The following is a 56,234-nucleotide window of genomic DNA, read 5'->3' as shown; positions in this document are numbered from 1 at the left end:
AACGCGGGGCCCGTCGTGGCCTACACGCTCGCCGCGATCACCTTCGCGGCGAAGGGCGCGCTGCCGACCGCGGCGGGGTACGCCGCCGGGTGGCCGCCCTTCACCGAGCGCACCGGCGCCGACGCCCGCACGATCGGCATCATCGGCGCCTCCCGCATCGGCCGCGGGGTCATCGCGGCCCTGCGCGCGTCCGACGCGGGGTGGCGCGTGCTGCTCAGCGATCCGTACGTCACGCGGGAGGAGGCGGCCGGCCTCGGCGTGCAGCTGGTCGACCTCTCGGAACTGTGCCGGCGCAGCTCGATCGTCAGCGTCCACGCCCCCCAACTGCCCGAGACGCGGGGCATGGTGAGCGAGGAGATGCTGAAGCTGATCCCCGACGGGGGCACCCTCATCAACACGGCGCGCGGCGCACTGATCGACACGGAGGCGCTGGCCAGGGAGTGCGGCGCGGGGCGCCTTGACGCCTTCCTGGACGTGACGGACCCGGAGCCGCTGCCGGCGGGGCACCCTCTGCTGACGCTGCCGAACGTCCTGGTGACCCCGCATGTCGCCGGGGCGCAGGGCAGCGAGGTGCGCAGGCTGGGGGAGTTCGCGGTGGGGGAGGTGGAACGGTTCCTGGCGGGTGCGCCCCTGCGGGGGCGCCTGCGCAGGGAAGAGCTCGCGCGGCTGGCATAGGCGGGTGGGCCCCCGGCGGAGCTACGGCTTCGCGCCCCGCGCCCTCAGCAGGTCCGTCATCAGCTTGATCTCCGACTCCTGCGACGCCACCATTCCCCGCGCGAGCCGCACCTCCGCCCCCACCTCGCACCGGTCCACACACCCGTCGGCCATGTGGACCCCGCCCTTGTGGTGCTTGATCATCAGTTGCAGATAGCGCACCTCGGCGGCCCGCCCGTTCAGCTTGCCGAGCCTTTTCAGCTCCGTGTTCGTCGCCATCCCGGGCATCAGGGCGCCGTCCTCGCCCGGCGGCATGTCCCCCATCCCCATCCACTCCATCGGAGCCTTCTCGGGCACCTTCGGCAGCTCCCACAGGTCGAGCCAGCCGAGCAGCATGCCCCGCTGGTTCGCCTGGGTCTGGGCGATGTCGTACGCGAGGCGCCGGATCTCCTCGTCCTTCGTGCGGTCGCGCACGATGTACGACATCTCCACCGCCTGCTGGTGATGCGTGGCCATGTCCCGGGCGAAGCCCGCGTCGGCCGACTCCGTGGCGGGGGAGGACGCGGCGGACGAGCCGTCCGACGACGCGACGGCGACGGTGATCCCGCCGCCGGCCACGGCCACCGCGGCGACCGCCCCCACCACCCAGCAGGTGCGCCGCCTCACTGGCTCTTGCCACCCGTGCACGCGGCCCCCGGCTCGGGGGTCTGCTTGCCCTGCACGTACGTGGAGAAGAAGGAGCCCACCTTCGGGTCGGACGCGCCGGTCACCGTGCGCTGGTGGCCCCAGGCCGACAGCATGACCGGGTCCTTCTGGTCCTTGACCGGGCTCATCAGCGAGTACGGCGTCTGCTTGACCTTCTGCTCCAGCTTCTTCAGGTCGGCGGGCTTCGCCTTGTCGTTGTACGTCACCCACACCGCGCCGTGCTCCAGGGAGTGGACCGCGTGGCGCTCCGGGATCTCGTCCTTGTAGACATCGCCGTTGCAGTTCATCCACGCCTGGTCGTGATCGCCGCCCACCGGCGGGGTCATCGCGTAACTGACGTCCTCGGTGACATGCGTGCGGCCCAGCTTCTTCGCGTCCCAGACCTTCTCGCCGTCCGCGGTCGTCTTGAAGGTCGGCGCGGACTTCGCGTCGGCGGCCGAGTCGGAGTCATCGGCCTTCTGGAAGAGGATGACACCGCCGACGGCGAGCGCGGCGACCACCACCGCGCTCAGGGTGATCGTGATGACGCGGCCACGGCGGTCGCGTGCGCGCTCTGCCCGGCGCATCTCCTCTATCCGGGTCTTGCGGGACGAGCTGCTCGTGTTCTTGGCGGAACCCATGATGTGTCCTTCGGCGATACGGCGGTACGACGGAAAGGGCGGGACGCGCGTTGCGGAACATGGTGGAGCGGTTCGCTGATCGTAATGGGCGAGCCCGGCGCGCTGTAGGGGCAGTCTGAGCCGCCCGCTGTTACGGGCGCGCCGATCAGCAGGCACTATGGGCACAGGGCGGCACATGGCCCGCAACGCGCGCGAAACGGTGTGGTGGGATGCTCATGTGCCCCGATGTGTCCCCGGACCAGAGCACAGCGCGGAAACAGCGTGGACGCAGGTGGCCTGACCAGCAAGGATGGGTGGAAGCGGAAGATGGACAAGCAGCAGGAATTCGTGCTCCGGACACTGGAGGAGCGCGACATCCGGTTCGTACGCCTGTGGTTCACGGATGTCCTCGGCTTCCTGAAATCGGTCGCGGTGGCTCCCGCCGAGCTGGAGCAGGCCTTCGACGAGGGCATCGGCTTCGACGGCTCGGCGATCGAAGGATTCGCCCGGGTGTACGAGTCGGACATGATCGCCAAGCCGGACCCGTCGACGTTCCAGGTCCTGCCCTGGCGCGCGGAGGCCCCCGGCACCGCCCGCATGTTCTGCGACATCCTCATGCCGGACGGCTCCCCGTCCTTCGCGGACCCGCGTTACGTCCTCAAGCGCGCCCTGGCGAAGACCTCCGACCTCGGGTTCACCTTCTACACCCACCCCGAGATCGAGTTCTTCCTCCTGAAGGACAAGCCGCTGGACGGCTCGCGGCCCACGCCCGCCGACAACTCCGGCTACTTCGACCACACCCCGCAGAACGTCGGGATGGACTTCCGCCGCCAGGCGATCACGATGCTCGAATCGATGGGCATCTCGGTCGAGTTCAGCCACCACGAGGGCGCCCCCGGCCAGCAGGAGATCGACCTGCGGTACGCGGACGCGCTCTCCACGGCCGACAACATCATGACGTTCCGCCTGGTCATGAAGCAGGTGGCGCTGGAGCAGGGGGTCAACGCGACCTTCATGCCCAAGCCGTTCTCCGAGCACCCGGGCTCGGGCATGCACACGCACCTCTCCCTCTTCGAGGGCGATCGCAACGCCTTCTACGAGTCCGGCTCCGAGTACCAGCTCTCCAAGGTCGGCCGCTCCTTCATCGCGGGCCTCCTGAAGCACGCCGCGGAGATCTCCGCGGTCACCAACCAGTGGGTGAACTCCTACAAGCGCATCTGGGGCGGCTCGGAGCGCACGGCGGGCGCGGGCGGCGAGGCCCCCTCGTACATCTGCTGGGGCCACAACAACCGCAGCGCCCTCATCCGCGTCCCGATGTACAAGCCCGGCAAGACCGGCTCGGCCCGGGTGGAGGTCCGCTCGATCGACTCGGGCGCGAACCCGTACCTGACGTACGCGGTGCTGCTCGCCGCGGGCCTCAAGGGCATCGAGGAGGGCTACGAACTTCCGCCGGGCGCCGACGACGACGTCTGGGCCCTGAGCGACGCGGAACGCCGCGCGATGGGCATCGAGCCGCTCCCGCAGAACCTGGGCGAGGCGATCGCCCTGATGGAACGCTCGGAACTGGTCGCGGAGACGCTGGGCGAGCACGTGTACGACTTCTTCTTGCGCAACAAGAAGCAGGAGTGGGAGGAGTACCGCAGCGAGGTCACCGCCTTCGAGCTGCGGAAGAACCTGCCGGTGCTGTAGGCACAGGTCGGAGCGCTTTCCGTTCACTCCCTGAGGGGGCCCGCAGCCGACGGCTGCGGGCCCCCTCGGCTGTCGGCCTACGGCTGGGCCGTCTGTGGGCCGTCTGACGCTGGACCGGGCCACCAGATGAGACCTCACCGTCACAGGGCCTGGACAGGTGCACGCCTTCCAACTGTGGTGGTGGGGTCGTGGGCGTCGTTCGGGCCGTTCAATTGCGTTCATGACGGGTACGCGGGGCTGCCGAAGAGGGCCGTGGCCTGACCTGAACGGCGGCGAACGAAGGCGAATGAGACGGAAACTGAGACGGCGCTGTGTGGCAGGGTGCGTCACCCTGCCACAGGTGAGAGAGGTCGGAGCAGGCCCTCACATCCTCTGCCTAGCGCCGGTTGAGGGAACGTGTGACGCCGATAACTATCGTCGTCGCAAGGATCCATCCGCAGCCGGTAAGAAAGTAGCTGATCCACTGAGTGCCGGGCGTGGGAGTGAATGCTGTCGCCTGACCGAGGCCAATAACAGGAAGCAAATGGTCAAGGGTGAAGATCACGGGGGTGAAGACCTCTGTGCTATCGGGGGCCGTGCGGATAGGTCGCTGGACCGTGAAGACAACCGAGCCGAGTGCCAGCAGGCCTATCAGCCAAAGGCCGGCGCGCATCGGCCGGTAGCCGTAGCCGACAGTGATGTCCTGGATCGTTCCCCAGATGCGGGCATGCCGTGGCAGGGTTCTGCGACGGAGGCGCTCCTTAAGCAGCGAGACGGTACGTGCCTCGTCATCGTGGCCTAACGAGCGGTATGCAAGGGCCAGTTGCTCGAACGGTTGCGGGGTATAACCGGACCTGTCGCGAAGCAGCCACTGTATACGCTGTCTCGGCGGCAGCGGGTCCTCGAACTGGTCGTAGCGCAGACCGTCGACCTTCAGCTCGTCGGGCCAGCTCTCCGATGCATCTCGGATGATCCCCACCATCGCGTGACGGAGATCCAGCAGGCCCTGCGGCCGCTCCCCCATCCGCAGATCCACCTCCTCCGCCTGGGCGTGCGGCATGGCAAGCGCGACGCGACCCGGTGCCATGATCCGCGCACCCCGCAGGGTGATACGGCCGTTGATCCTGGCTCCAGCCAGATCGATGCTGCCTTCCGCGGTGAAGCCGCTGTTGAGATGCAGGCTTGTGCCAACCTGAAGGTGGTATCCGTGCAGCGCCCTGCGATCCGGGTTGCGCAACTGCGCGTTCCAAAAGCGAACGACCCCGTCGACTCTGACGCCTGGAATGTCGACTTCGCCCACCGTCTTGATCCGGTCGCACACCATGTCGCCCTCGACATGCATCCGTGAGGCCCTCAGCGCTACGCCTTCAGGCTTCAAGAGCTGGGCGCCACTCATGTCGAGGTCACCGCCGACGTGAGCGCTACGCAGGATCACTTCGCCTCCTGCAGTGAAGCCACGCATCCATATGTGATCTTCTACCTGAAGGCGGTTTGCGGTCAGGGCGGGACCCTCGGAGTTGCTCAGTTGGCTCCTGTCGAGGTTGAGGATGCCGGTGATGTGAGTACCGTTCAGGTTTAGCAAGCCGTCCAGCTGGGAGTGACGAACCTTTAGGTCGCCGTCGACTGTCGCGTTGGCTGCATAGAACCGGACAAGGCGGCAGCGTTTCAGGCTGAACTGTCGGGTGCGCGCACTGTAAAGGGTGACTCTGCCTCGGAAGTCACAACCGTCCATGGTGACGCGGTACGGGATCTCGGCATAGTCGAGTTCCAACGATCCGTCCACGCGCGCGCCGTCCAGCCGCAGTGCGGGGACGTGACCCGGCTCTGCGATAGCGCCGTCAAGTAGCAACCACGTAAGCGCAGCGCCCCTGACCGTGCGCTCGGCCCCCCAGTGACCACTGTTAGCCAGTCTGTCCTCATCTGGATCGCCGACCCGCAGATCCAGCCTCTCGCCGCGGGAGAACGCGTCTCGAACACGTAGTTCCACTTGAGTCAAATCCTCGGTGCGCACGCTCGCTACCCCCCACCCCCGGACGCATCGCCCGTGAGGCTACCCATGAGATGCCTGACCTACTGCGCGCTTACCCGGCAGTGGGCTATGGACCGAAATTCGCGCTCTCAGCTTGGGAAGCTCGTTTTGTCTAGGGGGAGTTGGGGCCTGAACTGCGGCTGAGTAGCCGCACAGCGCGCAACGCTGATGGCCCGTTGTCCCGCTGTTCCCCGTGGTTCCCCGCTCAACCTGGCACGGTTTTGGCATGGACGGACATCAGGGCTTATGAGATCACCAGCGTGGCGTGAGTCGGTCGAACTACGATCCCCCCATGACTGAGGAGACCATCATCGCCCTGCGAAACTACGACTACATGGTACGAACGTACGGCCTGGACGACGTTGAGCTTGCTTGGGACTCAGACACCATCGTTCGCGGTGATGGGGGCTACGAAATCAATCTTTTGACTGAGCGCGGATTCACCCCTGCTACGAGCTAACTGCCGCCTACCTCATCCCACCTCAGCTCCCATCCCGTCCGCCGTCGACCCACACACCGTGGAGCGGGCGTGGCCCATGGCGTTCAGGTGGACGCGCCACTGTACGAACGACCTGGACGCCATGGGCCACGTCTGCTCGGCTCTGCCTGGGTCGACGGTGGACGGGATGGGAGCCCCCGCACACGCAACAACGGACCCGCGGGCGGAAACGGTGCCCCCTCCATCCCGGTGCCGGCTGATCCCCCGCCGGAGGCATCGTCTTGACCGTGGGCCGCGCGATGCGGTGATCGACTGATGGCTTCCGGCCCTACCCACATGTGGGCGCGCGTCGGCGGCGGCAGCGCCGAGCGGGCCGAAGGCAGGAGCGCGGGCGCAGCCAGAGCCGGGAAGCGCGCCCGGCGGGGCGGGCGCCTTGATGACGTAGGGAGGGTTCTAACGGGACGGGTGCTGACCTGAATGCGTGTCCGTCATCTCGTACATGTTGTCCACGGCGGTGCGGGTGCGGCTCTCGCTACTCGGCATCAGGTGCGTGTACACCCGGAGCGTGAAGCCGGGGTCCGTGTGCCCGAGGTAGGTGCTCAGGGCCTTGACGTTCTCGCCCGCGTCGAGCAATACCGAGGCGTAGAAGTGCCGCAAGGCGTGCATGCCGTGTTCGCGGGCGGCCAGGAAGTCCTCGCCGGGCTTGGGCTTCGGGATGACCCCGGCGTCCGTGAGGGCGGGTTTCCAGAACCGCTGATTGAAGCTCGTGCGCCACATGGCGCCGTCTCCGGCGGGACCCGTGAACAGCAGTGGCTTTGTGACGCGTGGGCCGTCCGGTCGCAGCCACGGGAGAGTGACCAGCGCGGGCGGGTACTCCTCGATGTGGACCTTCAGTGAAGCCGCGATCTGGTCCGGCAACGGCACGTCCCGCTCCTTTTCCCGCTTCGGGGGCGCGAATACCTGCTTGCCGCTGGCCATTTTGACTTGGTAGCCGACGTGGAGCCAGCCCGTGTCGAAACCCCACCTCGTCCAGGGGAAGCCCGAAGATTTCCCCCCGGCCGGAGCCCGCAGCCGGCGCCCAGATCGACCATTGCCCGGTAAGGCTCAGGGAGCGCCGACCGCACGGCGAACGTGCGCTCACGCGTCCACGGATTGATGCGGCCTGGGTTCGGGGCGGGGATACGCACGCTCTGCGCCTTGCAGGGGTTCTGCCTGAGGTACCCGTCCTCGACGGCAGCGGAGAGCACGGTGGAGACGGTGCCGAAGATGACGCGGCGGTAAGACGACGCTGGGATGGCACGCTCCAGTTCAGCCAGCCACTCGCGGATGTGCTCGGGCTGGAACGAGCCGAGGGGACACGGGCCCAGGTAGGGGATCGCGTGGCGGTGTGGATGCACGCCGACGGGGCTACGCGTTGCCGCTTCGGCAATGTGGGAGTTGAGCCACTTCTCGGCGTGCTGCCGCAGCTTCGTACCGGCCGTTTGCGAGCAGCGCGTGCGTGCCGGAACGCGCGGCCGAGGCGAGCACCAGCGGAGCGTCGGACTCGTCCGCCGCCCGCATCGCTCGCTCTGCGGCCAACCACGAGACGTCAGACTCCCCGACCTTCGCCAGCGTCGTGGCCGCCAGGTGATGCGTACGGGCAGAGACCGCCCAGCAATCGCGACGGTCCTCCCCCCGACGTCCCGCACGGTCCTCCAGCTCCTGCGCCGTCTGGAGAAGCGCCGGCAAGGCCGCGATCACGCTGCCGAGCCGCCCGCCCTGGTAGTCGTTCCAAGCCTGCTCGACGCGCACCGCCACGGGTGCAGGGGTAGGGAGCTGAACGTCCGCCTCGGGCCCGAAGAGCAGGCGCGAGAGCCGCCGGGGGCTCATGAGCGCGTCTCGTACGGCCGGTACGTCGTCCTGGTGCTTCTCGTCCTCCACCAGGAGGGTCTGTCCGAGCAAGTCGCCAAGCGGCACGCGCAGGATGCGCGCCAGCTCGGCGAGCATGTCGCTCCTCGGCGGCTTCCTGCGGCCGGTCTCTGCCTTCGCGAGCCAGTCGGTGCTACGGCCGACCAGTCCGGCCAGCACCTCTTGCGTGTAGCCGCGACGCTTCTGGTAGAACGCAATGCGCTCACCGATATTGAGGTGATCTCCAAGACCACGCATGGGGTGCTGCCTCCGCTGGTGGTAGGGGCGGTTTCAGCAGCTTGAAGGACTGGACAGCAAAGAACCCGGACAGAGTGTCCGGGTTCTCACAGCGTTACAGAGATCGAAGAGTGCCGGCACACGATCGACGCTACTCACTACACCTAACGCCCGCCCGCGCGTTAAGAACGCCGCTATCCGAACTGTTGAAAGAAGAGGTCAAATGGGTCGTCCCTGTTCCGCCTGTGTACTACGCAGTGGTCGACCTCCAGGGGACGCCCACTCAGCTCTGCGACGAAATCGCGAGAATTGCTCCAATCTGCTCGCAACTGGCGGCCAAGCGTCAACCCTATGACGGAAATGGCTCCTTGCTGCTTCAGAGCATGTGCTGCGCTACCCATGGTTCCGCCAGTTGTGAAGGTGTCATCAAAGAGCAGTATGCGTTTCCCTCTCACTGCGGGGCTGGCGACAAAAAGGTCTGTAACTATCTGACCTCGCCTGTCACCCGCTTGAGATGCGCGCGTTTTTGTAAGGACACCACGAGCCCACTGGTCAGAGAAATCACGCACGCGGCTTATGACTTCATCAAGGTGACTAATGCCACCCCTCGTGGAAACGTGCGATGGCATTGCTATCTTGAGGTCGAACTTCCCCCCGTAGCGACTCTCGATACACGCTAAGTGCGCATGGAGGAAGTGCCATAATAAGGAACCTAAAGGAATGCGTAACCACGAGTCGGCGGGCTCGTTCTTCGCTCGCCACAAGGCGCCCTCAAATTCATCATGCAGCGAATAGCATATAGGTACGACCCCGTCGATTACATGCGAGAGCTTGAAACGACAATTGTGGCAGTAATCGTAAGGTGTTCCTAAAGGTCCTACCGGGGTGGGTGTTCTGCATAAGCCGCACGTGCCGCTGTCGCTGTGCAGCACAGACGGCGCCACCTGCTGCTCCGTCAACCACCGCACCCAGCCTGCGGTGCCCCAACCTTCGCCGTATGGACGCGTGAAACGACGGTATGACAACCCTCGACCCCCCACCTAGAACCGACCCCACCGAAAGGCTAAGGGCACAGATAGGCAGTGGGCAATCACTTGGCGTCAAGCAGGAGTTGAGTCGGCGTCGCAGAGGTCAACGTGCCGCGCGTAGGTCCATCCAAAATATCGATCATCTGTTCGGGTTCGCTCACGGCGGTTGCCCGCTGAGCGTCGACCATCTTGCGGGCCCAAGGCTGCGTGTCGACGAGGGACTGGAGCAGTAGAACGTGTCGCCCCTGCTCGCTCGCGATGCGAGCCTGCATCTTGGCTCCGGACGTGCTTGATGCCTCGATGACTACACTGCCCAGACTGATTCCGGATGTCACGTGATTCCGGCGCGGGAAAGTATCCCGACCTGGCGGACGGGACGGCCAGAACTGAGATACTAGAAGTCCTCGGTTCGCGACTTCCTCGGCGAGGCCCTGATTCTCCTTCGGGTAGCACCTCGTGATCCCAGTACCGATAACCGCGACGGTTCGTCGATCGAAGTGGAGAGCCGTGCGGTGGGCCTCCGTGTCTACCCCACGAGCCAAGCCAGAGGAAATCACGAAACCTGCTTCACTCAGTTCCCGTGCAACTCTCCGTGCACGCGATAGCCCCATGTCCGAGGCGTCACGTGTACCGACGACTGCTACTGAGCGAGAGTCCGCCTCGTGATCGAGCTTGCCTCGATAAAACAGGAACGGCGGGAGGTCCGGAACGGTTCGCAGATTCGCGGGATAATCGTCATCCAGGACGGTCACCAGTTGGGCCCCGACCTTTGCGGCCTGCCCTAACTCATCTTCGATGCGGTTCAGGTGAGTGCTGAGCGGCTGTTCTAGCAGCGCCTGGCGGAGGACGGTCACGGCCTTGCGCGCTGAGGGTGACTCTTCAGGGATGAATCCGTCACACATGCTGTCAACATGGCCGGCCAAAGCGTTCCTGGCCAGCACCGACCAGTCGACGCTCTTGCCCTCGGTACGGAGGGAGCAAAGCGCTAAGAGGCGAAAACGCGTTTCATCGATCATCGTCTACTCCTTCTACTCAAAGATCACTGTTCGAAGGATCGATGGACCAAAGTTTAGGGGGAGAACAGGGTGCGGAGCCATAGATTCGCGCGAGTTGCCTACTCACGTGAGTAGGCATGTTCGAGGCGGAGACAACTCACTCCCGCATGCCGAGCCGGGTATCACGTCGCCAGTGCGGGCACACTTCCACCCGCTCGTACCGAGCCCGGCGCGCCTGGCCCTAAGTGACGCGACGTGACCGCTTGTCCCGCCATGTGGCGTCCCCAATCATGGACGTACCCCCAGGATGGCTCGTCATGGGCTCGTCGGCCGCTGACGCTCTGGCGGAAGTACGGTCCTCTCGTCGATCTGCCCATGTGCAAGCGTTTGGGTAAAGCCTCGAACATGCGACAGATCTGCTCCGCGCAGGTTGGCCCCAGTGAAAGTCGTCCCGAACAGGTTGGCCCCGGTGAGCGTCGCCCCGCTCAGGTCGGCCGGGACGACGTAGGGCCGCAGTGGGGCCAGCGTGGGGCAACGTGTCTGCCTCCCAGGGAGAGGCCAGATCAGACCAACTGCCCTGTGGGGACTGTAAATCTGCTGGCCAGGCAGCGGGGGAGCCAGGTGCTGGGCCGTGGCTGGGCCGTCAGAGAGCGACCCGCAGTGGCCACCGACGACCATCAACGACCTTAACACTGCAGGTCAGAAGGGGGGTGGGTCGGATCTAGGCAGGCTGCCGCAGAGGCTCATCAATTCCTGCGCAACAAGAAGCAGGAGTGGGAGGAGTACCGCAGCGAGGTCACCGCCTTCGAGCTGCGGAAGAACCTGCCGGTGCTGTAAAGCCCCGGCAGGGGTGCGGGGGAACTGCGCGCCGAGCGCGCAGTTCCCCGTCGTGCCCTAAAGGGCGCTCACGATCGCCGCCTGCAAAGGCGTCTCCGCCCGCACCCTGTACTCCTGGATCGCCCAGCCGTTGCCGTCCGGGTCCTTGAAGTACATGAACGTGCCGCCGTCCTGCGGCGCGTGCGCCACCGGCTCCGAGATCTCCAGGCCGCGCGCGGTCAGCTCGGCGTGCGCCGCCTTCGCGTCGGCTACGCACAGCTGGAGGCCCTGGTAGGAACCGGGGGCCGGGGTCGGTCCGTCCATCGTGTCCCAGAGGGCGTCCGCCAGGGCGATGGAACAGCCGGACCCCGGCGGGGTCAGCTGGACGATGCGCATGCCCGGCATGACCTCCTGGTCGATGTCCACGTGGAAGCCGACCTTGTCGCGGTAGAACTCCATGGCCCGGTCGATGTCACTGACGGGGAGCGGGATCACCTCGAGTGTGTATTCCATGGGCCGAGTACATCAAGGCTCGGGAGCTCTGTCAGCGTGAACGGCCGCGTCCGCTCCGGAACCCTCACCCGAAACTCCAGCGCGTCTGGCTGAACGGTTCGCCCTTGCCGAAGCCGAAAGCCGTACGGGGAGCCACCTCGAAGACGTACGCGTGGCCCGGGCCGTGGTGGAAGCAGCCGTCCCGTACCTCGTAGTGCCAGAAGCTGCCGTACTTGTCCTCCCAGGCCGTCGCGAGGCGCCGCAGTCTCTCCTCGTCGGTGATCCGGACGGCGGGCCCCTCGACGACCAGGTCATAACCCTTGTCCCAGAGGTTGACGCCCGTGGTCAGGACGGTCTCGGGGTTGGCCGCCAGGTTTCGTGCCTTGCGCTCCTCGGGGCCCGTGCAGAAGTGCAGCGCGCCGTCCAGCCAGACGGCGGGCAGTGGAGTGACGTGCGGGCGCCCGTCCGGGCGTACGGTCGAGATCCAGAAGAGCTCGGCCGCCCTGAGCTGCCGCACCGCGTCGGACCACGGGGTCGCGCCGGCCCCCGCGCTGCTGTACCGGGAATCCAGCTCCGTACGGGGTTCCTTGCTCGGCATGATCCGCCTCCCTGACACTGCCCTCGATACTCCCGACCAAGTACGGACTCCGCACGCGGGCAGAACTCATCGGTCAGGCCGTAGGCTCGGGCCAGGATGATCGAACGGAGGCGCGGGGATGACGGTGCCGCAAGGGCGCAGAAGCAGTACGTTCACGCGGCTGCTGCGGCATGGCTTCACCGATCCGTCCGCGGCCGAGCGGCTGCTCGGCGCCCCCGAGCTGTCGGCGGTGCGGACCGACCCGGTTCTCCTCGACGCGCTCGGCGCCGCCGCGGACCCCGACCTGGCGCTCCTGGGCCTCGTACGCCTGGTCGAGGGCCAGCCCGACGACACCAGCCGCCAGGAGCTGCTCGACACCCTGGTCAGCGCCAAGCCGCTGCGTGACCGGCTGCTCGGCGTGCTCGGCGCGTCGGAGGCCCTCGCCGACCACCTGGCCCGCCACCCCAGCGACTGGCAGGCCCTGGTCACGTACGAACTGGCCGACCTGCACCCCGGCGTCGAGGAGTTCGAGCGCGGCCTCGCCGACGCCACCGACCCGGTGTCGCTGCGCGTCTCCTACCGCCGCTGCCTGCTCGCCATAGCGGCCCGTGACGTCTGCGGCACGACGGACCTGCCCGAGGCGGCCGCCGAGCTCGCGGACCTGGCGACGGCGACCCTGCGCGCCGCGCTCACCATGGCGGAGCAGGCGGCACCCGCGGACGCCGCGCTGTGCAGGCTCGCGGTCATCGCGATGGGCAAGTGCGGGGGCCACGAGCTGAATTACGTGTCGGACGTCGACGTCATCTTCGTCGGCGAGCCCGCGGAGGGCCCAGGGGGCGTGGACGCCGCCGACGAGGCCAAGGCGCTGCAGGCCGCCACCCGGCTCGCCTCGCACATGATGCGGATCTGCTCGGAGACCACGGTCGAGGGCACCATCTGGCCGGTCGACGCCAACCTCCGCCCGGAGGGCCGCAACGGCCCCTTGGTGCGCACCCTCAGCAGCCACCTCGCCTACTACCAGCGCTGGGCCAAGACCTGGGAGTTCCAGGCGCTGCTCAAGGCCCGTCCGGTGGCCGGTGACCTGGCCCTCGGTGCGGAGTACGTCGAGACCCTCGCGCCCCTGGTCTGGCACGCGGCCGAGCGCGACAACTTCGTGCCCGACGTGCAGAAGATGCGCCGCCGGGTCGTGGAGAACATCCCGGCCGGTGAGGTCGACCGTGAGCTGAAGCTCGGCCCCGGCGGGCTGCGGGACGTCGAATTCGCCGTACAGCTCCTGCAGTTGGTGCACGGCCGGGGTGACACCTCGATCCGCAGCGGCTCGACCCTGGCGGCCCTGGAGGCACTCGCGGCCGGCGGCTACGTGGGGCGGGTGGACGCGGTCCAGCTCGACGACGCCTACCGCTTCCTGCGGTCCCTGGAGCACCGCATCCAGCTCTTCAAGCTGCGGCGCACCCATCTGATCCCGGAGGACGACGCGGACCTGCGGCGCATCGGCCGCTCCCTGGGCATGCGCACGGAGCCGATCACCGAGCTGAACCGCGCCTGGAAACGGCACACTTCCGTCGTGCGCCGCCTGCACGAGAAGCTCTTCTACCGCCCGCTCCTGGACGCCGTGGCGCAACTCGCCCCCGTAGAGACCAGGTTGAGCACGGAGGCCGCACGCGAACGCCTGGTCGCCCTCGGCTACCACGACCCCGCCGCGGCCCTGCGCCACCTGGAGGCCCTGGCATCGGGCGTCACCCGCAAGGCGGCCATCCAGCGCACGCTGCTCCCCGTGCTCCTCGGCTGGTTCGCGGACTCGGCGGACCCGGACGCGGGCCTCCTGAACTTCCGCAAGGTGTCGGACGCGCTCGGCAAGACCCCCTGGTATCTGCGGCTCCTGCGCGACGAGGGAGCGGCGGCCGAGAACCTGGCCCGCGTCCTGTCCGCGGGCCGCCTCGCCCCCGACCTGCTGATGCGCGCCCCCGAAGCGGTGGCCCTGCTCGGCGACCAGCGCGGCCTCGAACCACGCGATCACGCCCACCTGGAGCAGGAGGTCCTGGCCGCGGTGGGCCGCGCGGACGGCGCCGAACAGGCCGTGACGGCGGCGCGCGGCGTCCGGCGCCGCGAACTGTTCCGCACGACGGCGGCGGACATCATCGGCTCGTACGGCACGGAGGAGAGCCCCGTGGCGGCGGATCCCGGCGCCCTCCTCGACCGGGTGGGCGACGGCGTCTCCGACCTCACGGCGGCCACGATCGCGGGGACCTTGCGCGCGGTGGTCCGCGAGGGCTGGGGCGACACGCTGCCGGTGCGGTTCGCCGTGATCGGCATGGGCCGCTTCGGCGGCCACGAACTGGGCTACGGCTCGGACGCGGACGTCCTGTTCGTCCACGAGCCGCGCGAGGGCGTCGGCGACCACGAGGCGGCGAAGGCGGCTTCGCAGGTGGTCTCCGAGATGCGCAGGCTGCTCCAACTCCCCAGCTCGGACCCGCCGTTGCTGATCGACGCGGATCTGCGCCCGGAGGGCAAGAGCGGCCCTCTGGTGCGGACCCTCGCCTCGTACGAGGCCTACTACCGCCGCTGGTCACTGGTCTGGGAGTCACAGGCGCTGCTGCGGGCGGAGCCGGTCGCGGGCGACGTCGATCTTGGCCGGGCCTTCATCGAGCTCGTGGACCCGCTGCGCTATCCCGCCGAGGGCCTCGGTGACGACGCCGTACGCGAGATCCGCCGTCTGAAGGCCCGCATGGAGGCGGAACGCATGCCGCGCGGCGCCGACCCCACCCTGCACACGAAGCTGGGCCGCGGCGGGCTCTCGGACGTCGAGTGGACCGTCCAGCTCATGCAGCTGACCCACGGCTGGGTCGAACCGGGCCTGCGCACGACCCGCACCCGCCAGGCCCTCGCCGCGGCCTGCGCGGCCGAGCTGATCCCGACCGAGGAGGCGGCGATCCTCGATGAGGCGTGGGTCCTGGCCGCCCGGGTGCGCAACGCGGTGATGCTGGTGCGCGGCCGGGCAGGGGACACGTTCCCCTCCGACGGGCGGGAACTGGCGGCGGTCGGCCGGTACCTGGGATACGACCCCGGCCATGTGGGAGACATGCTCGACGACTACCGGAGGACCACCCGCAGGGCACGGGCCGTGATGGAGGAGAGGTTCTACGGGGCGTAGGCGCCTCAGGACTTGAAACGGGCCCTGACCTTGGCCGGCAGGAGCGGCGCCCGGTTCTCCGGCGCGTCCACCTCACGCGGCAGCCTGTGCGGCATCGCCCCGTACCACGCCCGGGCCACCGCGATGCCGAACGCCAGGCAGATCATGCCGCCCACCGCGTCGAGCCAGAAGTGGTTGGCGGTGGCCACGATCACGATCAGGGTCGCCGTGGGGTAGAGCAGGCCGAGGATCTTCGCCCACGGCGCCGAGGCCAGGGCGAAGATGGTCAGGCCGCACCACAGGGACCAGCCGATGTGCATCGACGGCATCGCCGCGTACTGGTTCGACATGTGCTTGAGGTCGCCGGAGGCCATGGAGCCCCACGTCTGGTGGACCAGGACCGTGTCGATGAAATCCTGGCCGTTCATCAGGCGCGGGGGAGCGAGGGGATACAGGTAGTAGCCGAGCAGGGCCACCGCCGTGGTCGCGAAGAGCACCGTGCGCGTGGCCGCGTAGCGTCCCGGGTGGCTGCGGAACAGCCAGACCAGGACACCGAGAGTCACCACGAAGTGCAGCGTCGCGTAGTAGTAGTTCATGCCGACGATGAGCCATGTCGCGGAGTTCACCGCGTGGTTGACGCTCTGCTCCACGGCGATCCCGAGGTGCTGCTCCGCCTGCCAGATCCAGTCGGCGTTGCGCAGGGCCTGTGACTTCTGTTCCGGCACCGCGTTGCGGATCAGGGAGTACGTCCAGTAACTCACCGCGATCAGCAGGATCTCGAACCAGAGCCGAGGGCGCCGGGGGGTGCGAAGACGGCGCAGGAAAGTCCGCCCATTGCGGTCATCCTGCTCGCCCGCGACGGGTGATGTGCTGGGCCGCTGCTGGCCTTCCAGTGTCGTCACAGTCATCTCACCCATAGGCACAGAGTCTGCCAGATACCGACCCTCCGACCGATCATCCCAAGGTCTGGTTCGGGCCGCATTCTCTACGCCCTACGGACGAGTCCGTCCCCGAGGGGCCGAGGCGGTTGAACCTCGAACGACCAGCTCCGGCATGAAGACGAATTCGCTGTGCGGGGCGGGAGTGCCGCCGATCTCCTCCAGGAGTGTACGGACCGCCGCCTGCCCCATCGCGGGGACGGGCTTGCGCACCGTGGTCAGGGGCGGATCGGTGAACGCGATCAGCGGGGAATCGTCGAATCCCACCACCGATATGTCGTCCGGGACCTCGAATCCGCGCTGCCGCGCCGTCCGTATCGCGCCCAGGGCCATCATGTCGCTCGCGCACACCACGGCCGTACAGCCGCGGTCGAGGAGTGCGGACGTCGCGGCCTGGCCGCCCTCCAGCGTGTACAGCGAGTGCTGGACCAGCTCCGTCTCGATCTCCTCGGGGGTCAGTGCCAGCTGGTCCTGCACCGTGCGTACGAAGCCCTCGATCTTCCGCTGTACGGGCACGAACCGTCTGGGGCCGAGGGCGAGTCCGATGCGTGTATGACCCAGGGAGACGAGGTGGGTGACCGCGAGGCGCATCGCCGCCCGGTCGTCCGGAGAGATGAAGGGGGCCTGCACCTTGGGAGAGAAGCCGTCCACGAGCACGAACGGCACGCCCTGCGCGCGCAGCTGCTCGTAGCGCTGCATGTCGGCGGAGGTGTCCGCGTGCAGGCCCGAGACGAAGATGATGCCGGAGACGCCGCGGTCCACGAGCATCTCCGTCAGCTCGTCCTCCGTGGAACCGCCGGGTGTCTGGGTGGCGAGGACCGGCGTGAAGCCCTGCCGGGTCAGGGCCTGCCCGATGACCTGGGCGAGCGCGGGGAATATCGGGTTCTCCAGCTCCGGCGTGATCAGCCCGATGAGGCCCGCGCTGCGCCGGCGCAGCCGCACCGGGCGTTCGTAGCCGAGGACGTCGAGTGCGGCAAGCACTGACTGACGGGTGGCCCCGGCGACGCCCGGCTTGCCGTTGAGCACCCGGCTGACCGTCGCCTCGCTGACCCCCGCCTGCGCTGCGATGTCGGCCAGTCGCGCGGTCACAGGATTGGACTGTACCGGTCACATCTCAGGCTGCCCACCAGACCGTTGAATCCGCGGGCAGGATCGTCGCGTCGCCGCCGGGGGGCGCGTCGGCGCTCGACAGGAGCAGGGTGCCGGGGGTGGGGACGGTGACGGGGCCGTCCGTGAGGTTCACCGTGCAGACCACCGAACCGCGCGGAGACGTACGGCGGAAGGACAGGACGCCCTCGGGTGCTTCGAGCCACTCCACGTCGCGGCCCCCGCCGAGCGCCGGGTGCTCGCGGCGCGCGGCGAGCGCACGGCGGTAGAACTCCAGGGTCGACGCGGGGTCGCCCTCCTGCGCCTCGACCGTGAGGTCCTTCCAGTCCGCGGGCTGCGGCAGCCAGCTCGGTCCGCCCTCGACCGGCCCGAACCCGAATGGCGGCCGCTCCCCGGACCAGGGGAGCGGCACCCGGCAGCCGTCCCGCGTCCCGTCCTGTCCCGTGCTGCGGAAGAACGCCGGGTCCTGGCGCACCTCGTCCGGCAGTTCGGTCACCTCGGGCAGGCCGAGCTCCTCGCCCTGGTAGATGTACGCCGAGCCGGGCAGGGCCAGCATCAGGAGCGTGGCGGCCCTCGCCCGGCGCAGGCCCCGTGCCGTGTCGCCGTCCGCGAAGCGGGTGGAGTGGCGTACGACGTCGTGGTTGGACAGCACCCAGGTGGCGGGCGCCCCCACGGCGTTCATCGCGACGAGGGAGCGGTCGATGACGGAGCGCAGCGCCGTCGCGTCCCAACCGGTCGTCAGATACTCGAAGTTGAACGCCTGGTGCAGCTCACCCGGGCGCAGATACCGCGCGCTGCGCTCCACCGTCGGCGTCCACGCCTCGGCGACGGCGATCCGCCCGCCCGTCACCCGCCCCCGCCCTTCCAAGGAATGCCCTTCGGGCCCAGACCCGATCTCCGCGTACTCGTCGAGGATCCGCCGCCAGTCGCGGTAGATCTCGTGCACGCCGTCCTGGTCGAAGTAGGGGACGGCCTGCTTGCCGAGGAGCCGAACCTGCTGCTCGCGGCCGATGTCGGGCAGGCCCGCGGCCTTGACCAGGCCGTGCGCCACGTCGATGCGGAAACCGTCGATGCCGAGGTCGAGCCAGTAGCGCAGGATGGAGCGGAACTCCTCGCGCACCGCCGGGTGGTCCCAGTTGAAGTCGGGCTGCTCGGGCGCGAAGAGGTGGAGGTACCACTCGCCGTCCGCGACCCGCGTCCAGGCGGGCCCGCCGAACACGGACTCCCAGTCGTTGGGCGGCAGTTGCCCCTCATCGCCCTTCCCGGGCCTGAAGTGGAAACGTTCGCGCAGCGGCGACCCCGCGCCCTCGCGCAGCGCCTGCCTGAACCACTCGTGCTGGTCCGAGCAGTGGTTGGGCACCAGGTCGACGATCACCCGCAGCCCGAGCGCGTGCGCTTCCCGTACGAGGTCGTCGGCGTCCGGCAGAGCCCCGAACATGGGGTCCACCGCGCGGTAGTCGGCCACGTCGTACCCCGCGTCGGCCTGCGGTGACGCGTAGAAGGGGGAGAGCCAGACGGCGTCCACGCCCAGCCGGTGCAGGTGGGGGAGGCGGGCCGTGACGCCCGGCAGGTCGCCCATGCCGTCGCCGTTCCCGTCGGCGAAGCTGCGTGGATACACCTGGTAGATGACGGCTTCGCGCCACCACTCGTGGCGCGCGGAGCCGTCGGCCGGTGAGTCTGCGGGAAGGGCGGTGGTGACGTGCTGGGTCATGAAGTCCTCGGGAGTACGGGGGCGGGCGGCACTTTGTTGAACGCCGCGCGGAAGGCGAAGGTCACGAGGATGTCCTCCTCACCAAGGGTGCACTGTCCGGGCGGCATGCGGATCGCCCCGTCGAAGAGGCGCGGGGCCGCTACCGCGAACTGCTGAGGACACGTGCGACCGGCCCCGCCACCGGCCTCCGTACGACGCCGGAAGCGCCGTGGACGCCGCCCCGCCCGCCGCCGGGCGTCGCGAAGGGCGGCAGGGGGCGCCGTCACGCTTTTCCCGCAGGCCGAAGCCAGGAATTCTACTGTCGGGCACGCCGCGCGCGTGGCCGGTTCGCCCACCTCCACCGGACCGGGTCGTACTGCCGCCGTCTTCCCCCGGTGCGCGCGGCAGCGCGCTAACTTGAGGGGGCAGGTACGAGTCGGCCTGCGCCGTTTTGCGCCGAGGGGCTGTCCCGCGTGAGCGTCAAGGGCAAGGCAGTGAACACAGCCAGCACGGTCCTGGTGGTCGACGACGCACCCGCCAGCAGGTACGCGCTGAGCGCCGTCCTGCGCAGGGACGGCCACCGTGTCCTGCTCGCGGCGAGCGCGAGCGAGGCGCTGATCGAACTCGACGTGCGGATGCGGGCCGGGGACCTGCCGGACGTCGCGCTCGTCGACGTGGGCCTGCCCGACATGAGCGGCTATGAACTGTGCCGCCGCATCAAGCAGCTGCCGCCCATCGCGAGCCTGCCCGTCGTCCACTTCTCGGCGGCGTCCCGCCCGCCGGCCGACCGGTGCCGGGGTCTGGACGCGGGCGGCGAGTCCTATCTGACGGTGCCCGCCGAACCCGAGGAGATCCAGGCGGTCGTACGGGCCGCCGCGCGCGGGGCCCGCTCCCGCAGTGACGCCCAACTCCGGGCCGGGCGCCTGGCGTTGCTCGCCGGGGCGATCCTGGCCGTGCAGTCGGCCCGCTGCCTGGGCGAGCTGGCGGACGCGGCGGCCACCGGCACGGAGCGGCTGACCGAGAGTCCCGCGACGGTGTTCGTGCTCGGCGGGGACGGGGAGATCCACCGGGGGCTCTCCCGGCGCAGGGCCGCCGCCCTGTTGCCGGACCCCGGGGCGCACGAGGCGGTGGCCCGGCTGATGCGGCGCGTCATGTCGGGGCGTACGGGCGTGCGGCACACGGTCGTACCGGCTCCGCTGTGGCCGGCGGGCTTCTTCCGCTCGGTGAGGGGCGCCGGGCAGTGGGGCGACCAGGCGTCCGAGGAGGCCGCCCTCGTCGTGGCCCGGCTGAGCGAGGGGCGCGCGCTGGTGTGCCTCGCGACGCCCGCGTACCGGGAAGGACTGTCCGACGAGACCGAGCACCTCGTCGAGCGGCTCGCCCACGCCACCGCGCTGGCCGCGGAACCCCTGGTGATGTACGAGGAGGAGCGCCACGTGGCGCTGACCCTCCAGCGCAGCTTTCTGCCGTCGAAGCTGCCGGAACTGCCCGGCACGGATGTCGTCGTCCGCTATGAACCCGCCTCGCGCCAGGCGGAGATCGGCGGTGACTTCTACGCGGCGCTTCCGACGCCCGGCGGCGTCCTGACCGGCATCGGTGACGTCGTCGGGCACTCGCTCGAAGCCGCCACCGTGATGGTCGAGATCCGGCACGCGCTGCGCGCCTACTGCGTCGAGGACCCCGACCCCGGCGCGCTCGCCGGACGCCTCGACCAGATGCTGCAGCACTACCACCCGGGCGTGACGGCCACCATGTGCCTGAGCCTGATCGAACCGGCCACCGGACGCGTCCGGATCGCCAACGCGGGGCACATCCCGCCGCTCGTGGTGCGGGACGAGGGCACGGCCTCGTACGTCGACGTGCAAGGGCCGCTGCTCGGCCTCGGCCTCGACCGGCCGGAGCCGAGCGAGTTGGTCCTGCGGCGGACCGAGCGCCTGCTGATGGTCACGGACGGGCTCATCGAGACGCGGGGCATGGACCTCGCGGTGTCGATGGAGCAGTTGCGGATCGCCGCGGCGGGCGCGCCGAGGGGCGTCGCCGACCTGTGCGACACGCTCCTCGCGTGCTTCGGCCGCGAACGCGAGGACGACATCGCGCTCCTCGCGCTGCGCAGGACGAACTGACCCGGCACCGCGCGGCCGTCCCGAGGAGAACCGTCGAATTGACCCCCGCAAGGATCTGTACCCGCACGCCTACCCGTCAGTACATTGACGCCATGTCTAATACGCAGAGCCGGGAGCCGAAGCCCCTTGCGTCCGAGCACATACCGCTCAAGGCGCGCAAGGTCTCCTTCTCCTGGGAGGACACCCCGCTGCACTGGGTGCCGGGCGACCCCTTCGCCACGCACACGATCAACGTGCTGCATCTGCTTCTCCCGGCGGGTGAACGCTGGTTCGTCCACGTGTACAAGCAGGTCCTGCCGTACATCCGGGACGACCGGCTCCGTGAGGACGTGATCGGCTTCATCGGCCAGGAAGCCATGCACGCACAGGCCCACGACGAGGTCCTGCCGCACCTCAAGGAGCAGGGCCTGGACCCCACGCCCTACACCGCCCAGGTCGACTGGCTCTTCGAGAAGATGCTCGGCGACCGGACGCTGCCGCCCGGCAAGGCCCGCAAGTGGTGGCTGATGGAACGCGTCGCGATGATCGCCGCCATCGAGCACTACACCGCCTTCCTCGGCAACTGGGTCCTGAACGCGGACGAGCTGGACCGCAGGGGCGCCGACCCGACCATGCTCGACCTGCTGCGCTGGCACGGCGCCGAAGAGGTCGAGCACCGCTCCGTCGCCTTCGAGCTCTTCATGCACGTCGACGGCAGCTACCGCCGCCGCGCCCGCACCTGGGCCACGGCCTTCACCGCCCTGGTCTTCCTCTGGCAGCGCGGCGCGCGCTTCTTCATGGAGAACGACCCGACCCTCATCGGCGGCAAGGCCTCGTTCAAGGACTTCTACCGGGGCGGCAAGCAGGGCACGCTGCCCACGACCCCGGACATGATCCGCTCCATCCCCCGCTATCTGAGCCGCGCCTACCACCCCTCCCACGAGGGCAGCACCGCCCAGGCCGTCGCCTACCTCGCCTCGTCCCCGGCGGCCACCGCGGCCGAGGCCGCGACGGAATCCCTGCCGAAGGGAGCGCGCTGACATGCCCCGCATCCGCACCGTCCTGCTCGTCACGGGCGCCGCCCTGCTCGCCAAGCGCGCCATGCGGCGCCGCATCGACGCCTCCCCGCTGTGGCCGCTGCCCGCCCTGGAGGAGCCGGTCTCGGGCCGCCCGCGCTCCCGCGCCCTTCGCCTGGTCGTCACCCGGCACGAGAAGGTCGCCGACGGGGTCGTACAACTGCGTCTGGAAGGCGACCACTTGCCCGCCTGGCAGCCGGGCGCCCACCTGGACCTGGTCCTCCCTTCCGGTCTCGTCCGCCAGTACTCGCTGTGCGGGGACCCGGAGGACACCTCCTCGTACACCGTGGCGACCCGCCTCATCGACGAGGAACAGGGCGGCCGCGGCGGTTCGCGCGAGGTGCACGAGCAGCTCCAGGAGGGCGCGGAGGTCGAGGTGCGCGGCCCGCGCAACCGCTTCCCCCTTGCCGACGCCGAGGCGTACGTCTTCGTGGCGGGCGGCATCGGCATCACCCCGATCCTCCCCATGCTGCGGGAGGTCGAGGCGGTGGGCCGCGCGTGGCGGCTGCTTTACGGGGGCCGCTCCCGGGCCTCGATGCCGTTCCTGGAGGACGTGGAGAAACTGGCCGGCGCCACGCCGGGCCGGGTCACGGTCGTCGCGGAGGACGAGGGCGGCCGCCCGGATCTCGCCGCCTTCCTCGCGGACCTGGCGCCCGCCACCGCGGTGCACGTGTGCGGCCCCGAGGGCCTGATGGAAGCGGTGGCCGCGACGCTGCCGGACGACGCCGAACTGCACCTGGAGCGCTTCACGCCGCACACCTCCGCGGAGGGCAACGGCGCCTTCGAGGTGGAGCTGCGCCGCAGCGGGCGGACCCTCACCGTGGCCCCGGACGCCACGGTCCTGACCGCCGTGCGCGCGGCGCTGCCCGACACCGCGTACTCCTGCGAGCAGGGCTTCTGCGGAACCTGCCAACAGCGGGTCCTGGAAGGAGAGATCGATCACCGGGACGAACTGCTCACGGACGCCGAGCGTGCCGACTCGATGCTGATCTGTGTGTCGAGGGCGGGTGGTGACCGCATCGTCCTGGACATGTGAGGCAGGTGACGCCAGATGTGAACGGTGGGGACGGACCAGCCCCTTGGACGGCTTGATCTGCTCGGTAAGGTGTTCGCATGACTACCGGGGTGCGCCGCAGGATGGGTGTCGAGGAGCGGCGGCAGCAGTTGATCGGGGTCGCGCTCGACCTGTTCAGCCACCGCTCGCCCGACGACGTGTCCATCGACGAGATAGCGGCGGCCGCGGGCATCTCGCGCCCGCTGGTCTACCACTACTTCCCGGGCAAACTCAGCCTGTACGAGGCGGCGTTGCAGCGGGCGGCCGACGACCTCGCCGACCGCTTCGTGGAGCCGATGGAAGGCCCCCTCGGTGCGCGCCTGCTGCGGGTGATGGGCCGCTTCCTGGACTTCGTGGACGGCCACGGCCCCGGCTTCTCCGCACTGATGCGCGGCGGTCCCGCCGTCGGCTCGTCCACCACCAACGCGCTCATCGACTCGGTGCGGCAGGCGGCGTACGTCCAGATCCTCGCGCACCTGGGCGTCACGGACCCGCCCGCCAGGCTCGAACTCGTGATCCGCTCCTGGATCTCGCTCGCCGAGTCCACGGCGCTCATCTGGCTCGACGGCCGCCGCATCCCGCGCGCCGAGCTCGAGCTGCAACTGGTGCACGACTTCGCCGCGCTCGCCGCCGTGAGCGCCGCGTACGACGAGGAGATGGCCGCGATCCTGCGCCGCATCCTCGCCGAGGAGCCGCCGGACGGACCGTTCGCCGCGTTGATCACCAGGCTGATCGGCCTTGTCCCTCAGGAGCAGAGCAGTTGACCCACCGCCTGGCCGACGAGAACGACATCCCCACCCTCGTCGCCCTCTACGACGGCGCCGCGCACTGGATGCGGGCCCGGGGGATCGACCAGTGGAAGCCGGGCGAGAAGGGCGCGGAGCACTTTCGCGGGCGCATCGCGTCGGACGAGGTCTGGCTCGCGTACGACGGCGCGATGGTCACCGGTGCGTACGAGGTGTGGTGGGCGGACGAGCCCGCCTGGGGGGAACAGCCGCCCGTCGCGGGCTACGTGCACCGCCTGATGACACGGCGCGGCGCCCCGGCGGGCACGGGCCGCGCAATGCTGTCACGCGCGGTACGGCGGATAGCCGAGGCCGGCCGGGACCGCTGCCGCCTGGACTGCGTGTCGTCCAACCCGCGGCTGCGGGAGTACTACGAGGCGGCGGGCTACGCGGTCGTGGGGGAGCTGCCGGGGAAGGTGGCGGCGGACGGGAGCACGTACGGCGTGCTGCTCCTGGAGAAGGATCTGCGAGACCTGCTCCCGTCCGACGCCTGAGACGTCAACGCAGCGTCGACACCTTCGAGCCGTCCGCGAGCCGCCCGGTGAGTCCGGCGCGTACGCCCCGCTTCACGGGCGCGGCCACGGTGTTTCCGGGGGTCCGGGACCCGCCGGACGCCTGGACCGAGACGACGTCCCTGCTGCCGGCCCCCAGCAGATACCAGTTCCCGCCCTGGGACTTCCACCGCACTCCCGCGAGCACCGAAGGCTGTCGGGCCCCGCACGCCGCGGAGTCCTCCGCCTTCGCGGCGACCGCGGCCGCGCCCGCCGCCTGGAACTGCGCGAGGGCCCGGCCCCCGTCGCCCCGCCAGGTGTCCGCGCGGGTGCAGAGCCAGGCCGCGGCGCCGTTCGCCTCGGGCAGCGCCTGGCGTGCGTACTGCCAGGAGTTGACCGAGCGCACGCCGTTCGAGCGGGCATCGGCGAGGGAGCAGGCGGCCGACGACCAGTTCGCGGCCGTTGCCTCGCGCGGGGCCTGCGGGCGGCCCGCGGTGAGATGGGCGGGGACGAGCTCGCCGAGGTCGGAGGAGAGTCGATTCACCCCGGCGTCGTCCCGCAACTGCAGGGCGTTCCAGGAGGTGCACGCGCGGGCCTGCGCCGGACTGGCGAACGGCTCCGTGACACCCTCGCCGTCCCGCTTCAGGGCGTCGGCGTTCGCCTGCGGCTTCAGCAGGTCGCGTACGGCGACACCGCCCACCCACGGCGCGGTCAGATAGCGGACGTTGCCGTCGACGCGGCTCACCACCAGGGCGCCGGCCTCGGCGCTCGTCGCGCCGTCCACGCGTGCGAAGTCGAGCGCGGCTCCGGCGGTGCCGTCCTTGGGCTCGGCGTACCGCACGATGCGCAGTCCGTCGTAGAGGAGCACGACCCGGGCCGCGTCGACCTCGCCGGCGAAGAGCAGCTGGGCGGGGCCGGGAGGGGCGCCGGCGGCGGTGCCGGGCGTGGCCGAGACCTGCACCGATTCTCCGGGGCGTGCCCAGACGGCCAGGGCCCGCCGCAGCAGGGCGTGGTCGTCGACGAGCGCGCCCCTGGCGGGCCACACGGAGAAGTCGGCGCGCGCGGACTTCTTCCACGTACTGGCCGCGACCTTCGTCAACTGCCCGGGGTCCAGGGCGGCCTGGCCCGCCGGGTTCTGCGCGTACGCGGGCGCGGCGGCCCCGTCGGGACCCCAGCCGTCGCCCGGAAGGCCGAGCAGCGCGCCGCAGACCAGGGCGGCGGCCAGCGCGACACCCGCGGCCTTCATGTGCTGCCTGCGGCGCATCAGGTCCGTCGGTCGCGCCTGCAGTGAGCAGGGGTCGAACTCGGGTGACCTGAGCAGTTCGTACGCCGCGTCCACGCCGTCGGCCTCGGCGAGCGCCGCGGCCGGCTCGTCGACTCCGGCGGCGGCGAGCACCTTGCGTACGTCGGCGTCGGGGAGGCGCTCGAGGCCACGCAGCACGTACGCGGCCCGAGCGGGGCCGGAGAGCGCCGAGAGGCGCTGGTCCAGGGCGAGTTCGTCGGCGCCGCCCGACCGCGGGAAGAGCCGCAGGCCCCAGACCTGCGGCAGCAGCGGCGGCAACTGCGAGCGCTTGGGCCAGGCCTTGCGCCGCAGCGGGAGCCCCGCGTCGAGCGCGGTGCCGACGATCCGCAGCCGCATGTACGCGTACCCGGGGTCGCCGTTGCGTCCGTCCCCCGAGCGCTGTTCCGGGATGACCTCGGCGTCGGCCGGCCTGCGGCTGCGGGGCAGCGCGCGCTGGGTCAGGGCGTGGGCGGTCAGGACCCGGCGGTTGCGCCCGAGGCTGGGCGGCAGGACCAGATAGGCGAGCCGCACCAGGCGCGGGTAGTGCTCGACGAGGGCGGCCTCGGCCTGCTCGACATCGACGACGGCGGAGAGATCCTGGGGCGGGGAGGGGGACTTCACATTCGACGACACGTTCAGCAAAACGAGCGAATCGTCGGATGGTCACCTCTCCGTGAGCATTCGAGCATAGTTGCCCATTGACCGCTGGTAGCGCGGCAGGTGGGGCGCGAGGGCGCCGAGCACCAGCGCCAGGCCTTCCCGTTCGCGCCCCAGACTGGCGAGGCAGAGGGCGAGGGTGGCGCGCACGGCGTCATCCAACTCGTCGCTCGGCGCGTCGAGTTCGGCTTCGAGGAGCGCGACGCCCTCCTCGGGTCGGCCGATGTTCCGCAGAGAGCTGCTGAGTTGGATGACGGTACGGCGTCGCCGGTAACCGTCGAGCCCCTTCTCCAGGGCCTCCCGGTACAAGGGAACGGCGCGGTCCGAGTGGCCGGTGGAGTCGAAGGCGCAGGCTCTTTCGAAGGGGGCGACGGGGCTGTTCTCCGGCAGCTCCTCGACCAAGGCGTCGATGATCTTCCGGAACTCCTCGCCCCGGTCGTCGTACTCCTCGACCGAGGCCCACGCCTCGGCCACCCGCTGCTCCCACGCAATATCCATGGCCACACCCTTGCACGGGGTGCCGGGCCGCCGGGAGGGATTTGTTCCGCACCCCCTCGGCGACCCGGGCCACCTGCCTCAGTCGGCTTTCAGTCGCCCCTTAGTCGACCCGCCACCCGCTGAACTCCACCGTCCCCCGCGCCCCGTCGCCGCCGTTGGTCGCGCTCATGAACAGCCCCACGTCCTGCGCCGCCGCGGCTCCCGGCACCGGCACACTCGCCACCGTCCGCCACGTGGTCCCGCCGTCCGTCGAGCACGAGCCCGTCACCACGTCGCCCGCCCGCGCCAGGCGCAACAGCACCGGCGCCTTGATGCCCGTGATGCGCTTGTACGTGTCCAGGGTTCCGTCGCCGTTCGTGTCGTACGACAGGACCACCCCGTTCGACGGCGTGACCGCGAGGTCGACGAAGCCCCGGGACCCCGCCACCCCCATCTCGTTGCGTGCGATCAGGCCCGCCCTGGCCCACGGCCCCGTCACCGCCTGGGCGTCGACCCGGACCGTCACCGAGACGCCGTCGCGCAGCGCCCCCTCGCGGTACAGCGTGCCGAACTCCGTCGTGCCCTTCCACAGGTCCGCGCCCCCGCCGTTGATCGCGTACCGGCCGTCAAGCTCACCGAAGACCGCGGCGTTGTTGGTGTACTTCTTCCAGCCCGCCCCCACCGGGCCCGCCTCGAACAGCACACCTTCGTGGACCGCCCGCACCCTCCGCTCGCCCGCGGGGCCGTACCGCACGGCGATCTCGTACGGAAGCGGACGCAGCGGGCGGTCGAGCGGCGTTCCCGGCGCGCTCACCCGCCACGCCACCTTGCCCGTGCCGGCGGGAGCGACCCGGGGCAGTGAAACCGGGCCGGAGGGCTCCGCGTCGATCCCCGTCAGCCGGAAGTCGACACGGCCGGTGGCCCGCAATCCGTTGACGTTGCGGAAGACCGCCTCGACCCGCGCGCGGCCGCCGGGCGGCAGCGACGGCGGATCGGCGACGACCTCCAGGGACCCCTGGTAGGGCGCCCGCGCCAGCACGTCCCGCACCCGTGAAGCGGTCCGGTACGGGTCGCCGGTCGCCCGCAGGGGGTAGTCCTTGCGCTCCCGGGTCCACGGCTCCTCCACCGCGAACCAGTCCACCGCCCGCGGTTCACGCCCGGCGGCCAACGCGTCGGCCAGCTCATCGAGCCACTTCTGCCAGCGGGGCACGTAGAAGTCGGCCATGAGCCCGGACCATTCACGGTTCCCGTACTCGTGCAGCTTCCCGCCGTCGGACGTCGCCCGGTCGCCCCACACCGTGATCAGCACCTTGGCGGTCCGTTCGAACTCCGCCCGCTCCGCCCCGGTCGTGCCCATCCTGCGCGCCGACTCGACCCAAGGCCCAAGCAGGAAAGCCGAGTTGGTGGCCGTCAGCTCGTCCGAGAGCCGCATCAGCCGTAACCACAGCGTCGACAGCCCGCGGAAGGTGTCCGCGTCCTCGCGCCCGTACGCGGACCGCAGCTGCGGCAGCAACTGCCGGCTCCGGTGCGCGAGCGCCTGGCGGGCCACGTCCACCAGGTCGTACCGGTAGGCGGCACTGCCCCGCAGCCCGCCGCGGACCCCGAGGAGCCCGGCGAACGCCGCGTCGAAGCGGCCCGGGTCGTAGGTCAGCGCGCGTGGCGCGTACTCGGCGGCGCGGTTCGCCGCCAGGTCGGGGCGGGCCGCGAACAGCGAGTCGTGCGGGTCGCTGCGCTCGACGGCGGTGTGCCGGTAGGCGGTGTCGTGCAGGGCCCGCCACGCGCGCCGGGCGTCGGAGTCGTGGCCGCCGTAGCGGAAGCCCGCGTAACCGTCGAACCAGGCTTTCAGGTCGAGCTTCTCCTCGGACCAGGCAAGTTCGGAGAAGAGCTCGAAGGCGGCCGGGTCCCGGTCCGTGGCCTCCGGCATGAACGCCGTGCCCACGAGCGCGCTGCCGCCCTTGTCGCGCCAGGCGAAGAACTTCTCGTTCCAGATGTGGGCGCGGGCCCCGATCGTCGTGCGGCCCCCGAAGTTCGGGATGGTCCCGAACGCGTACGGCGTGCCGCCCCAGTCCTTCTCGCGGTCGGTGACGCTCGTGAACCGGTCGGAGACCCCGTCCACGATCAGCATCCGGCGCCGGTCGATCGCGTCGAGCAGCTCGGGCAGCGGATTGGCCTCCCAGCCGAGGATCACCCAGGTCGCGCCCGGGCGGGCCTTGCGCAGGGCCGCCTCCACACCGCGTGCCGCGTCCGGCACGGGGACGTCCCCCGGGGTGCCGCCCTCGTGCAGGAGGTCCATCTTGAAGTTCTCGGCGGCCCCGAAGAGCTGCACCTGGTGCCGGTAGAAGGAAGCGGCGACCTTCGCGAAGGACGAGGTCCTCGGGTCGAGCCAGTCCGGTCGCCGGAACCCGTGCCAGATGCCCTGGGGTATGACCCGTGCGTCCCCGCCGTTGCGCGCCACGAACCCGTCAGGGACGTGCCCGTAGTAGCCGGGGAGCACCGGCGCCATGCCCAGGGAGCGCAGCCGGTCCACGATTCTGCGGCCCAGCTCGGCCCGGTCCGCGATGACGGCGGGGGACAGCGGCCCCCCGTACCCGGACAGGTTCTGCAGCAGCCACCACGCCTGGTGCGAAGGCGCCGGCAGCCAGGCGCGCGCCTCCGCGTCGCTGTAGCCGAAGTCCTGGAGAACCCGGTGGTAGACGGCCTCCGCCCCCGCGATCACCAGGACCTCGTTGCAGCCGTGCAGGGCGAGGATGTCGATCATCCGCTCCCAGTACGCCCAGTCGGCGTGGGGCGCGGTGTACCCGTCGTTCGTGTCGTTCAGGGCGAACCGATGCGCGAGCCCGGTGGACCGCTCCAGGGGGCGGGCCGGCGCGGGCAGCGTGCGCGGCAGGTCCAACTGGCTGCCGTTCCAGCTGACATGGGCCCCGCAGACGTACTTCAGATACCAGTGGACCCCGGTGAGCAGCACGGCCGGCGTCGTACCGGACACATCGATGCGCCCCGTGGCGCCCGAAACCCGGAAACGGTCCGTGCCGCCCTTCGCGGGGACGAGTCTGAGACGGAACTGTTCCGCGTGATGCGGCAGGAGTCTGTTGAGTGCTGAGCGCGCGGAATCCGTATCGAGGGCGACAGCGGGGTCCCGGACGGGCCCCTCGGCGGCGTGGGACGGAACCGCCACCCCGCCGACGGCGGCACCGAGGCCGATGGCCCCGGCGGTGCCGAGCACGGAACGTCGGGACGGATCGGTCATGTGTACCCCCTGGGTCGAATGGTGCGGCGCACGGTATCCGTGCGGCGCCCTGCGCTCAACGGTGCATACGGACATGGCGAGTTCACCTCGCCTGAAGGGACTGGTGGGGCGATGAAGGCAGCGCGGAAGGCGCTTGCGGGCGCGAGTGGGGGCATGCGTCGGCGCATGCGGTCGGGCATGGCTGCGGGGATGGGTGCGGGACTGCTGATGGTGCTCGTGGCGTGCGGCTCTGACGGCGACGACGCGCCACCGGACACGGCGAGCGGCAGCCTGGAGCAGCTGGCGGCCAAGGCGCGCTGCAAGCCCGACATCCAGACGGACGCGGCCGAACTGCGGCAGGCCACCTGTGACAAAGGTGCCCGCCGCTACGTCCTAGTAACCTTTACAAATGCCCGTGGCCAGGCCGAATGGTTCGACGAGGCGACCGATTACGGCGGTACGTACCTCGTCGGCAAGAAGTGGATCGCGGTCGGCGACGAGAAAGTGGTCATGCGGCTGCGCGGCCGGCTCGGCGGGACCGTGGAGAAGTCCTCGCACCACTCGGGGAGTAGCGGTGGTGGGGATCACGAGGACGGAGGCCCGGGGCACTCGGGCCACTCCGGTCACGACACGAACTGACCGCGCAGCGGTATGGGGGAGTGGGGGCGTGGGGGGGCGTGGGGGGCGTGGAGGTACGGGGGTCAGCTTGCGGTACTGAGCCGAGCCGCTCGGCTCAGTACCGCCCGCGGCGGGTCACTTGCAGCGCTGACCGCTGTTGATGCACTTGGCCATGCGGTTCATCAGCCTCTCGTCGAAGACGTTGATGAAGTCACCGTGATCGGTGATCGGCTTGTGCAACTGCTCGGGGAACGAGTCGACGGCGAATCCCGGCCCCGGCGGCACGTCGTACACGATGCGCTGCACCAGCTGCGGGATGGCCTTGAAGCCCTGCGGGCACGCGCCGGTCTCCGCGTCGGCGAAGGCCACGTGCGTGCGGTGGTTGGCGCTGTCGGTGTTCTGGCCGTCCCAGCAGCTCTGGAAGTTGAACGTCCGGACGACCTGGCTGCCCTCGGGGCAGATCGGGTACTTGTCCTTCAGCTGCCGGTCCTCGAACCCGGTGCAGCTCCACGACGCGTTGGCGTTCGCGTCTCCATTGGTCAGCGATTTGGCGTCACCGGTGATGATGCGCAGGAAGCGCGGCATCGCGACGACCTTGCCCGTCGGATTCCCGGCGAATTTCAGCGTGACCGAGGTCGGGGTCTGGATCTGGCCGACGTTCTGGTCCTTTCCGCCGCCGTCCGCGTCGGCGTCGTTCTCGTCCTGCCCGTTCTGCAGCCTCAGGACCGGCCAGTAATAGGTGGACTTGTCCCCTTGGTTGCGGCAGGTGGTGTCGCCGTTCGCGAGATCGTCGTCACCGGAGAAAGCATCCGTGGCCTGATTGCCGACGTAATCGTGCATGTGGTGGGCGCCATTGCTCACGCCGGGCGCAGCGATGACATTGTCCGGATTGAACTTGCCGTTCTCGTTCGTCCCGCATTTCGTGGTGAAGGTGCCGCGCGAGGCGCCGCGTCGTTTGTCGGGGCGGTTGACGTTGGGCTGTACGGAGTTGATGTCGACGAAGTCGGCGGCCTCGGGGCCGTTGCCGTTCTGCTGACCGGGCGGCTGCTCCTGGTCGCCGCCGTCACCGGGGGGCTGCTCCTGACCGTCGCCGCCGTCCTGCGGTGGCTGTTCCTGCCCGTCGCCCCCGTCCTGCGGCGGCTGTTGCCCCGCCGAGTCGTCCGCCCGCATGGTGCACGGCGCCATCCCGTCGATCCCCTGCGGCGGCTGCCCGCCCGCCTGGTCGATCGAGGACCCGATGCCTTCGATGGTCGGCCGCCGCTGCTCCTCGAGGGGCTCGAGCACGGCCTCGGCCTGCTCGGTGTTCGCGGCGTCGGCGAACTTCTCGTACGCGGCGGTGATCTGGGTGTCCAGCTCCGCGAGCCGCCGGTCCACGTCCTCGCGAGCCCCGTCCGGTACGTCCGAGAGCTGGGTGCCCACGTCCGGGCAGCTGATGGTCGCCATCCCCACCCCCGGACCGCCGCCCTGCTCGCCGGACCGGGTGGAGGCGGACGGCGAGCCATTGCTCTCGCCGGCGTTCGCGTAGACATTCACCGCGACCATTCCGCCGCCGCCCAGGATGAGCGCAGCCGAGGCGGCGATCGCGCGCCCGGCGAGTTTTGATCGTTTTCGTGATGTGCGTCGTGGTGTGCGTCCCATGGGACTACGTACGCAACAGGAGTCGGCCCCGTTCAATCATGCGCGGAATTCCCCCCGCAATCTCGCGGGCGATCTTCGGTGTTCCGCTCAGCGCCCTTGATCCAGATAGGCGAGTACGGCGAGAACCCGCCGGTTGTCGTCGTCCGACACCGAAAGGTCCAGCTTTCCGAAGATGTTGGACGTGTGTTTGGCGATCGCCCGTTCCGTCACGACGAGCTCCGCGGCGATCGCCGCGTTCGACCGTCCCTGCGCCATGAGTTCGAGCACCTCACGCTCGCGCGGCGTCAGCTTGCCGAGCGGCTGGTCCGCCGACCGTCGCGACAGGAGCTGCTGGATCACCTGCGGGTCCATCGCGGTGCCGCCCGACGCGACCCGGCGTACGGCGTCGATGAACTGGTCGGCGTCGAAGACCCGGTCCTTGAGGAGATAGCCGACCCCGCCGTTCCCGTCGGCGAGCAACTCGCGCGCGTACAGCTGCTCCACGTGCTGGGAGAGCACGAGCACCGGCAGCCCCGGCCGTGCCTTCCGCGCGGCGAGCGCGCACTGCAGTCCCTCGTCCGTGTGGGACGGCGGAAGCCGGACGTCCACGACTGCGACGTCCGGCTCCAACTCGGCCAGGGCCTTGGTGAGTTCGGGCCCGGTCTCGACCGCGGCGGCGATCTCGAAGTCGAATGCCTCCAGCATCCGCACCAGGCCGTCACGCAGCAGGAACAGATCTTCGGCTAGGACAACTCGCAAGGGATCTCCATGGTCACCATGGTCGGGCCGCCCGCGGGACTGCTGACGGCCAGTACGCCGTCGAATGTACCGAGTCGGCGTTCGATCCCGCTCAGTCCCGACCCCGTGCCGATGGACGCCCCGCCCTTGCCGTTGTCGGTGACCGCCACCCGCAGCATGCCCTGCGCGTGGTGGACGTCCACCCAGATGCGGTCCGCCCCCGAGTGCTTGATGGCGTTGGTCAGCGCCTCGCTCACCGCGAAGTACGCCGCCGACTCCACCGGCTCCTCGGCGCGGCCGAACAGCTCCACGTCCACCTCCGTCCGCACCGGCAGCCGCAGCGCGAGGGCCTTCACCGCGTCACTGAGGCCACGCTCGGCGAGCACCGGCGGGTGGATGCCGCGGACCAGGTCACGCAGCTCGGTCAGGGCCTCGCCGGAGTTCTGCCGGGCCTTGGCGATCATTTCCTTGGCCTTCGCCGGGTCCTTCTCGATCATCGCCTCGATGGTGCCGAGGTCCATGCCCATCGCGACCAGGCGGGCCTGCGCCCCGTCGTGCAGGTCCCGCTCGATGCGGCGCAGTTCGGCGGCGGAGGTGTCCACGGCGTCGTGCCGGGTCTCGGTCAACCGGTCGACGCGCTGGGCCAGTTCACGCTCCCGCATGGAGGTGGTGGGCGCCAGCAGCGCCCGGGTCAGGAGGAAGTGGCCGCGCACGATGGCGGGGTTGGCGAAGACGCCGGTGATGCCGAGCGCGGTGCCGAGCAGGGCCGCCATGTTGGCGTCACCCTGCGAGGTGACGTGGATGAAGCCGTACCACTCGCCGCCGCCCGCCTCGTAGATCGGCTCCCAGACGCCGAGAGCGAGGACGTAGCCGTACAGCATGTAGAGCAGCAGCGCGGGCGCGAAGATCGCCGTGACGCAGCCCGCGGTCATGTCGACGAGGAGCCACTGCAGGTCACGCCAGGTCGCCGGGTCCTTGAGGAGCAGCGAGGTGCGCTCCACCTGCCCGGTGATGCCCCCGCGCAGGTCCGCGGGGAAGGGGCGGTAGGGCGACGGGATGCGCACGTTCGACCAGGCGCCGGCCTGGGCGCGGCGCAGGTCGGCCCACTTGCGTACGCCGGTCAGGATCACCGGCGTCGTGAAGACGCCGACGCCGAGCAGGATGAAGGCGATCGAGAGGACCGACAGCACGAAGAGAGTGATCGAACCGGCGAGCGTGACGACCGCCAGGTAGAGCCCACGGGCTCCCGCGATCACGGATTCACGGACCCTCGTCATTTTTTGATCCCCATCTCTTCCAGTGGCATGAACACATTCTCGCCGCCGGGCAGGGCGCCGGTCATTGGGTCCGGCACCCGGCCATGGGGTGTACCTGACGACACCCTCGGACCTCGCCCTGTGCTTCGGGCAGTGGGGGCTTCGGCGGCTGGGTGGGAGGGTCCCGGATTTCTAGCGTTGTCCTCGTCAGCAACGGCTTATCCACTGCTTACTTATGGGGGCGAAACGCCATGAGGCCAAACCTCGCGGCACGACTCGGGGTGTGGAGCGCGCACCACCGCAAGACGGCCATTCTCGGCTGGCTGCTCTTCGTCGTGCTCGCCACGACCATCGGCGGGGCCTCGGGCATGGTCACCGCGTCCGACGACGAGATGGGGGTCGGCGACTCGGGCCGGGCCGCGGCGATCCTCGATGACGCGGGTGTCGAGGAACCCGCGGGCGAGCTGGTCATGGTCAGTTCGAAGACCGCGGACGGCTGGCGGGGCGCGGCGAGTGACCTCTCCGAGGCGCTGACCGCGACCGGCGAGATCCGCGGGATGCAGGAGCCGCTGCCCTCCGAGGACGGCAAGGACGCGCTGCTCCGCTTCGAGATGAAGGGCGCGTCCGATGAAGCCGCCGACCGCGTGCAGCCCGTGCTCGACGCGGTGCAGCAGGCCAAGGACGACGGCGAGCAAAAGGGCGTCTCCGTCTACCAGTTCGGCGACGCCAGCTCCGAGAAGCACCTCGGTGACCTGCTCGCGGACGACCTCACCAGGGCCGAGTTCACCGCGGTGCCGCTGGCGCTCGGCATTCTCCTGGTCGCCTTCGGCGCGGTGGTCGCCGCGCTGCTTCCGGTCGGGCTCGCGCTGACCGCGTGCGTGGCGGCCTTCGGCCTGCTCTCGCTCGCCAGCCACCAGTTGCACCTGTTCGAGACGACGTACTCGGTGATGTTCCTGATGGGGCTCGCCGTCGGCGTCGACTACTGCCTGTTCTACCTGCGGCGCGAGCGGGACGAGCGCGCGGCGGGACGTGACGCCGAGACCGCGCTGCGGATCGCCGCGGCCACCAGCGGGCGGGCCGTGCTTGTCTCGGGCCTGACGGTGATGGTCGCGATGGCCGGCATGTTCCTCTCCGGACTTCTGCTCTTCAAGGGCTTCGCGGTCGCCACGATCCTGGTCGTGTGCGTGGCGATGCTGGGCTCGGTGACGGTGCTTCCCGCGCTGCTCTCCGCGCTCGGGGACCGGATCAACGCGGGGCGCATCCCGTTCCTGAACCGCGGGAGCAAGAAGGGCGCGCACGGCAGCGGAGGCATCGCGGGCAAGCTGCTGCGGCCGGTCCTGGCCAAGCCGAAGTTCTTCGCCATCGGCTCGGCGGTCCTGCTCCTCGCCCTCGCGGCTCCCGCGCTCGGCATGAAGACCGAACAGCTGGGCCTGGAGAAGCAGTTCGGTTCGGACGCACCGCTCTCGGTCTCCTTCCGGGAGATCACCCAGGAGTTCCCGGGTGGCCCCGCGCCGGCCCGGATCGTCGTCAAGGCCGACCAGGCGGGTGACATCGGGTCGAAGGAGGTGCGGGACGCGCTGGCAGCGGTGGTGCGGGACGCGGGCAAGGGCGCCGAACTCACCGTCCACAAGAGCGCGGGCGTGGCCGAGATCGACGTACCGCTGCCCGGTGACGGCAGCGACGCGAAGTCCAAGGAGGCGCTGGGCGAGCTGCGGGACGACGTGGTCCCCGCCGCCTTCGACGGCCTGGACGCGGACGCGTACGTCGGCGGCGACCTCGCCGAGTCCGAGGACTTCGGCGACCAGCTCAGCAAGGGCATCGTGCCGGTGTTCGCCTTCATCGCGGCGGTGACGTTCCTGCTGATGCTCTTCAGCTTCCGTTCGGTGGTCATCGCGGTGACGTCCATCGGCCTCAACCTGCTGTCGGTGGGCGCCGCCTACGGCGTGATGACCGCGGTGTTCCAGCACGGCTGGGGCGCGGAGGTGATCGGCTCCGAGCAGGTGGGCGCGATCGAGAACTGGATGCCGCTGTTCGTCCTCGTGGTCCTCTTCGGCCTCTCGATGGACTACCACGTGTTCGTGGTCTCGCGGATCAGTGAGGCGCGGGAACGGGGTCTGGACAACCGCGCGGCGATCCGCGAGGGCATCACGCGGACCGCGGGCGCGGTGACGGGCGCGGCCGTGATCATGGTGGCGGTCTTCGCGGTCTTCGGCACCCTGTCCATGCAGGACATGCAGCAGATGGGTGTCGGCCTCGGGGTGGCGGTCCTGCTGGACGCGACGGTCGTGCGGATGGTGCTCCTGCCGTCCCTGATGACGCTCCTCGGCGAGCGCAACTGGCGCACGCCGCGCCACCTCTCGTGGCTGCCGAGGATCTCGCACGGGGGGCCGGTGGCACCTGAGCAGCCTGCCGACCGGCCGGTTCCTTCGGCCACGGTGTAGGGGCTCCGCTGGGAAGTGCCGTGATGCAGCTGCGGGCCGGTGGGGGCTCGTCGCGCAGTTCCCCGCGCCCCTGAAGGGGCGGTGGCCCGGCCGGATCTACCGGTCAGGCCACCGCCCCGTTTTCTTGCTACAGGCCCAGGGCCTTCGCCTCCACCTCGGGGTCGACGCCCTTGGCCCCGCGGTCCGGGCGCTGCGGGAGAACCCCGTCCAGGGACCGGATCCAGGCCCAGGTGTCCGCGACCGTCTCCGCCACGGGCCGCGCACGGAGCCCCGCGGCCACCGCTTTGCCGGTCGATGTGCGGTGCATGGTGTCGTGCAGTTCGCCCGGCGGGAGCCACACCGGGAGCTGCGACCACGGCTCGATGCCGTGCTCGGCGATCACCGCGGGGTCGGTCCACCGCAGCTCCACGTCGGGCGCGCCCGCCACGGCCACGCACGCCTCCAGGAACTCCTCCATCGTGGTGTGCGCGATGGGGGAGATGACGTTGTACGGGCCGTGCAGACCCGCGAAAGCGGCATCCAGGACCCACTCCGCGAGGTCCCGCACGTCGATGTACTGAAGGTCCAACTCCCTTGGCCCCGGCGCCAGTACGGGCCCGCCCCGCGCGACCCGGTTCAGCCACCACGGCAGCCGCCCGACGTTCTCGTACGGACCGAGGATCAGTCCGGCGCGGGCGAGCACCGTGCGCTCGGCCCCGAACTCCGCGACGGCCGCGAGCTCGCCGCCCCGCTTGTCCTCCGCGTACGCCACCGAATCCGCGTCGGGATCGCCCTCGACCAGCGGGTAGCTCTCGTCCGAACCCGCCACCCCCGGATACCGGTACACGGACGCGCTCGACACGTACACGTAGCGCCCGGCCCGCCCCGCGAGCAGCCGCGCCGTCTCCCGCACGGCGCGCGGCGCCCCGGACCAGGTGTCGACGACGATGTCCCACTCGCCGTCGAAGGCGGCGAGCGCGTCGAGGCCGCCCTCCGCCGTACGGTCACCGAACAGCGACACCGCGCCGGTGGGCGCCTCGTGGTGCCCGCGGTGGAAGACCGTCACCTCCCAGCCACGCGCGAGCGCCGCCTCGACGACGCCCCGTCCCACGAACTGCGTACCGCCCAGCATCAGAAGTCTCATGCCGCAGACTCTGCCCGCTCACCGCCGTCGGGGGAACCGGTTTCTGCTGGCGGCAGAGCCCGGCCCGCCCCGAGAAACGGGAGGTCAGCGGGATGCAGGCGGTGCGTACTTGTAGCCGACCCGCCGCACCGTCTGGATCGTCCGGCGGTGCTCGGCCCCCAGCTTGCGCCGCAGCCGCGCGATGTGGACGTCCACGGTGCGCCCGTCGCCCACATGCCCGTAGCCCCACACCGTGGTGACCAGCTGGTCACGTGTGTGCACCCGGTGCGGGTGGGCGACGAGATGCGCGAGCAGCTCGAACTCCAGGTACGTGAGGTCGAGCGGGCGGTCGTCGACCCGCGCCGCACGCTGCACCCCGTCGATCCACACGGGACCGCCGGACGTCTGCCGGGGCTCGGGTGCGGCAGGGGCAGTGGCAGCGGCCACCGGCTCCTGCCCGGCCGGTACGAGGACCAGGTAGCCGATCATCGGCGGCTGTCCCGGCAGCGTGGGAAGCGTGTGCTGGGGCGCGGGCAGCCAGGTCGCGCCCGGCGGCAGGAAGTCGGTGAGCTGCGCCACCTCGTCGGGGGCGACGGCTCGCAGCCGCCCACGGCCGGGGGCGGCCTGCGGCGGGACGGCGGCCGTCACGGTGGCGGTGGAAGCGGTGGAGGCAGGGAAGGAACGGGAGTTCGCCATGGAAGTCAGCTCTTTCGCGCGAAGGAGTCGTCAGTCGTCGAAGGACGTACGTACGTCGTGCGCGTCAGGCGAAGGCCGGGTGAACGGCTTTAGCGGGCCTGCGCGTTCATCGCGCGGCAACACACCCGGTCGAAGTCGTGGTGCTGACGGGAAGGCCAGAACGGCTCCAGGTCGTGATCACGACCCGTCGCGTTGTTCCCGTGGCTGTCCATGAGTCCATTGAAGCAGATGAGGAGGGCCGGGGTCGCTCCCTCCGGCAGGCCGCCATGCCCGAGGGGGCGCCCACCGGTTCGGTGGACGCCCCCTCCGGGAACGTGCGAGGCACGTGCGGACACCGTGATCAGACCTGGCCGGCCTTCTCCAGGGCGGCGCAGCACGTGTCGACGATCAGGCGCGTCACGACGTACGGGTCGACGTTCGCGTTCGGACGGCGGTCCTCGATGTAGCCCTTCTGCTCCACCTCGACCTGCCACGGGATGCGGACCGAGGCGCCGCGGTCCGAGACGCCGTAGCTGTACTCGTTCCACGGGGCGGTCTCGTGCAGGCCGGTGAGGCGGTCGTCGATGCCCGCGCCGTAGTTCTTGACGTGGTCCATCGGCTTGGAGCCCTCACCGAGGGACTCGGCGGCGGTGATGATCGCGTCGTAGCCCTCGCGCATCGCCTTCGTCGAGAAGTTCGTGTGCGCGCCCGCGCCGTTCCAGTCGCCCTTCACCGGCTTCGGGTCGAGCGTGGCCGACACCTTGAAGTCCTCGGCGGTGCGGTAGAGCAGCCAACGGGCGATCCACAGCTGGTCGGAGACCTCGAGCGGCGCGAGCGGGCCGACCTGGAACTCCCACTGGCCGGGCATGACCTCGGCGTTGATGCCGGAGATGCCGAGGCCCGCCTTGAGGCAGTTCTCCAGGTGCGCCTCGACGATGTCACGGCCGAAGATCTCGTCGGCGCCGACACCGCAGTAGTAGCCGCCCTGCGCGGCGGGGAAGCCGCCGACGGGGAAGCCGAGCGGGCGGTCGCCCTCGAAGAAGGTGTACTCCTGCTCGATGCCGAAGATGGGCTCCTGCGAGCCGAACCGCTCCTCGATCTCGACGAGCGCGGCACGGGTGTTGGACTCGTGCGGCGTCATGTCCGTGTTGAGGACCTCGCACAGCACGAGTACGTCGTCGCCGCCGCGGATCGGGTCCGGGCAGGTGAAGACCGGCTTCAGCACGCGGTCGGATGCGTGACCCTTGGCCTGGTTCGTGCTGGATCCGTCGAAGCCCCAGTTCGGGAGCTCGGCGCCGTCCGTCATGATCTTCGTCTTCGAACGGAGCTTGGCGGTCGGCTCGGTGCCGTCGATCCAGATGTACTCAGCCTTGAAGGTCACGGGGGCCATCCTTTAAATGCTCGGTACGGCGCAGAACGTGCGGGTGCTGCGGTGCCGTGGTGATGTCGCGCAGCCTGCCAACGCGCGATTTCCCGTCCATTGCTCGCATGTGAACCCCGTGTTACCTGCGGTGGATGTGGCCCGCTTCACGCCGGTACGGCACGGCCGTCGCCCCGCGTGCGCCGCCGCCCGGGTCAGGTGGCCGACCGGGACAGCGCGTCCCGTACCGCCTCCTCCGTCCGTCCCACCACCGCGGTGCCGTCGTCGGCGGTGATGATGGGCCGCTGGATGAGCCTGGGGTGCTCGGCGAGCGCCGTGATCCAGCGGTCGCGGCCCGAGGCGTCACGCGGCCAGGCCGCGCGGTCCTTCAGGTTCAGCTCCTTGGCGGCGTCCTCCTGGGTGCGCGTGATGTCCCACGGCTCCAGGCCGAGCCGCTCCAGGACGGCGCGGATCTCCTCCTCGGTGGGGACGTCGTCCAGGTAGCGGCGGACGGTGTAGTCGGCGCCCTCGGCGTCGAGCAGCGTGAGCGCGCCGCGGCACTTCGAGCAGGCGGGATTGATCCAGATCTCCATGCCGTACACGCTACCCGCGACCCACCCGCGACCCATCCGTCACACGGCCTCAAAGGCCGTCTGGCCAGCGGCGATTGTCAGTGCCTGGCAGTAGAATTGAAGCAATGTTCGAGGGTTCCCGACGGGGGTTCCTGATCGCGACAGGAGGATGCCTGTGCCCGCTGCCGCACTCACATCTAAGTCGAAGCGCAACGCTTCCCGGCCCGTGTTCATCGACCCGACGTACGCACCACTGGAGAAGCGACCGCTCCCGGCCGGCCGGCCGCGCGAGTGGTACATCACGCACAACCGGCGCCTGAAGGCCATGCGCCTTGCAATAGCCCTGCTCGACTCCGGCGTCTATCTGGCGAACCAAGCGAACAACACCAGGATCCGGAGCATGGCGGAGGACGTGGGCATCCACCCGCCGTCGGACATCACCTGCCACATGGTGCGCGCCCTCATGCGGTACAGCCGCTGAGCCGACGCGCGCCGTACGGGCGGGGGCCCCAGGGCCGCCGCCCGTGGGCGTGGTCCATGCTGTCCGCATGACTCAGCCGGAAACCGCCCCCGCCCAGCAGGAGCCCGCGGACGAGCTGCCGCTGCTCGTCACCGCCCAACTCCCGGACGGGGCACGGTTTCCCGTCCGCGGCCTGCGCGGCAGCGAGGCATCGCCCCGCCCCGCGCCGGCCGTCCTGATCCTCCCCGCCATGGGCACCCCCGCCCGCTACTACCGCGCGTTCGCACGCCAGTTGAACGCCCAGGGGCTCACCGCCCTGACCGTGGACATGCGGGGGCAGGGCGAGAGCACCCCGCGCGTGACGGACGCGGACGCCCTCGACCACGGATACGGCACGATCGTGGAGCGGGACCTCGTCGCGGTCGTCGAAGCGATACGTGCCGAACTGGGCCCCCGGCCACCGCTCTACCTCCTCGGCCACAGCCTGGGCGGACAACTCGGCCTGGTGCACGCGGCATTGGGCGTCGGGCCCGGCGTCGACGGAGTCGCCCTCGTCGCCTCGGGCTCCGTCTGGTTCCGGGCGTACGGTCCGCTGCGCGGGCCCCTGCTGCTCATCGGCGAGCTGTTCGCCGCGGCCACGTCGACGCTGCTCGGCCGGTGGCCGGGGGCCCGGCTCGGCTTCGGCGGCAACCAGCCCAAGGGCGTCATGCGCGACTGGGCACGTCAGGGGCGTACCGGCCGCTACTCGTCCCCAGGCTCCCCGCACGACTACGAGGCGGCCCTGCGCACCCTCACGCTGCCCGTCCTCGCGGTCTCCGTCGAGGGCGACACCTGGGCCCCCGTGGCCGCCCTGGACCACCTCGTCGGCAAGGTGCCCGCGGCCCGCGTCACCCGCCTGCGGTACTCCGTGCGGGAGGCGGGCGCCCGCCTCGACCACTTCGTGTGGACGCGGGCCGGAGAAGCGCTGGCCAAGAGGGTGGCGGCATGGGCGGTGGCTGGCGGAAGCTGAGGTCCCGACACAACCGGCACATCACCGGCACACCGCCGGTCAGGTCACCCGTTCGGCGTACTCGGCATGCGTACGCGCCGGAGGCGGCATTGGCTGCTCCTGAGGGGAGGCTGTTGCCGGGTGCCGCCGACGGAGAGGGGCGAGGGGCGATGACCACTCCGCAAGAGCGTGCCCGCCAGGGCAAAGCCGCCCGCAAGCGTGCCTCCCGCTCCTCGCACGGGGTGTGGATACCCTCCGCCGACCGCGCCGACCCGCTGGCCGTCCTCGATCGGCAGGGCGCGGACCGCGTCCAGGAGCTGCTGCCCATCCGGTACGCCCGCATGGCGGCCTCCCCGTTCTCCTTCCTGCGGGGCGCCGCAGCCGTCATGGCGGGGGACCTCGCCGCCCAGTGGGACACCGGTCTGACGGTCCAGCTCTGCGGCGACGCGCACCTCTTGAACTTCGGCCTGTTCGCCTCACCGGAGCGGGCCCTGCTCTTCGACCTGAACGACTTCGACGAGACCTGGCCCGGCCCCTTCGAGTGGGACGTCAAACGCCTGGCCGCGAGCGTCGCCGTGGCATCCCGCGACAACGGCCACCCGCGGGGTGCGGCACGCGCGGCCTGCCTCGCCGCGGTGGCGGCGTACCGCACCTCCATGAGGCGTCTTGCCGGACTCGGGGAACTGGCCGTCTGGTACGAACGGACCGACACACGCGACCTGTTGCCGCTCATCGGCTCCGCGGGCCACCGCAAGCGCGCGGCGAGCGCCATGGACCGCGCCCGCCGCCGCACGAGTCTTCAGGCGCTCGGCAAGCTGACCGAGAAGGTCGACGGAGCTCCCGGCGTCCGCCGCATCATCCACGACCCACCACTCATCGAACCCGTGAGCGCCCCGGACCTCGCCGCGCTCCGCAAGATCTTCGGCGACTACCGCTCCACGCTCTCCGAGGAGCGCCGACTCCTCCTGGACCGCTACCACTTCGTGGACGCCGCGCGGAAAGTCGTCGGCGTGGGCAGCGTCGGCACCCGCTGCTATCTCGTGCTCCTCGCCGGGCGCGACGTCGGGGACCCGCTCTTCCTCCAGATCAAGGAGGCGGTCCGCTCGGTCGTCGAGGAACACCTCCCGGCGGGCCCGTACGTCCACCCCGGCCACCGGGTGGTCGCGGGCCAGCGGCTCCTCCAGGCGGCCGGCGACATCTTCCTCGGCTGGATGACGGGACCCCGTGGCCGTGCCTTCTACTGGCGCCAACTGCGCGACATGAAGGGCTCCGCCGACGTCGAGTCGATGTCCCCCGCGGAACTGCGCGCCTACGCCGGTCTCTGCGGCACGGCCCTGGCCCGCGCCCACGCCCGCTCCGGCGACCGGATAGCCATCGCCGCCTACTTGGGCGGCGGCGACACCTTCGACCGGGCGATGGCGGACTTCGCGCTGCTGTACAGCGCGCAGAACGCCCGGGACCACGCGGCGCTGACCGAGGCGATCTCCTCGGGCCTGATCGACGCCGCGGGGCGGGAGGGCGGGGACGGAGCCGCGAACGCCTAGCGGATCTCGTCCGGGACCACCGTCAGCCACCGCTTGTCCGCGGTGACCTTCTGGCCGAGCTCCCGCTGCCGGTCGGCGTTCTCGCGCTTCATCCCGTCCAGCTCCTTCATGTACGAGTCCTTGCGGTTGACCCAGACCCGTGCTCCGCCGTGCTCCACGTCCGCCGAGTGGAACAGCATCGGCCCGTCGCTCTTGGGGGTGTCGCCCGCCACCAGGACGGGCTTCTTCCACTCGTCGATGTACGTGTTGATGGCCGCGGGCTTGCCCTGGAACCAGGTCATGGGCGCCCACAGGTGCGGCGTCAGCTCATGCCCCGCGAGCTTCTTCTGGTCGAAGCGGCCTTCCGCGATCTCCTTGCGGGAGCTGGTGACCTCGCCGGTCTTGCGGTTCTTGAGCTGCAGGCCGACACCGATGACGTTCTCGGGCTTCACGTCGTAGCCGTACTTGGGGTCGGAGAGGACCATGCGCACCAGATCCTCGCTGGCCGCGCTGACGACGTAGACCTCGATGCCGTGCTCGCGCAGCGTCTTGTGGAGTTCCTGCATGCCGGTGAAGAACTCGGGCGGCTTCACCTCGGTCTTCGTCAGCTTCCCGTCCGCGTAGTACTCGGCGGGGATCGGCTTGTCGTGGGCCAGGAGTTCGTCGACGTACCCCTTGAGCTCCTTCAGCGTGAAGCCGGAGAAGATCTGCGCGACCCACGGATAGCAGACCTGGTCGTCGACCTCGCAGAGCCGGTTGTAGTAGCTGTAGAGGCTCTCCTTGTGCTTCGCCGTGTCCTTGAAGGGGATGATCTTCAGCGACGGGTCCATCGACTTGCGGGTCAGCACCCCCTTCATCTCCAGGAAGGGCAGGAGGGACTCCTCCAGGTCGTTGCGGTACGTCGTGTTGTCCGCGTCGAAGACGGCGTACGCGCCCTTGTCCTCGTTCTTCGCGATGACCTTGCCCAGCTTCTTCGCGACGGGCTTCGGCCAGTGCTTCAGCTCGGACGTCGCGGCCTTCGCCGTCCTCGCCGTCTTCGCGGAGGCGTCCGCGGCCGTCGCGTCCTTGCTCGGCCAGAGCGCCGTCCCCGCCAGAACGGCCGCGGTGAGCGCGCCCGCCGTGCCGATGACGGCCAGCTTGCCCTTTGCCTTTGATGCCATGGTTCCGTGCCCCCTGAGAGCGGTCTGCGCCCCGTCCGGAGCGGCGGGTCATCGTATGAGGTCACGCCAGGGATTCCCATGATCGACATCACCGGACGGAACGGGCATGGGACCTGCGCGCGCGGGTAGGGGAGATGGACGCACGCCCTGATTCCGGGCCTGCTCCGGAGCGCCGTCCGTCGCATACTGGAAGGCATGGAGACCGTCTCCCGGGAGTTCGTGCGGGCCGCCCCGCGGCTCGACGGCATGGTGGTGTCCGCCGTCGGCTACCGCACGCTCGGCGAGCGGCCGGGCCTGCACCGCGGCCTGCCGTCCCCGTACCTGACGCTGATCTTCTCCCTCGACGGCCCCGTCGTCACCGGCCGCACCCCCGAGCAGGCGGGCGGCCGCGACGCCGACCGCACGGACATCGTCCTCGGCGGCCTGCACCAGTCCCCGGCGTACGTCGTACGGCCCGAGCACGAGGCGGGCATCCAGCTCGCCGTGCACCCGCTGGCCGCCCGCGCCCTGTTCGGCGTACCGGCGGCGGAACTCGCCGGTGAGCTGGTGACACCCGGCGCGGAGGTGATGGGGCGCCGCGCCGCCGAACTGCGGGAGCTGCTGTGCGAGCAGGGCGGCTGGGAAGAGCGGTTTGCCTCCCTGTCCGCCTACTTGAGGCAGCGCGCGGCCGCCGACACCTCCGCCGGCTCCGTGCGCCCCGAGGTCGGCGAGGCCTGGGCCTGGCTGGCCCGGCACCGCGGGGTGGGCACCTTGCGCGGACTCTCCCGGCACGTCGCGCTCAGCGAACGCCGCCTCACCACCCTCTTCCGCGCCGAGACGGGCCTGAGCCCCAAGCAGGCGGGACGCCTGATGCGCTTCCAGCGCGCACGGAACGCCGTCGTACGCCCCGTCGCGGCGGGCGCGACCCCTGACCTGGCCCGCGTCGCCGCCGACTGCGGCTACTACGACCACTCCCACCTGGTGCGGGACTTCCGGCAGTACACCGGTGCGAGCCCCAGCGCCTGGCTGGCCGAAGAGTGCCGGAATATCCAAGCCGGGAGCTATGGCGGGGGCGAAGAGTAGGACTCATGAACACGACCGAGAAGCAGAACCAGCAGCCCCTGCCCGCCTCCACTCCCGCCTCCGAGGAGCGCGCCCCCGCGGTCTGGCCGACCCTCCAGGCGCACGACGCCCCCGCGCTGATCGACTTCCTGGTCGGCACCGTCGGCTTCCTGCGCACCGCCGTCTACGAGGACGGCGACCGCGTGGCGCACGCCGAGCTCGACTGGCCCGAGGGCGGTGCGATCATGCTCGGCTCGTACGACGAGAAGTCCCAGGACTGGTGCCTGAAGCCCGGCACCTTCGGCGCGTACGTCGTCACCGACCGCGTGGACGACCTCTACCAGCGGCTCAGCACCGCGGGCGTCGAGATCATCCGCGAGATCGAGGACCAGCCGTACGGCAGCCGGGAGTTCGCGATCGCCGACCCCGAGGGCAACAAGTGGTCCTTCGGCACCTACCGCGGCGCACCGAGGCCCCAGCAGCCGTCCTGACCTCGCGTGATAGCTTGCGCACGCCAGTCAACCCACACCAGGGCCAGGGAATCCGGTGCGAATCCGGAACTGACGCGCAGCGGTGAGGGGGAACGGGCGGGGCCACGGCCACTGGGCGTCCACGGACGCCTGGGAAGGCGCCCCGCCCGGCCGATCCCCGAGTCCGAAGACCTGCTGGCACCTTCGTCCGCACACCGGGCGGCGGAGGTGACGAAGCAGGCCAGGCTCCGCGTATGAGCCGTGAGACTCAAGGGATCTCGTGTCCTCCACCACCCGTCGTGCACGTACGGCTGCTCTTCTCGCCACGGCCTTGGCCGTCACCCTGACCTCCTGCGGCGGCTCATCGGGGACCCCCGGCACGTCCACCGCGGACGACAGGGCCGCCGGCTACCCGCTGACCCTCACCTCCTGCGGCGAGAAGGCGGAGATCAAGGCGCCGCCGCGGCGAGCGGTCTCCCTCGACCAGGGCTCCACGGAGATCCTGCTCTCCCTCGGTCTCGCGGACCGCATGGCCGGCACCGGCACATGGACGGACCCGGTGCTGAAGGGCCTGGAGAAGGACAACGCCAAGGTCGACCGGCTCGCCGACCGCTACCCCTCCTTCGAGAAGGTCCTCGCCCAGGAACCGGACTTCGTCACCGCCTCCTTCGTGGCGACGGTCAGCAAGGGCGGCGTCGCCGACCGCGCCAAGTTCACCGAACTCGGCGTACCCGCCTACGTCTCGCCCTCCGACTGCGCGGGCAAGGACAACAGCGGCGACGGCGACGGCAAGCGGGTCAAGACGCTGACCATGGACACGGTCTACGGCGAAGTGCGGGGCCTGGCCAAGGCGTTCGGGGTCGACAAGCGCGGCGAACGGCTGATCGCCGACCTCAAGGGCCGGGTGGCGAAGGCCACGAAGACCATCGAGGACGGCAAGGCGGCCGACACGTCGCTCCTCTACTGGTTCGCCAACTCCGACGCGCCCTACATCGCCGGCTGCTGCGGCGCCCCGGGCATCATCACCCGCGAACTCGGCGTGCGGAACGTCTTCGACGACACCCGCGACGAGTGGCCCCAGATCAACTGGGAGACGGTGGCCGACCGCGACCCGGACGTCCTGGTCATCGGCGACCTCACCCGAAAGTCGCAGACGGCCGAGAGCGCGAAGAAGAAGATCGAGTTCCTGGAGTCCAACCCGGTCACCAAGAACCTGACCGCCGTGAAGAAGAAGCGGTACGTGCTGCTGAGCGGCCAGGCCATGAACCCGACGATCCGCACGGTGGACGGCATCGAACAAGTCGCCGCCGCACTGCTCGACTTCGGCCTCGCCAAGTGAGGACGGCCGCCCCGGGCGGCATACGTTCCGCCCTGCTCCGGACGGCCGGCCTCGCCGCCCTCGCCCTCTCCGTGGCGGTGGCCGTCACCATCGGCCCCGCGGACATCTCCGTACCCGACGTGTGGTCGGCGGTCGCGGCGCACCTCGGCTGGGGAGAGGCGAAGCTGACGCCCATCCGGGACGGCATCGTCTGGAACCTGCGCATGCCGCGCACGCTCCTCGCGGCGGTCTGCGGCGCGGGCCTCGCGGTCTGCGGAGCCGTCCTCCAGTCCCTCCTGCGCAACCCGCTCGCCGACCCCTTCGTGCTCGGCGTCTCCTCGGGGGCGTCCACGGGCGCGGTCGCGATCGTCGTCCTGGGGGTCGGCGGGGGAGTGGTGTCGGTCTCGGCGGGCGCCTTCGCCGGGGCCCTCGTCTCGTTCGCGCTCGTGCTGCTGCTCAGCCACACCCTGGGCGGGAGCACCGACCGGGTGGTGCTCTCCGGGGTGGCGGCGATGCAGCTCTTCTCCTCGCTCACCTCGTTCGTGATCCTGACGTCGGGCGACGCGGAGACGACGCGGAGTGTCCTGTTCTGGCTGCTCGGCTCGCTGAGCGGGGTGGGCTGGACGGACGTCGCACTGTGCGCGGCGGTGCTCTTCGTGGCCCTCGCCGTCTGCCTGACGCAGGCCCGCACCCTGGACGCGTTCGCGTTCGGCCAGGACGCGGCGGCGACGCTGGGCGTCCACGTGACCCGTATCCGGCTGCTCCTCCTCACCACCACGGCCCTGCTCACGGCGGCACTGGTCAGCAGCGCGGGCGCCATCGGTTTCGTGGGCCTGGTCCTGCCGCACGCCGCCCGTGCCCTGGTCGGCTCCGGGCACGCACGTCTGCTCCCGGTGACGGCGCTCGCGGGCGCGGTGTTCCTTGTGTGGGTGGACACGCTGGCCCGCACGGTCCTCGACCCCCAGGAGGTCCCCGTGGGGGTGGTGACATCGCTGATCGGCGTCCCGGCGTTCGTCCTGGTCCTCTACCGCACGAGGAAGACCACATGACCCCGCACACCGACTCGGGCCTACGGGCGGACCGCGTGACCAGGACAGCCGCGGGCCACCTCATCATCGACGGAGTGACCCTGGCGCCGCCCCCCGGCGCCACGGTCGGACTCCTCGGCCCGAACGGCTCGGGCAAGTCCACCCTCCTGCGCATCCTGGCGGGCGTGCTGGCCCCGACGTCAGGGGTGGTCACGCTGGACGGCGATCCGTTGCGGGACGTGGGCCGCCGCACGGTGGCGCGCAGGGTGGCGGTGGTGGACCAGGACGCCACCACGCAGGTCGAGCTGTCCGTGGAGGAGGTCGTACGACTGGGCCGCATCCCGCACCGCAGGGCGTGGTCGCTGCCGACCCCCGAGGACGAGGACGCGGTACGGGAGGCGCTGACCCGCACGGGCCTGTCCGACCGTGCGGCCCAGTCCTGGCACACGCTCTCCGGCGGCGAACGCCAACGGGTCCAGATAGCGAGGGCGTTGGCGCAGACACCCCGGGAACTCCTCCTGGACGAACCCACGAACCACCTGGACATCCACCACCAACTCGACCTCCTGGCCCTGGTCGCGGACCTCCCCCTGACCAGTGTGATCGCCCTCCACGACCTCAACCTGGCGGCCATGTTCTGCGACCACGTCCTGGTCCTGCGCGAGGGAGCGGCACACGCGTCGGGCACACCGTCCGAAGTGATCACGGAGGAATTGATCGCGAAGGTGTACGGGGTACGGGCGGAAGTCACGCGACACCCGGCGGAGACCTACCCGTCGATCCGCTTCCTGCGCGCCTGAACCCCGCGCCGCCCGTGTCAGCGGCCCCGGACGATCTGCTCGGCCCGGAACCTGAGCTTGGCGTCGGCGTCCTCCAACAGGGCGGTGGCGGCGCCCAGTTGGACAGCACCGCCCTGCGCGCAGAGCAGTCGGAAGGCGGCGACACGGGTGGGCCGGGGCAGCTCGGGCCCGATACGCGCCGTCAACCACTCGGTGGGCAGCTGCCGCGCGCAGGGCAGCAGCGCCGCGCAGGCCTCGCGGGCGACGGCGGGCGCGGGGTCGTCCAGGAGCGGCCGCAGCCGCTCGGTGGCCGCGACGTCGAGCACCCGCAGCCCGGCCACGGCACGCGCCCGCACCGCGGCCACCGGATGCCCGAGCAGCGGCAGCAGCAACGCGGCGTCCGCACGCGCACCGCACTCGCCGAGACCGACGGCCGCGCCGGGCGGCAGAGCCGGGTCGTCGGGCTCGGCGCACCACTCCCGGTAGAGCGGCAACGGATCGGAGCCCGCCTGCTTCAGCACGTAACGGGCACAGGCCCGCACGAGCGCCGAACGATCGACGAGATACGACCGCGCCTCCTCCGCCCGCCCGACGCGCCGCAGAGCGGTGACCCCGGCGGACCGGACACGGGGGCTGCGCGCCGCGAGCAACGGCAGGACGACGTCGCCGTACGCACGCTCATCAGGCCGCTCGTCCAGGCGCTCACCCATGCTCACGCCCGCGAGTGCGGCGTCGGCGCAGAGGTTCTGCACGACGACATCGCTGTCGAGGGCGGCGGTACGGGCCAGCTCGGCGACCGGCAGGACGTGCTCGTCGACGGCGATGCGATGGGCGAAGCGGCGTACTCCGGTATCCCCGTGTCCGAGCAACGACAAGAGCCGTGCGCGGCCCGCCGCCCCACTGACGACCTCTCGCATCAACCCGACACCGAAGACCCCGCGATCCCGGCGCCCCACCCGCAGCAACACGGGCGCGAGCGCGGCCAGCTCCGCGGTGCCGAGCCCGGGCAGCGCCTCACGCACCAGGCCGCGCGCCTTCTCCCGTACGGGCGCGGCCCAGTCGGCACAGCGGATGACGACCAGCGGCAGAAGCACCGGATACGCCGCGGCCCGCCGCAACGCGGCCTCGCGCACCCGGCCGTCGCCGGCGCACAGATCGAGGGCGGTCCGACTCTCACCGGGCTCCAACGCGTCCCACCGCGCATACATGTCGCGCACGTCGGCATCGAACGCGATCCAGGCGGAAGGCTCCGAGACATCGAGCACCTCCCGCAAGGGAGCCCCGCGGACAACCCGCAGCAGCTCGGCCTCCCTACCCCCGTCGAACCAACTCATCCCCACCGCGCCCCCGTTCATCGCCCCCATGAGAGGGCGATCGTAGGCTGCGCCCCCGCCCCGGGTCGCCCGAAATACCGTCGCCCCTTCAGCCGCGGCCGGCGACCCACCCACCGGTGACGCAGGCGTCAACCTCAGCGGCGCAGGCGGTGGGCGGCGGCCAGAACGCGCGTGACCACCGGGGTGGCGGCCGCACCGAGCGGGGTGTCCGTCGCGCGGATCCAGCCGACCGTCCGCATGGCCAGGGTCAGGACCTCGCTGCCGCGCCGGCGCATCCCCGCCTCGTACCGGCTGACGGCGACGGTGAGTTCGGTCGTGCCATCGGTGACGTCGCACAGCTGGTCGACCAGGGCGGCGGCGTCGCGGATGGCCGCGCCGGCTCCCATGCCGGCGGTCGGCGGTGTCGCGTGAACGGCGTCGCCGAGCGCGGTGATCCGGCCCGCGGGCCAGGGGGCGAGATCCCTGGCCCGGGTCGAAGCGGCGTGGAAGCGGTACGCGGCCACGGTGTGCGGGACGGCGGCGGTGATGACGTCGAGGGTGCGCCTGGACCAGCCGCGTTCACGGAAGCAGGCCAGGAGAGCGGACTGCAGGTCTTCGGCGCGCAGCTCGCGCAGGGCATCGGTCGCCGCGGATTCGGGGAGCATGGCGCCCCAGATGTAGGTGGGGCCACTCGTGACGGCCGCCCGCAGCTCGGGGGCGTCGAGGACGGCGTTGCCCACCGGGTCGAGGAAGCCGACGTACAGAGCCGCGCCCCGGGGCCCGCACGCGAGGCTGGAGCGCGGCCCCAGGCGCTCTTGCTCGCTCGGGCTCAGGTCCTCGCGGCGTGTCCGGCCGGAGAAGCCGACGATGCCTGCCCGGCTGCTGGTCGGACCGCCGGCCAAGTACCGGGCGACCAAGGAGTGCGCGCCGTCCGCGCCCACCACCAGATCGGCCGGCACGGGATCGGTGTCGTCGAAGTACACCTCGGGGGTGCCGTCGGCGCCCCGCCCGACGCCGGTGACCTTGCGCCCCAACCGGAGGTCGTCGCCGACCGCCTCGGCGAGGAGCGTGCGCAGGGTGACGCGGTCGATGTCCACTCCGGACTCGTCGCTGAGATCCGGGCCGCGCCCGATCATCCGGCCGTGCCGGTCCCACAGCACGTCGCGGTCGCGCAGCCGCAGCGCGGAGGCGGACGCGAGCAGCCGCTCCACGGTCCGCGGCGCGACCAGCTTCCGCAGGGCTGCCTGCGCCTGTGCGTGCAGGGTGATGTGGTAGCCCCCGGTCACCGTCACGTCGGTGTCGCGATCGAACACCGTCACCTCGTACCCCCGTCGGCGCAGCCCCGCGCCCAACGCGAGGCCACCGATCCCGCCACCGACCACCACGACCCGCATCTTTCGTTCCCCGCATCCCTCGGCGCCGTTCCTTCCTTGACGACCTTGGCAGGGGTGGTGGACACCGAGTGGCCAGTACTGGCCTACGTTGGGGCGATGGCGACCACCTCACGGCGCGCGCTGCGGCTGCTCTCCCTGCTCGGAACGCGCCGGCAGTGGCCGCTGCGCGAACTCGCCGAACGGCTCGGCGTCAGCGAGCGCACCGTCCGCCGCGACATCGAGACGCTGCGGCAGCTCGACTACCCGGTCACCACCGTCCACGGGCCCGACGGCGGCTACCGGCTCGGCGCCGCGCACGCGCTCCCGCCGCTGCGGTTCGACGAGGACCAGGCGCTCGCCGTGGCGGTGGCACTGCAGACCGCTCCCCGTACGGTCTTCGGCCTGGGTGACGACGCGGCGCGGGCGCTCGCGCTACTCGAACAGGTGATGCCTGCGCGGCTGCGGGCGTCGATGGAGTCGCTGCGGCTGACCAGGCTGCGGAACTACTGGGAGTTTCCGGGGCCGCCCATCGACCCGGATGTGCTGACGGTCGTGGGGGCCGCGGTGCGGCGCCGCCACGAGCTCGTCGTCGAGCTTCCGGGGGCTGACGGCACCAGCCGTGTCGAGCCCCACCATCTGGTCGTCTGGGCCGCTCGCTGGTACCTGGTCGCCTACGACCTCACCGACGGAGCCTGGCGGGTCCACCGGGTCGACGGGCTGCGCGTCCGCCCGACGACACAAGGGTTCGCCGCCCGCCGGCCGCCCGCGGAAGGCCTCGCCCCGTTCGTCATGAACAGCCATGACCGGGGCGACACGCTCGCCGAGTGGCCCTGTACGGGCAGCGCCCGGCTCGACCTGCCCGCCACCGTCGTCGCCCGCTGGGCCCCGGGCGGCTCGGTCATCGAAGACCTGGACCCCGGCCACTGCCGCCTCACCCTCGGCGCCTGGTCCTGGGCCGGCGTCGCCGGCCTCCTCGCCACGTTCGACGCCGGCCTCACGGAGATCCGCCCACCCCAACTCGTCGACGCCTGCCGTCGGCTGTCACAACGGCTCGCGTACGACCCGGAGCGCCAGAAGTCGGCTCACCTGCACGCTTCCTGGGAGCAGGGTGAATCACGTTGAACACGGGCCCTGGTTGCCCGAGTTCTCAGTCGTCCGAGATGCCGCTTACTGGGGCCGTGGCTCGTCGAGGTACTGGTCGGCCCAGGCGCTGATGATGTGAGCGGCCCGCTGTGCCTGCCCTCGCGCGGTCAGCAGATGGTCCGCGCCTTCGAGCGAGATGAAGCTTCGCGGGTGCCGTGCCTCCTGGAAGATCTCCGCCGCATTGGAGATGTCGACCGTGGAGTCGGTGGGCGAATGCGCCACGAGGAGCGGAAGGTCCACCTCACCGATCCGGTCGCGCAGGTGAGCCCGGCGCACGTCCTCGACGAAGGCACGCTTGAGAACCAGAGTCCTCCCACCGACGAACCACTCGTGCGCCCCGTCACTGAGGACACGATCGAGGACCGAGTCGTACTGCCGCTCGACGTGACTGGGATCGACGGGCGCCGCGATCGTGGCCAGCGCGCGGAGGCCGGGAATCTCGTGCGCGGCCGCGATCGCGGCGGCACCTCCCCACGAGTGCCCCACCAGCAGATCCACCGGAGTCCCTCGCTCCGCCATGAAGGCCGCGGCACGGACGGTGTCCTGCACCTTGACGGTGAAGGAACCGTCCCCCCAGTCGCCCTCGGAATCCCCGATCCCGAGATTGTCGAAGCGCAGCATGCCGATCCCCTCGCGTGCCAGCTGCTTGCAGACGCGCGAGGCAGCCGGCGACTCCTTGCCCAGGGTGAATCCATGCGCGAAGAGCCCCCAACCCCGGACCTCGCCCTCCGGCAGGTCGATCACCCCGGCCAGTTGGGGGCCGACGACGCTCGGGAATCTCACTTTTTCGTTCATGTGCGGCTCACCTAGGCAGGGGCTGATCGTGGGGCAGGGAGACGGGAGCGACACTAGCCGGTGCCGACGCGAGACCCACACAACAGCGGGGCCGCCTTCCCGTTCCGGGAGACGGCCCCACTGTCCACGCTGACACGGCGTCGGGCTCACCCGACCTCGCGATTTAGATGTCGAAGTACAGCTCGAACTCGTGCGGGTGCGGGCGCAGCTGGATCGGGGCGATCTCGTTCGTGCGCTTGTAGTCGATCCACGTCTCGATCAGGTCGGACGTGAAGACGCCGCCCGCCTGCAGGTACTCGTTGTCCGCCTCGAGGGCGTCGAGGACCGCGGGGAGGGAGGTCGGGACCTGGGCGACGCCCGCGTGCTCCTCGGGAGCCAGCTCGTAGAGGTCCTTGTCGATCGGCTCCGGCGGCTCGATCTTGTTCTTGACGCCGTCCAGGCCAGCCATCAGGAGCGCCGAGAACGCCAGGTACGGGTTCGAGGACGGGTCCGGCGCGCGGAACTCGACGCGCTTGGCCTTCGGGTTCGAGCCCGTGATCGGGATACGCATGGCAGCCGAGCGGTTTCGCTGCGAGTACACCATGTTGACCGGTGCCTCGAAGCCCGGGACCAGGCGGTGGTACGAGTTCACCGTCGGGTTCGTGAAGGCGAGCAGCGAGGGGGCGTGCTTGAGGATGCCGCCGATGTAGTAGCGGGCGGTGTCCGAGAGGCCCGCGTAGCCCTGCTCGTCGTAGAACAGCGGGTCGCCGTTGGCCCACAGCGACTGGTGGACGTGCATGCCCGAGCCGTTGTCACCGAAGATCGGCTTCGGCATGAAGGTCGCGGTCTTCTGGTTGCGCCAGGCGACGTTCTTCACGATGTACTTGAAGAGCATCAGGTCGTCGGCCGCGGCGAGCAGCGTGTTGAACTTGTAGTTGATCTCCGCCTGGCCCGCCGTGCCCACCTCGTGGTGCTGGCGCTCGACCTGGAGGCCGTTCTTGTCCAGCTCCAGGGAGATCTCCGCGCGGAGGTCCGCGAAGTGGTCGACCGGCGGGGCGGGGAAGTAGCCGCCCTTGTAGCGGACCTTGTAGCCACGGTTGTTCTCGACCGCACCGGTGTTCCAGGCGCCGGCCTCGGAGTCGATGTGGTAGAAGCTCTCGTTCGCCGACGTCTGGAAGCGGACGTTGTCGAAGACGTAGAACTCGGCCTCGGGACCGAAGTACGCGGTGTCCGCGATGCCGGTGGACGCGAGGTAGGCCTCGGCCTTCTTGGCGATGTTGCGCGGGTCACGGCTGTACTGCTCGCCCGTGATCGGGTCGTGGATGAAGAAGTTGATGTTGACGGTCTTGTCGCGGCGGAAGGGGTCGACCCGGGCGGTCGACAGGTCCGCGCGCAGCGCCATGTCGGACTCGTGGATGGCCTGGAAGCCGCGGATCGACGACCCGTCGAACGCCAGCTCCTCGTTCGGGTCGAACGCCGCTGCCGGGATCGTGAAGTGCTGCATCACTCCGGGCAGGTCGCAGAACCGGACATCTACGAACTTCACGTCCTCGTCCGCGATGAACTTCTTTGCGTCGTCGGCGTTCTGGAACATCCAACTCCTCCTACTCCCGACCCCCAGGCGGGGACGGGGTTGCAGCTCGTTGTGCGGCCAGTGCGGTGGCACACGCTGGGACCCGACCATAGGGACGGGGGATTTCTCAAGCATGACCCATTTGTTTCGCGGAAGTTAACCGAGGCGGGTTCAGGTCAGGTGTCATTCGCCCTACCCCGCCCGTCCTCGTACGAAATCGGGCGCAGTACCGTGGACGGGTGGACAACAGGCAAGCAATCGGATCGTGGCTCTCCGGCCCTCGTGCGGCCGCAGAGGACGCGGGTGTCGACTTCGGATATCGGGGCGAGCAGCTCGGCCTGCCGGAGGAGGGGCCGGGATCGATCGCGCGGCCCGGACGGCGCATGGGCGCCATCGTCGTCGACTGGGCCCTGTGCATGCTCATCGCATACGGCCTGTTCGCTCGCGGTGACCAGCAGGCGATGGGCAACTGGGCCCTCGGCATCTTCTTCGTCATGACCGTCCTGACGGTCGGCACGGTCGGCTGCACGCCCGGCAAGGCCCTCTTCAGGCTGCGCGTCATCGCCGAGGGCGGCGGCCGGCTCGGCATCGTCCGCGTCCTGATCCGCAGCGTGCTGCTCTGCGTCGCCGTCCCCGCCCTGATCTGGGACCGCGACGGCCGCGGCCTCCACGACCGCCTCGGCCGCGCCGTCCAGGTGCGCATCTGAGATCTCCGGCGTACGTAGACGTACGGACCGTATGACGAAGGCCCCGGAACCGATCGGTTCCGGGGCC

Annotated in this window: 50 protein-coding genes, 1 pseudogene and 1 riboswitch (1 of these 52 running past the window's edge); of the genes and pseudogenes, 22 read left to right on the top strand and 29 right to left on the bottom strand. The window is 70.4% G+C overall.

What is annotated here, in order from left to right; all coding sequences use genetic code 11:
- On the top strand, positions 1–675 hold the 3' portion of the coding sequence (locus ACWGIH_RS24870; RefSeq protein ID WP_453449452.1) for a hydroxyacid dehydrogenase. 297 nt of this gene lie to the left of the window's left edge; 675 of the gene's 972 nt are visible here — the last part of the coding sequence; its start codon lies off the left edge, out of view; it ends in the stop codon at positions 673–675.
- 21 nt (positions 676–696) lie between these two features.
- Here the strand turns inward: ACWGIH_RS24870 and ACWGIH_RS24865 are convergent, their stop codons facing one another.
- Together ACWGIH_RS24865 and ACWGIH_RS24860 are read right to left on the bottom strand one after the other, a co-directional pair.
- The gene (locus ACWGIH_RS24865) at positions 697–1,320 is read right to left on the bottom strand and encodes a DUF305 domain-containing protein (protein WP_453449383.1); all 624 of its coding nucleotides are present in this window, start codon (positions 1,318–1,320) and stop codon (positions 697–699) included.
- Positions 1,317–1,979 (bottom strand): DUF3105 domain-containing protein, encoded by a 663-nt coding sequence (locus tag ACWGIH_RS24860; RefSeq protein ID WP_453449382.1) that lies wholly within the window; start codon positions 1,977–1,979, stop codon positions 1,317–1,319. Before ACWGIH_RS24860 ends, ACWGIH_RS24865 begins: the two co-directional genes overlap by 4 nt.
- Positions 1,980–2,285: 306 nt before the next feature.
- Here ACWGIH_RS24860 and ACWGIH_RS24855 point away from each other — a divergent pair, with 306 nt between their 5' ends.
- Positions 2,286–3,647: a glutamine synthetase family protein gene (locus ACWGIH_RS24855; protein WP_160504710.1), complete on the top strand. Its 1,362-nt coding sequence runs from the start codon at positions 2,286–2,288 to the stop codon at positions 3,645–3,647.
- A gap of 376 nt (positions 3,648–4,023) precedes the next feature.
- Here the strand turns inward: ACWGIH_RS24855 and ACWGIH_RS24850 are convergent, their stop codons facing one another.
- Positions 4,024–5,637, bottom strand: coding sequence for a hypothetical protein (locus tag ACWGIH_RS24850; protein WP_453451388.1), 1,614 nt, complete (start codon positions 5,635–5,637; stop codon positions 4,024–4,026).
- A 310-nt stretch (positions 5,638–5,947) separates the two neighbouring features.
- Here ACWGIH_RS24850 and ACWGIH_RS24845 point away from each other — a divergent pair, with 310 nt between their 5' ends.
- Positions 5,948–6,115, top strand: coding sequence for a hypothetical protein (locus tag ACWGIH_RS24845; RefSeq protein ID WP_453451389.1), 168 nt, complete (start codon positions 5,948–5,950; stop codon positions 6,113–6,115).
- Between the two features lie 432 nt (positions 6,116–6,547).
- On the opposite strand, the gene ACWGIH_RS24840 is transcribed toward ACWGIH_RS24845, so the two are convergent.
- The 5 genes from ACWGIH_RS24840 to ACWGIH_RS24820 form a co-directional block, all read right to left on the bottom strand.
- Positions 6,548–7,072 carry a tyrosine-type recombinase/integrase gene (locus ACWGIH_RS24840; RefSeq protein WP_453451390.1) on the bottom strand — a complete coding sequence of 175 codons (525 nt, stop codon included), beginning with the start codon at positions 7,070–7,072 and terminating at the stop codon, positions 6,548–6,550.
- A gap of 429 nt (positions 7,073–7,501) precedes the next feature.
- Positions 7,502–8,239: a helix-turn-helix domain-containing protein gene (locus ACWGIH_RS24835; RefSeq protein WP_453451391.1), complete on the bottom strand. Its 738-nt coding sequence runs from the start codon at positions 8,237–8,239 to the stop codon at positions 7,502–7,504.
- 173 nt (positions 8,240–8,412) lie between these two features.
- The gene (locus ACWGIH_RS24830) at positions 8,413–8,847 is read right to left on the bottom strand and encodes a ComF family protein (protein WP_453451431.1); all 435 of its coding nucleotides are present in this window, start codon (positions 8,845–8,847) and stop codon (positions 8,413–8,415) included.
- A gap of 461 nt (positions 8,848–9,308) precedes the next feature.
- Positions 9,309–10,262, bottom strand: a complete 954-nt coding sequence (locus ACWGIH_RS24825) for a DNA-processing protein DprA (protein WP_453451392.1) — start codon at positions 10,260–10,262, stop codon at positions 9,309–9,311.
- A 294-nt stretch (positions 10,263–10,556) separates the two neighbouring features.
- Positions 10,557–10,919 carry a pentapeptide repeat-containing protein gene (locus tag ACWGIH_RS24820; RefSeq protein WP_453451393.1) on the bottom strand — a complete coding sequence of 121 codons (363 nt, stop codon included), beginning with the start codon at positions 10,917–10,919 and terminating at the stop codon, positions 10,557–10,559.
- 72 nt (positions 10,920–10,991) lie between these two features.
- Between ACWGIH_RS24820 and ACWGIH_RS24815 the strand changes: the two are divergent.
- Positions 10,992–11,078 (top strand): annotated as a pseudogene (locus ACWGIH_RS24815) (glutamine synthetase); the annotation flags it as partial.
- A gap of 57 nt (positions 11,079–11,135) precedes the next feature.
- On the opposite strand, the gene ACWGIH_RS24810 reads toward ACWGIH_RS24815, so the two are convergent.
- Both ACWGIH_RS24810 and ACWGIH_RS24805 read right to left on the bottom strand, forming a co-directional pair.
- A complete protein-coding gene (locus ACWGIH_RS24810) occupies positions 11,136–11,570 on the bottom strand; it encodes a VOC family protein (protein ID WP_453451394.1) in 435 nt (144 codons plus the stop codon).
- Positions 11,571–11,634: 64 nt separating this feature from the next.
- Positions 11,635–12,147 (bottom strand): pyridoxamine 5'-phosphate oxidase family protein, encoded by a 513-nt coding sequence (locus tag ACWGIH_RS24805; RefSeq protein WP_453451395.1) that lies wholly within the window; start codon positions 12,145–12,147, stop codon positions 11,635–11,637.
- 118 nt (positions 12,148–12,265) lie between these two features.
- Between ACWGIH_RS24805 and ACWGIH_RS24800 the strand changes: the two genes are divergently transcribed.
- A complete protein-coding gene (locus tag ACWGIH_RS24800) occupies positions 12,266–15,277 on the top strand; it encodes a bifunctional [glutamine synthetase] adenylyltransferase/[glutamine synthetase]-adenylyl-L-tyrosine phosphorylase (RefSeq protein WP_453451396.1) in 3,012 nt (1,003 codons plus the stop codon).
- A 5-nt stretch (positions 15,278–15,282) separates the two neighbouring features.
- Here ACWGIH_RS24800 and ACWGIH_RS24795 read toward each other — a convergent pair whose 3' ends face one another.
- From ACWGIH_RS24795 to ACWGIH_RS24785, 3 genes are all read right to left on the bottom strand, one after another.
- The gene (locus ACWGIH_RS24795) at positions 15,283–16,173 is read right to left on the bottom strand and encodes a phosphatase PAP2 family protein (protein WP_453451397.1); all 891 of its coding nucleotides are present in this window, start codon (positions 16,171–16,173) and stop codon (positions 15,283–15,285) included.
- A 75-nt stretch (positions 16,174–16,248) separates the two neighbouring features.
- Positions 16,249–17,283 carry a LacI family DNA-binding transcriptional regulator gene (locus tag ACWGIH_RS24790; RefSeq protein WP_453451398.1) on the bottom strand — a complete coding sequence of 345 codons (1,035 nt, stop codon included), beginning with the start codon at positions 17,281–17,283 and terminating at the stop codon, positions 16,249–16,251.
- A 25-nt stretch (positions 17,284–17,308) separates the two neighbouring features.
- Positions 17,309–19,012, bottom strand: a complete 1,704-nt coding sequence (locus tag ACWGIH_RS24785) for a glycoside hydrolase family 13 protein (RefSeq protein ID WP_453451400.1) — start codon at positions 19,010–19,012, stop codon at positions 17,309–17,311.
- A 473-nt stretch (positions 19,013–19,485) separates the two neighbouring features.
- Here ACWGIH_RS24785 and ACWGIH_RS24780 point away from each other — a divergent pair, with 473 nt between their 5' ends.
- From ACWGIH_RS24780 to ACWGIH_RS24760, 5 genes are all read left to right on the top strand, one after another.
- Complete coding sequence (locus ACWGIH_RS24780) at positions 19,486–21,111, top strand: SpoIIE family protein phosphatase (protein WP_453451401.1); 1,626 nt, start codon at positions 19,486–19,488, stop codon at positions 21,109–21,111.
- Between the two features lie 92 nt (positions 21,112–21,203).
- Positions 21,204–22,130 (top strand): metal-dependent hydrolase, encoded by a 927-nt coding sequence (locus ACWGIH_RS24775; RefSeq protein ID WP_451202963.1) that lies wholly within the window; start codon positions 21,204–21,206, stop codon positions 22,128–22,130.
- 1 nt (position 22,131) lies between these two features.
- On the top strand, positions 22,132–23,202 hold the full coding sequence (locus ACWGIH_RS24770; RefSeq protein WP_453451402.1) for a PDR/VanB family oxidoreductase: 1,071 nt from the start codon (positions 22,132–22,134) through the stop codon (positions 23,200–23,202).
- A gap of 77 nt (positions 23,203–23,279) precedes the next feature.
- Positions 23,280–23,984 (top strand): TetR/AcrR family transcriptional regulator, encoded by a 705-nt coding sequence (locus ACWGIH_RS24765; RefSeq protein ID WP_453451403.1) that lies wholly within the window; start codon positions 23,280–23,282, stop codon positions 23,982–23,984.
- A complete protein-coding gene (locus ACWGIH_RS24760; RefSeq protein ID WP_453451404.1) occupies positions 23,981–24,499 on the top strand; it encodes an N-acetyltransferase family protein in 519 nt (172 codons plus the stop codon). The genes ACWGIH_RS24765 and ACWGIH_RS24760 overlap by 4 nt, the downstream gene beginning before the upstream one ends.
- A gap of 4 nt (positions 24,500–24,503) precedes the next feature.
- Here ACWGIH_RS24760 and ACWGIH_RS24755 read toward each other — a convergent pair whose 3' ends face one another.
- The 3 genes from ACWGIH_RS24755 to ACWGIH_RS24745 form a co-directional block, all read right to left on the bottom strand.
- On the bottom strand, positions 24,504–26,420 hold the full coding sequence (locus ACWGIH_RS24755) for a hypothetical protein (protein WP_453451405.1): 1,917 nt from the start codon (positions 26,418–26,420) through the stop codon (positions 24,504–24,506).
- Between the two features lie 21 nt (positions 26,421–26,441).
- Positions 26,442–26,933 carry a tetratricopeptide repeat protein gene (locus tag ACWGIH_RS24750; protein WP_453451406.1) on the bottom strand — a complete coding sequence of 164 codons (492 nt, stop codon included), beginning with the start codon at positions 26,931–26,933 and terminating at the stop codon, positions 26,442–26,444.
- A gap of 100 nt (positions 26,934–27,033) precedes the next feature.
- Positions 27,034–30,159 (bottom strand): alpha-N-acetylglucosaminidase, encoded by a 3,126-nt coding sequence (locus tag ACWGIH_RS24745; protein WP_453451407.1) that lies wholly within the window; start codon positions 30,157–30,159, stop codon positions 27,034–27,036.
- Positions 30,160–30,336: 177 nt separating this feature from the next.
- Between ACWGIH_RS24745 and ACWGIH_RS24740 the strand changes: the two genes are divergently transcribed.
- Positions 30,337–30,777, top strand: a complete 441-nt coding sequence (locus ACWGIH_RS24740; RefSeq protein WP_453451408.1) for a hypothetical protein — start codon at positions 30,337–30,339, stop codon at positions 30,775–30,777.
- 114 nt (positions 30,778–30,891) lie between these two features.
- Here the strand turns inward: ACWGIH_RS24740 and ACWGIH_RS24735 are convergent, their stop codons facing one another.
- The 3 genes from ACWGIH_RS24735 to ACWGIH_RS24725 all read right to left on the bottom strand — a co-directional run bounded on the left by ACWGIH_RS24735 (position 30,892) and on the right by ACWGIH_RS24725 (position 34,388).
- Positions 30,892–32,394, bottom strand: coding sequence for a DUF1996 domain-containing protein (locus tag ACWGIH_RS24735; protein ID WP_453451409.1), 1,503 nt, complete (start codon positions 32,392–32,394; stop codon positions 30,892–30,894).
- 87 nt (positions 32,395–32,481) lie between these two features.
- Positions 32,482–33,132, bottom strand: a complete 651-nt coding sequence (locus ACWGIH_RS24730) for a response regulator transcription factor (RefSeq protein ID WP_365822959.1) — start codon at positions 33,130–33,132, stop codon at positions 32,482–32,484.
- On the bottom strand, positions 33,117–34,388 hold the full coding sequence (locus tag ACWGIH_RS24725; RefSeq protein WP_453451410.1) for a sensor histidine kinase: 1,272 nt from the start codon (positions 34,386–34,388) through the stop codon (positions 33,117–33,119). The genes ACWGIH_RS24730 and ACWGIH_RS24725 overlap by 16 nt, the downstream gene beginning before the upstream one ends.
- A gap of 230 nt (positions 34,389–34,618) precedes the next feature.
- Here ACWGIH_RS24725 and ACWGIH_RS24720 point away from each other — a divergent pair, with 230 nt between their 5' ends.
- Positions 34,619–36,808, top strand: coding sequence for an MMPL family transporter (locus ACWGIH_RS24720; protein ID WP_453451412.1), 2,190 nt, complete (start codon positions 34,619–34,621; stop codon positions 36,806–36,808).
- 127 nt (positions 36,809–36,935) lie between these two features.
- On the opposite strand, the gene ACWGIH_RS24715 is transcribed toward ACWGIH_RS24720, so the two are convergent.
- From ACWGIH_RS24715 to ACWGIH_RS24695, 5 genes are all read right to left on the bottom strand, one after another.
- Complete coding sequence (locus ACWGIH_RS24715; protein ID WP_453451413.1) at positions 36,936–37,931, bottom strand: NAD-dependent epimerase/dehydratase family protein; 996 nt, start codon at positions 37,929–37,931, stop codon at positions 36,936–36,938.
- An 84-nt stretch (positions 37,932–38,015) separates the two neighbouring features.
- Positions 38,016–38,606 (bottom strand): winged helix-turn-helix domain-containing protein, encoded by a 591-nt coding sequence (locus ACWGIH_RS24710; protein ID WP_453451414.1) that lies wholly within the window; start codon positions 38,604–38,606, stop codon positions 38,016–38,018.
- Between the two features lie 89 nt (positions 38,607–38,695).
- A complete protein-coding gene (locus ACWGIH_RS24705; RefSeq protein WP_453451415.1) occupies positions 38,696–38,818 on the bottom strand; it encodes a hypothetical protein in 123 nt (40 codons plus the stop codon).
- Between the two features lie 128 nt (positions 38,819–38,946).
- A complete protein-coding gene (gene glnII / locus ACWGIH_RS24700) occupies positions 38,947–39,966 on the bottom strand; it encodes a glutamine synthetase (protein ID WP_363208351.1) in 1,020 nt (339 codons plus the stop codon).
- A 194-nt stretch (positions 39,967–40,160) separates the two neighbouring features.
- Positions 40,161–40,538: an arsenate reductase family protein gene (locus tag ACWGIH_RS24695; protein ID WP_453451416.1), complete on the bottom strand. Its 378-nt coding sequence runs from the start codon at positions 40,536–40,538 to the stop codon at positions 40,161–40,163.
- 154 nt (positions 40,539–40,692) lie between these two features.
- On the opposite strand from ACWGIH_RS24695, the gene ACWGIH_RS24690 reads away from it, so the two are divergent.
- The 3 genes from ACWGIH_RS24690 to ACWGIH_RS24680 all read left to right on the top strand — a co-directional run bounded on the left by ACWGIH_RS24690 (position 40,693) and on the right by ACWGIH_RS24680 (position 43,509).
- Positions 40,693–40,998, top strand: coding sequence for a hypothetical protein (locus ACWGIH_RS24690; RefSeq protein ID WP_361045748.1), 306 nt, complete (start codon positions 40,693–40,695; stop codon positions 40,996–40,998).
- Positions 40,999–41,065: 67 nt separating this feature from the next.
- Positions 41,066–41,986, top strand: coding sequence for an alpha/beta hydrolase family protein (locus ACWGIH_RS24685; RefSeq protein ID WP_453451417.1), 921 nt, complete (start codon positions 41,066–41,068; stop codon positions 41,984–41,986).
- 149 nt (positions 41,987–42,135) lie between these two features.
- Complete coding sequence (locus tag ACWGIH_RS24680; RefSeq protein WP_453451418.1) at positions 42,136–43,509, top strand: DUF2252 domain-containing protein; 1,374 nt, start codon at positions 42,136–42,138, stop codon at positions 43,507–43,509.
- Here ACWGIH_RS24680 and ACWGIH_RS24675 read toward each other — a convergent pair.
- Positions 43,506–44,648, bottom strand: a complete 1,143-nt coding sequence (locus ACWGIH_RS24675; protein ID WP_453451419.1) for a haloacid dehalogenase-like hydrolase — start codon at positions 44,646–44,648, stop codon at positions 43,506–43,508. The two genes, ACWGIH_RS24680 and ACWGIH_RS24675, sit on opposite strands and share 4 nt — an antisense overlap.
- A 195-nt stretch (positions 44,649–44,843) precedes the next feature.
- On the opposite strand from ACWGIH_RS24675, the gene ACWGIH_RS24670 reads away from it, so the two are divergent.
- From ACWGIH_RS24670 to ACWGIH_RS24650, 5 genes are all read left to right on the top strand, one after another.
- Positions 44,844–45,710 carry a helix-turn-helix domain-containing protein gene (locus ACWGIH_RS24670; RefSeq protein WP_453451420.1) on the top strand — a complete coding sequence of 289 codons (867 nt, stop codon included), beginning with the start codon at positions 44,844–44,846 and terminating at the stop codon, positions 45,708–45,710.
- Between the two features lie 5 nt (positions 45,711–45,715).
- Complete coding sequence (locus tag ACWGIH_RS24665) at positions 45,716–46,180, top strand: VOC family protein (protein WP_453451421.1); 465 nt, start codon at positions 45,716–45,718, stop codon at positions 46,178–46,180.
- Positions 46,181–46,187: 7 nt separating this feature from the next.
- A riboswitch (cobalamin riboswitch) is annotated at positions 46,188–46,373 on the top strand.
- A 66-nt stretch (positions 46,374–46,439) separates the two neighbouring features.
- Positions 46,440–47,498, top strand: coding sequence for an ABC transporter substrate-binding protein (locus ACWGIH_RS24660; protein ID WP_453451422.1), 1,059 nt, complete (start codon positions 46,440–46,442; stop codon positions 47,496–47,498).
- Positions 47,495–48,526, top strand: coding sequence for a FecCD family ABC transporter permease (locus tag ACWGIH_RS24655; protein ID WP_453451423.1), 1,032 nt, complete (start codon positions 47,495–47,497; stop codon positions 48,524–48,526). The genes ACWGIH_RS24660 and ACWGIH_RS24655 overlap by 4 nt, the downstream gene beginning before the upstream one ends.
- A complete protein-coding gene (locus ACWGIH_RS24650) occupies positions 48,523–49,305 on the top strand; it encodes an ABC transporter ATP-binding protein (protein ID WP_453451424.1) in 783 nt (260 codons plus the stop codon). The genes ACWGIH_RS24655 and ACWGIH_RS24650 overlap by 4 nt, the downstream gene beginning before the upstream one ends.
- 17 nt (positions 49,306–49,322) lie before the next feature.
- Here ACWGIH_RS24650 and ACWGIH_RS24645 read toward each other — a convergent pair whose 3' ends face one another.
- Positions 49,323–50,648: a hypothetical protein gene (locus ACWGIH_RS24645; protein ID WP_453451425.1), complete on the bottom strand. Its 1,326-nt coding sequence runs from the start codon at positions 50,646–50,648 to the stop codon at positions 49,323–49,325.
- 104 nt (positions 50,649–50,752) lie between these two features.
- Positions 50,753–51,991 carry an FAD-dependent oxidoreductase gene (locus ACWGIH_RS24640; RefSeq protein WP_453451426.1) on the bottom strand — a complete coding sequence of 413 codons (1,239 nt, stop codon included), beginning with the start codon at positions 51,989–51,991 and terminating at the stop codon, positions 50,753–50,755.
- 96 nt (positions 51,992–52,087) lie between these two features.
- On the opposite strand from ACWGIH_RS24640, the gene ACWGIH_RS24635 reads away from it, so the two are divergent.
- On the top strand, positions 52,088–53,092 hold the full coding sequence (locus ACWGIH_RS24635; protein ID WP_453451427.1) for a helix-turn-helix transcriptional regulator: 1,005 nt from the start codon (positions 52,088–52,090) through the stop codon (positions 53,090–53,092).
- 45 nt (positions 53,093–53,137) lie between these two features.
- Here the strand turns inward: ACWGIH_RS24635 and ACWGIH_RS24630 are convergent, their stop codons facing one another.
- On the bottom strand, positions 53,138–53,908 hold the full coding sequence (locus ACWGIH_RS24630; RefSeq protein ID WP_453451428.1) for an alpha/beta hydrolase family protein: 771 nt from the start codon (positions 53,906–53,908) through the stop codon (positions 53,138–53,140).
- A gap of 163 nt (positions 53,909–54,071) precedes the next feature.
- The gene (gene glnA, locus ACWGIH_RS24625) at positions 54,072–55,481 is read right to left on the bottom strand and encodes a type I glutamate--ammonia ligase (protein WP_365822919.1); all 1,410 of its coding nucleotides are present in this window, start codon (positions 55,479–55,481) and stop codon (positions 54,072–54,074) included.
- Between the two features lie 218 nt (positions 55,482–55,699).
- Between glnA and ACWGIH_RS24620 the strand changes: the two genes are divergently transcribed.
- Entirely contained in the window at positions 55,700–56,167 is a 468-nt protein-coding gene (locus tag ACWGIH_RS24620; RefSeq protein ID WP_453451430.1) for an RDD family protein, read from the top strand.
- The last annotated feature ends 67 nt before the right edge of the window (positions 56,168–56,234 follow it).

This window comes from Streptomyces sp. NPDC054872 (assembly GCF_053610705.1).
Note: the sequence above shows the minus strand (reverse complement) of the source record. Positions and strands in the feature narration are given on the sequence as shown.

Coding starts and splice junctions, on each gene's coding strand:
- ACWGIH_RS24860 (WP_453449382.1), bottom strand. CDS start 1,979: ATGGGTTCCGCCAAGAACACGAGCAGCTCGTCCCGCAAGACCCGGATA.
- ACWGIH_RS24855 (WP_160504710.1), top strand. CDS start 2,286: ATGGACAAGCAGCAGGAATTCGTGCTCCGGACACTGGAGGAGCGCGAC.
- ACWGIH_RS24845 (WP_453451389.1), top strand. CDS start 5,948: ATGACTGAGGAGACCATCATCGCCCTGCGAAACTACGACTACATGGTA.
- ACWGIH_RS24840 (WP_453451390.1), bottom strand. CDS start 7,072: ATGGCCAGCGGCAAGCAGGTATTCGCGCCCCCGAAGCGGGAAAAGGAG.
- ACWGIH_RS24835 (WP_453451391.1), bottom strand. CDS start 8,239: ATGCGTGGTCTTGGAGATCACCTCAATATCGGTGAGCGCATTGCGTTC.
- ACWGIH_RS24830 (WP_453451431.1), bottom strand. CDS start 8,847: ATGCCATCGCACGTTTCCACGAGGGGTGGCATTAGTCACCTTGATGAA.
- ACWGIH_RS24825 (WP_453451392.1), bottom strand. CDS start 10,262: ATGATCGATGAAACGCGTTTTCGCCTCTTAGCGCTTTGCTCCCTCCGT.
- ACWGIH_RS24820 (WP_453451393.1), bottom strand. CDS start 10,919: ATGGTCGTCGGTGGCCACTGCGGGTCGCTCTCTGACGGCCCAGCCACG.
- ACWGIH_RS24810 (WP_453451394.1), bottom strand. CDS start 11,570: ATGGAATACACACTCGAGGTGATCCCGCTCCCCGTCAGTGACATCGAC.
- ACWGIH_RS24805 (WP_453451395.1), bottom strand. CDS start 12,147: ATGCCGAGCAAGGAACCCCGTACGGAGCTGGATTCCCGGTACAGCAGC.
- ACWGIH_RS24800 (WP_453451396.1), top strand. CDS start 12,266: ATGACGGTGCCGCAAGGGCGCAGAAGCAGTACGTTCACGCGGCTGCTG.
- ACWGIH_RS24795 (WP_453451397.1), bottom strand. CDS start 16,173: ATGGGTGAGATGACTGTGACGACACTGGAAGGCCAGCAGCGGCCCAGC.
- ACWGIH_RS24785 (WP_453451400.1), bottom strand. CDS start 19,012: ATGACCCAGCACGTCACCACCGCCCTTCCCGCAGACTCACCGGCCGAC.
- ACWGIH_RS24775 (WP_451202963.1), top strand. CDS start 21,204: ATGTCTAATACGCAGAGCCGGGAGCCGAAGCCCCTTGCGTCCGAGCAC.
- ACWGIH_RS24770 (WP_453451402.1), top strand. CDS start 22,132: ATGCCCCGCATCCGCACCGTCCTGCTCGTCACGGGCGCCGCCCTGCTC.
- ACWGIH_RS24765 (WP_453451403.1), top strand. CDS start 23,280: ATGACTACCGGGGTGCGCCGCAGGATGGGTGTCGAGGAGCGGCGGCAG.
- ACWGIH_RS24750 (WP_453451406.1), bottom strand. CDS start 26,933: ATGGATATTGCGTGGGAGCAGCGGGTGGCCGAGGCGTGGGCCTCGGTC.
- ACWGIH_RS24745 (WP_453451407.1), bottom strand. CDS start 30,159: ATGACCGATCCGTCCCGACGTTCCGTGCTCGGCACCGCCGGGGCCATC.
- ACWGIH_RS24740 (WP_453451408.1), top strand. CDS start 30,337: ATGGCTGCGGGGATGGGTGCGGGACTGCTGATGGTGCTCGTGGCGTGC.
- ACWGIH_RS24735 (WP_453451409.1), bottom strand. CDS start 32,394: ATGGGACGCACACCACGACGCACATCACGAAAACGATCAAAACTCGCC.
- ACWGIH_RS24725 (WP_453451410.1), bottom strand. CDS start 34,388: ATGACGAGGGTCCGTGAATCCGTGATCGCGGGAGCCCGTGGGCTCTAC.
- ACWGIH_RS24720 (WP_453451412.1), top strand. CDS start 34,619: ATGAGGCCAAACCTCGCGGCACGACTCGGGGTGTGGAGCGCGCACCAC.
- ACWGIH_RS24715 (WP_453451413.1), bottom strand. CDS start 37,931: ATGAGACTTCTGATGCTGGGCGGTACGCAGTTCGTGGGACGGGGCGTC.
- ACWGIH_RS24710 (WP_453451414.1), bottom strand. CDS start 38,606: ATGGCGAACTCCCGTTCCTTCCCTGCCTCCACCGCTTCCACCGCCACC.
- ACWGIH_RS24705 (WP_453451415.1), bottom strand. CDS start 38,818: ATGGACAGCCACGGGAACAACGCGACGGGTCGTGATCACGACCTGGAG.
- ACWGIH_RS24695 (WP_453451416.1), bottom strand. CDS start 40,538: ATGGAGATCTGGATCAATCCCGCCTGCTCGAAGTGCCGCGGCGCGCTC.
- ACWGIH_RS24685 (WP_453451417.1), top strand. CDS start 41,066: ATGACTCAGCCGGAAACCGCCCCCGCCCAGCAGGAGCCCGCGGACGAG.
- ACWGIH_RS24680 (WP_453451418.1), top strand. CDS start 42,136: ATGACCACTCCGCAAGAGCGTGCCCGCCAGGGCAAAGCCGCCCGCAAG.
- ACWGIH_RS24675 (WP_453451419.1), bottom strand. CDS start 44,648: ATGGCATCAAAGGCAAAGGGCAAGCTGGCCGTCATCGGCACGGCGGGC.
- ACWGIH_RS24670 (WP_453451420.1), top strand. CDS start 44,844: ATGGAGACCGTCTCCCGGGAGTTCGTGCGGGCCGCCCCGCGGCTCGAC.
- ACWGIH_RS24665 (WP_453451421.1), top strand. CDS start 45,716: ATGAACACGACCGAGAAGCAGAACCAGCAGCCCCTGCCCGCCTCCACT.
- ACWGIH_RS24650 (WP_453451424.1), top strand. CDS start 48,523: ATGACCCCGCACACCGACTCGGGCCTACGGGCGGACCGCGTGACCAGG.
- ACWGIH_RS24645 (WP_453451425.1), bottom strand. CDS start 50,648: ATGGGGGCGATGAACGGGGGCGCGGTGGGGATGAGTTGGTTCGACGGG.
- ACWGIH_RS24640 (WP_453451426.1), bottom strand. CDS start 51,991: ATGCGGGTCGTGGTGGTCGGTGGCGGGATCGGTGGCCTCGCGTTGGGC.
- ACWGIH_RS24635 (WP_453451427.1), top strand. CDS start 52,088: ATGGCGACCACCTCACGGCGCGCGCTGCGGCTGCTCTCCCTGCTCGGA.
- ACWGIH_RS24630 (WP_453451428.1), bottom strand. CDS start 53,908: ATGAACGAAAAAGTGAGATTCCCGAGCGTCGTCGGCCCCCAACTGGCC.
- glnA (WP_365822919.1), bottom strand. CDS start 55,481: ATGTTCCAGAACGCCGACGACGCAAAGAAGTTCATCGCGGACGAGGAC.